Annotated in this window: 69 protein-coding genes and 1 other annotated feature (1 of these 70 running past the window's edge); of the genes, 2 read left to right on the top strand and 67 right to left on the bottom strand. The window is 46.9% G+C overall.

From position 1 onward, the window contains the following. From ADU23_RS11765 to ADU23_RS11485, 58 genes are all read right to left on the bottom strand, one after another. Positions 1–580 carry the 5' portion of a DNA-directed RNA polymerase subunit alpha gene (locus ADU23_RS11765; protein ID WP_053373922.1) on the bottom strand. 365 nt of this gene lie to the left of the window's left edge, so the window shows 580 of its 945 coding nt (coding positions 1–580); the start codon lies at positions 578–580; its stop codon lies beyond the left edge, outside the window. 127 nt (positions 581–707) lie between these two features. Further along, positions 708–1,103: a 30S ribosomal protein S11 gene (rpsK, locus tag ADU23_RS11760; RefSeq protein WP_053373921.1), complete on the bottom strand. Its 396-nt coding sequence runs from the start codon at positions 1,101–1,103 to the stop codon at positions 708–710. Positions 1,104–1,122: 19 nt separating this feature from the next. Next, entirely contained in the window at positions 1,123–1,491 is a 369-nt protein-coding gene (gene rpsM, locus ADU23_RS11755) for a 30S ribosomal protein S13 (protein ID WP_053373920.1), read from the bottom strand. 19 nt (positions 1,492–1,510) lie between these two features. Next, positions 1,511–1,624 carry a 50S ribosomal protein L36 gene (rpmJ, locus tag ADU23_RS11750; RefSeq protein ID WP_003333770.1) on the bottom strand — a complete coding sequence of 38 codons (114 nt, stop codon included), beginning with the start codon at positions 1,622–1,624 and terminating at the stop codon, positions 1,511–1,513. A gap of 44 nt (positions 1,625–1,668) precedes the next feature. Then, positions 1,669–1,884, bottom strand: a complete 216-nt coding sequence (gene infA / locus ADU23_RS11745) for a translation initiation factor IF-1 (protein WP_053373919.1) — start codon at positions 1,882–1,884, stop codon at positions 1,669–1,671. A 3-nt stretch (positions 1,885–1,887) separates the two neighbouring features. Next, positions 1,888–2,169 carry a KOW domain-containing RNA-binding protein gene (locus ADU23_RS11740; RefSeq protein ID WP_082198143.1) on the bottom strand — a complete coding sequence of 94 codons (282 nt, stop codon included), beginning with the start codon at positions 2,167–2,169 and terminating at the stop codon, positions 1,888–1,890. A 9-nt stretch (positions 2,170–2,178) separates the two neighbouring features. Continuing rightward, positions 2,179–2,937, bottom strand: a complete 759-nt coding sequence (gene map / locus ADU23_RS11735; RefSeq protein WP_053373917.1) for a type I methionyl aminopeptidase — start codon at positions 2,935–2,937, stop codon at positions 2,179–2,181. Continuing rightward, on the bottom strand, positions 2,937–3,587 hold the full coding sequence (locus ADU23_RS11730; RefSeq protein WP_053373916.1) for an adenylate kinase: 651 nt from the start codon (positions 3,585–3,587) through the stop codon (positions 2,937–2,939). Before ADU23_RS11730 ends, map begins: the two co-directional genes overlap by 1 nt. Positions 3,588–3,678: 91 nt before the next feature. Beyond that, positions 3,679–4,980, bottom strand: a complete 1,302-nt coding sequence (gene secY / locus ADU23_RS11725; RefSeq protein ID WP_053373915.1) for a preprotein translocase subunit SecY — start codon at positions 4,978–4,980, stop codon at positions 3,679–3,681. Continuing rightward, the gene (gene rplO / locus ADU23_RS11720) at positions 4,981–5,421 is read right to left on the bottom strand and encodes a 50S ribosomal protein L15 (RefSeq protein WP_053373914.1); all 441 of its coding nucleotides are present in this window, start codon (positions 5,419–5,421) and stop codon (positions 4,981–4,983) included. A gap of 45 nt (positions 5,422–5,466) precedes the next feature. Then, positions 5,467–5,646 (bottom strand): 50S ribosomal protein L30, encoded by a 180-nt coding sequence (gene rpmD, locus ADU23_RS11715; protein WP_053373913.1) that lies wholly within the window; start codon positions 5,644–5,646, stop codon positions 5,467–5,469. Positions 5,647–5,659: 13 nt separating this feature from the next. Continuing rightward, on the bottom strand, positions 5,660–6,157 hold the full coding sequence (gene rpsE / locus ADU23_RS11710; RefSeq protein WP_053373912.1) for a 30S ribosomal protein S5: 498 nt from the start codon (positions 6,155–6,157) through the stop codon (positions 5,660–5,662). A 30-nt stretch (positions 6,158–6,187) separates the two neighbouring features. After that, on the bottom strand, positions 6,188–6,556 hold the full coding sequence (gene rplR / locus ADU23_RS11705) for a 50S ribosomal protein L18 (RefSeq protein WP_053373911.1): 369 nt from the start codon (positions 6,554–6,556) through the stop codon (positions 6,188–6,190). Between the two features lie 60 nt (positions 6,557–6,616). Next, positions 6,617–7,159 (bottom strand): 50S ribosomal protein L6, encoded by a 543-nt coding sequence (rplF, locus tag ADU23_RS11700; RefSeq protein WP_053373910.1) that lies wholly within the window; start codon positions 7,157–7,159, stop codon positions 6,617–6,619. A 31-nt stretch (positions 7,160–7,190) separates the two neighbouring features. After that, a complete protein-coding gene (gene rpsH, locus ADU23_RS11695; RefSeq protein WP_053373909.1) occupies positions 7,191–7,589 on the bottom strand; it encodes a 30S ribosomal protein S8 in 399 nt (132 codons plus the stop codon). A gap of 30 nt (positions 7,590–7,619) precedes the next feature. Continuing rightward, entirely contained in the window at positions 7,620–7,805 is a 186-nt protein-coding gene (locus tag ADU23_RS11690) for a type Z 30S ribosomal protein S14 (RefSeq protein ID WP_037291562.1), read from the bottom strand. Positions 7,806–7,831: 26 nt separating this feature from the next. Beyond that, positions 7,832–8,374, bottom strand: a complete 543-nt coding sequence (gene rplE, locus ADU23_RS11685; RefSeq protein WP_053373908.1) for a 50S ribosomal protein L5 — start codon at positions 8,372–8,374, stop codon at positions 7,832–7,834. A gap of 31 nt (positions 8,375–8,405) precedes the next feature. Further along, on the bottom strand, positions 8,406–8,759 hold the full coding sequence (gene rplX / locus ADU23_RS11680) for a 50S ribosomal protein L24 (protein WP_081417369.1): 354 nt from the start codon (positions 8,757–8,759) through the stop codon (positions 8,406–8,408). Between the two features lie 46 nt (positions 8,760–8,805). Next, positions 8,806–9,174: a 50S ribosomal protein L14 gene (gene rplN / locus ADU23_RS11675; protein WP_053373907.1), complete on the bottom strand. Its 369-nt coding sequence runs from the start codon at positions 9,172–9,174 to the stop codon at positions 8,806–8,808. A gap of 47 nt (positions 9,175–9,221) precedes the next feature. Further along, a complete protein-coding gene (rpsQ, locus tag ADU23_RS11670) occupies positions 9,222–9,485 on the bottom strand; it encodes a 30S ribosomal protein S17 (protein ID WP_053373906.1) in 264 nt (87 codons plus the stop codon). A gap of 50 nt (positions 9,486–9,535) precedes the next feature. Next, positions 9,536–9,736 carry a 50S ribosomal protein L29 gene (rpmC, locus tag ADU23_RS11665; protein ID WP_053373905.1) on the bottom strand — a complete coding sequence of 67 codons (201 nt, stop codon included), beginning with the start codon at positions 9,734–9,736 and terminating at the stop codon, positions 9,536–9,538. Beyond that, the gene (gene rplP / locus ADU23_RS11660) at positions 9,726–10,160 is read right to left on the bottom strand and encodes a 50S ribosomal protein L16 (RefSeq protein ID WP_028609647.1); all 435 of its coding nucleotides are present in this window, start codon (positions 10,158–10,160) and stop codon (positions 9,726–9,728) included. The genes rpmC and rplP overlap by 11 nt, the downstream gene beginning before the upstream one ends. Before the next feature lie 2 nt (positions 10,161–10,162). After that, positions 10,163–10,825 (bottom strand): 30S ribosomal protein S3, encoded by a 663-nt coding sequence (rpsC, locus tag ADU23_RS11655; protein ID WP_053373904.1) that lies wholly within the window; start codon positions 10,823–10,825, stop codon positions 10,163–10,165. 13 nt (positions 10,826–10,838) lie between these two features. After that, positions 10,839–11,174: a 50S ribosomal protein L22 gene (rplV, locus tag ADU23_RS11650; protein WP_053373903.1), complete on the bottom strand. Its 336-nt coding sequence runs from the start codon at positions 11,172–11,174 to the stop codon at positions 10,839–10,841. A 42-nt stretch (positions 11,175–11,216) separates the two neighbouring features. Further along, the gene (gene rpsS / locus ADU23_RS11645) at positions 11,217–11,498 is read right to left on the bottom strand and encodes a 30S ribosomal protein S19 (protein WP_053373902.1); all 282 of its coding nucleotides are present in this window, start codon (positions 11,496–11,498) and stop codon (positions 11,217–11,219) included. A 67-nt stretch (positions 11,499–11,565) separates the two neighbouring features. Then, entirely contained in the window at positions 11,566–12,396 is an 831-nt protein-coding gene (gene rplB / locus ADU23_RS11640) for a 50S ribosomal protein L2 (protein ID WP_053373901.1), read from the bottom strand. 17 nt (positions 12,397–12,413) lie between these two features. After that, positions 12,414–12,707: a 50S ribosomal protein L23 gene (rplW, locus tag ADU23_RS11635; protein WP_053373900.1), complete on the bottom strand. Its 294-nt coding sequence runs from the start codon at positions 12,705–12,707 to the stop codon at positions 12,414–12,416. Next, on the bottom strand, positions 12,707–13,330 hold the full coding sequence (gene rplD, locus ADU23_RS11630) for a 50S ribosomal protein L4 (protein WP_053373899.1): 624 nt from the start codon (positions 13,328–13,330) through the stop codon (positions 12,707–12,709). Before rplD ends, rplW begins: the two co-directional genes overlap by 1 nt. Positions 13,331–13,358: 28 nt before the next feature. Next, the gene (gene rplC / locus ADU23_RS11625; protein WP_053373898.1) at positions 13,359–13,982 is read right to left on the bottom strand and encodes a 50S ribosomal protein L3; all 624 of its coding nucleotides are present in this window, start codon (positions 13,980–13,982) and stop codon (positions 13,359–13,361) included. Positions 13,983–14,023: 41 nt separating this feature from the next. After that, positions 14,024–14,332 carry a 30S ribosomal protein S10 gene (gene rpsJ / locus ADU23_RS11620; protein ID WP_017692074.1) on the bottom strand — a complete coding sequence of 103 codons (309 nt, stop codon included), beginning with the start codon at positions 14,330–14,332 and terminating at the stop codon, positions 14,024–14,026. A gap of 557 nt (positions 14,333–14,889) precedes the next feature. Continuing rightward, a complete protein-coding gene (locus tag ADU23_RS11615; RefSeq protein WP_053373897.1) occupies positions 14,890–15,684 on the bottom strand; it encodes an ABC transporter ATP-binding protein in 795 nt (264 codons plus the stop codon). After that, positions 15,684–16,586: an ABC transporter permease gene (locus ADU23_RS11610; protein ID WP_053377590.1), complete on the bottom strand. Its 903-nt coding sequence runs from the start codon at positions 16,584–16,586 to the stop codon at positions 15,684–15,686. The genes ADU23_RS11615 and ADU23_RS11610 overlap by 1 nt, the downstream gene beginning before the upstream one ends. 109 nt (positions 16,587–16,695) lie before the next feature. Then, entirely contained in the window at positions 16,696–17,742 is a 1,047-nt protein-coding gene (locus ADU23_RS11605; protein ID WP_053373896.1) for an ABC transporter substrate-binding protein, read from the bottom strand. A 311-nt stretch (positions 17,743–18,053) separates the two neighbouring features. Further along, on the bottom strand, positions 18,054–19,244 hold the full coding sequence (gene tuf / locus ADU23_RS11600) for an elongation factor Tu (protein ID WP_053373895.1): 1,191 nt from the start codon (positions 19,242–19,244) through the stop codon (positions 18,054–18,056). 113 nt (positions 19,245–19,357) lie between these two features. Beyond that, the gene (fusA, locus tag ADU23_RS11595; RefSeq protein ID WP_053373894.1) at positions 19,358–21,433 is read right to left on the bottom strand and encodes an elongation factor G; all 2,076 of its coding nucleotides are present in this window, start codon (positions 21,431–21,433) and stop codon (positions 19,358–19,360) included. A gap of 29 nt (positions 21,434–21,462) precedes the next feature. Then, positions 21,463–21,933, bottom strand: a complete 471-nt coding sequence (gene rpsG / locus ADU23_RS11590; RefSeq protein ID WP_053373893.1) for a 30S ribosomal protein S7 — start codon at positions 21,931–21,933, stop codon at positions 21,463–21,465. Positions 21,934–21,999: 66 nt separating this feature from the next. Continuing rightward, positions 22,000–22,422: a 30S ribosomal protein S12 gene (gene rpsL, locus ADU23_RS11585; protein WP_053373892.1), complete on the bottom strand. Its 423-nt coding sequence runs from the start codon at positions 22,420–22,422 to the stop codon at positions 22,000–22,002. Between the two features lie 255 nt (positions 22,423–22,677). Further along, entirely contained in the window at positions 22,678–22,932 is a 255-nt protein-coding gene (locus tag ADU23_RS11580) for a ribosomal L7Ae/L30e/S12e/Gadd45 family protein (protein ID WP_231637357.1), read from the bottom strand. A 222-nt stretch (positions 22,933–23,154) separates the two neighbouring features. Next, entirely contained in the window at positions 23,155–26,781 is a 3,627-nt protein-coding gene (rpoC, locus tag ADU23_RS11575; RefSeq protein ID WP_053373890.1) for a DNA-directed RNA polymerase subunit beta', read from the bottom strand. Positions 26,782–26,876: 95 nt separating this feature from the next. Beyond that, positions 26,877–30,425, bottom strand: coding sequence for a DNA-directed RNA polymerase subunit beta (rpoB, locus tag ADU23_RS11570; RefSeq protein ID WP_053373889.1), 3,549 nt, complete (start codon positions 30,423–30,425; stop codon positions 26,877–26,879). Between the two features lie 384 nt (positions 30,426–30,809). Further along, positions 30,810–31,409 carry a class I SAM-dependent methyltransferase gene (locus ADU23_RS11565; protein WP_197286061.1) on the bottom strand — a complete coding sequence of 200 codons (600 nt, stop codon included), beginning with the start codon at positions 31,407–31,409 and terminating at the stop codon, positions 30,810–30,812. Between the two features lie 224 nt (positions 31,410–31,633). Then, entirely contained in the window at positions 31,634–31,993 is a 360-nt protein-coding gene (rplL, locus tag ADU23_RS11560) for a 50S ribosomal protein L7/L12 (RefSeq protein ID WP_053373887.1), read from the bottom strand. 88 nt (positions 31,994–32,081) lie between these two features. Continuing rightward, a complete protein-coding gene (gene rplJ, locus ADU23_RS11555) occupies positions 32,082–32,585 on the bottom strand; it encodes a 50S ribosomal protein L10 (RefSeq protein ID WP_053373886.1) in 504 nt (167 codons plus the stop codon). A gap of 57 nt (positions 32,586–32,642) precedes the next feature. Next, positions 32,643–32,808: a sequence feature (ribosomal protein L10 leader region), on the bottom strand. 12 nt (positions 32,809–32,820) lie between these two features. Further along, positions 32,821–33,513 (bottom strand): 50S ribosomal protein L1, encoded by a 693-nt coding sequence (gene rplA, locus ADU23_RS11550; RefSeq protein ID WP_053373885.1) that lies wholly within the window; start codon positions 33,511–33,513, stop codon positions 32,821–32,823. A gap of 100 nt (positions 33,514–33,613) precedes the next feature. Continuing rightward, on the bottom strand, positions 33,614–34,039 hold the full coding sequence (rplK, locus tag ADU23_RS11545) for a 50S ribosomal protein L11 (RefSeq protein ID WP_028609671.1): 426 nt from the start codon (positions 34,037–34,039) through the stop codon (positions 33,614–33,616). A 117-nt stretch (positions 34,040–34,156) separates the two neighbouring features. Next, complete coding sequence (nusG, locus tag ADU23_RS11540; RefSeq protein ID WP_053373884.1) at positions 34,157–34,690, bottom strand: transcription termination/antitermination protein NusG; 534 nt, start codon at positions 34,688–34,690, stop codon at positions 34,157–34,159. A gap of 24 nt (positions 34,691–34,714) precedes the next feature. Further along, positions 34,715–34,924: a preprotein translocase subunit SecE gene (gene secE / locus ADU23_RS11535; RefSeq protein ID WP_053373883.1), complete on the bottom strand. Its 210-nt coding sequence runs from the start codon at positions 34,922–34,924 to the stop codon at positions 34,715–34,717. Between the two features lie 18 nt (positions 34,925–34,942). Next, positions 34,943–35,092, bottom strand: a complete 150-nt coding sequence (rpmG, locus tag ADU23_RS32095; RefSeq protein WP_015847242.1) for a 50S ribosomal protein L33 — start codon at positions 35,090–35,092, stop codon at positions 34,943–34,945. Between the two features lie 314 nt (positions 35,093–35,406). Beyond that, positions 35,407–36,057: an RNA polymerase sporulation sigma factor SigH gene (gene sigH, locus ADU23_RS11530; RefSeq protein WP_053373882.1), complete on the bottom strand. Its 651-nt coding sequence runs from the start codon at positions 36,055–36,057 to the stop codon at positions 35,407–35,409. A 299-nt stretch (positions 36,058–36,356) separates the two neighbouring features. Continuing rightward, positions 36,357–36,881 (bottom strand): NYN domain-containing protein, encoded by a 525-nt coding sequence (locus tag ADU23_RS11525; RefSeq protein WP_053373881.1) that lies wholly within the window; start codon positions 36,879–36,881, stop codon positions 36,357–36,359. A gap of 3 nt (positions 36,882–36,884) precedes the next feature. Next, positions 36,885–37,640, bottom strand: a complete 756-nt coding sequence (rlmB, locus tag ADU23_RS11520; protein WP_053373880.1) for a 23S rRNA (guanosine(2251)-2'-O)-methyltransferase RlmB — start codon at positions 37,638–37,640, stop codon at positions 36,885–36,887. Between the two features lie 49 nt (positions 37,641–37,689). Further along, positions 37,690–38,118, bottom strand: coding sequence for a Mini-ribonuclease 3 (locus ADU23_RS11515; protein WP_053373879.1), 429 nt, complete (start codon positions 38,116–38,118; stop codon positions 37,690–37,692). Continuing rightward, positions 38,115–39,551 carry a cysteine--tRNA ligase gene (gene cysS / locus ADU23_RS11510; protein ID WP_053373878.1) on the bottom strand — a complete coding sequence of 479 codons (1,437 nt, stop codon included), beginning with the start codon at positions 39,549–39,551 and terminating at the stop codon, positions 38,115–38,117. The genes ADU23_RS11515 and cysS overlap by 4 nt, the downstream gene beginning before the upstream one ends. Then, positions 39,548–40,210 carry a serine O-acetyltransferase gene (gene cysE / locus ADU23_RS11505; protein ID WP_053373877.1) on the bottom strand — a complete coding sequence of 221 codons (663 nt, stop codon included), beginning with the start codon at positions 40,208–40,210 and terminating at the stop codon, positions 39,548–39,550. The genes cysS and cysE overlap by 4 nt, the downstream gene beginning before the upstream one ends. 521 nt (positions 40,211–40,731) lie before the next feature. After that, positions 40,732–42,204, bottom strand: a complete 1,473-nt coding sequence (gene gltX, locus ADU23_RS11500) for a glutamate--tRNA ligase (RefSeq protein WP_053373876.1) — start codon at positions 42,202–42,204, stop codon at positions 40,732–40,734. 116 nt (positions 42,205–42,320) lie between these two features. Further along, positions 42,321–42,803: a 2-C-methyl-D-erythritol 2,4-cyclodiphosphate synthase gene (gene ispF / locus ADU23_RS11495; RefSeq protein ID WP_053373875.1), complete on the bottom strand. Its 483-nt coding sequence runs from the start codon at positions 42,801–42,803 to the stop codon at positions 42,321–42,323. Further along, entirely contained in the window at positions 42,800–43,519 is a 720-nt protein-coding gene (gene ispD / locus ADU23_RS11490) for a 2-C-methyl-D-erythritol 4-phosphate cytidylyltransferase (protein WP_053373874.1), read from the bottom strand. Before ispD ends, ispF begins: the two co-directional genes overlap by 4 nt. 150 nt (positions 43,520–43,669) lie before the next feature. Beyond that, positions 43,670–44,767 carry a PIN/TRAM domain-containing protein gene (locus ADU23_RS11485; protein WP_053373873.1) on the bottom strand — a complete coding sequence of 366 codons (1,098 nt, stop codon included), beginning with the start codon at positions 44,765–44,767 and terminating at the stop codon, positions 43,670–43,672. 176 nt (positions 44,768–44,943) lie between these two features. On the opposite strand from ADU23_RS11485, the gene ADU23_RS11480 reads away from it, so the two are divergent. After that, complete coding sequence (locus ADU23_RS11480; protein WP_053373872.1) at positions 44,944–45,339, top strand: hypothetical protein; 396 nt, start codon at positions 44,944–44,946, stop codon at positions 45,337–45,339. A gap of 85 nt (positions 45,340–45,424) precedes the next feature. Here ADU23_RS11480 and ADU23_RS11475 read toward each other — a convergent pair whose 3' ends face one another. Then, complete coding sequence (locus ADU23_RS11475; protein ID WP_053373871.1) at positions 45,425–46,057, bottom strand: HD-GYP domain-containing protein; 633 nt, start codon at positions 46,055–46,057, stop codon at positions 45,425–45,427. Positions 46,058–46,205: 148 nt separating this feature from the next. On the opposite strand from ADU23_RS11475, the gene ADU23_RS11470 reads away from it, so the two are divergent. Next, on the top strand, positions 46,206–47,168 hold the full coding sequence (locus ADU23_RS11470; RefSeq protein WP_053373870.1) for a tyrosine-type recombinase/integrase: 963 nt from the start codon (positions 46,206–46,208) through the stop codon (positions 47,166–47,168). Positions 47,169–47,455: 287 nt separating this feature from the next. On the opposite strand, the gene pssA is transcribed toward ADU23_RS11470, so the two are convergent. The 8 genes from pssA to ADU23_RS11430 all read right to left on the bottom strand — a co-directional run bounded on the left by pssA (position 47,456) and on the right by ADU23_RS11430 (position 56,171). Then, positions 47,456–48,202, bottom strand: a complete 747-nt coding sequence (gene pssA / locus ADU23_RS11465) for a CDP-diacylglycerol--serine O-phosphatidyltransferase (protein ID WP_053373869.1) — start codon at positions 48,200–48,202, stop codon at positions 47,456–47,458. Positions 48,203–48,289: 87 nt separating this feature from the next. Then, positions 48,290–49,366, bottom strand: coding sequence for a DNA integrity scanning diadenylate cyclase DisA (gene disA, locus ADU23_RS11460; RefSeq protein WP_053373868.1), 1,077 nt, complete (start codon positions 49,364–49,366; stop codon positions 48,290–48,292). A gap of 11 nt (positions 49,367–49,377) precedes the next feature. Next, the gene (gene radA, locus ADU23_RS11455) at positions 49,378–50,745 is read right to left on the bottom strand and encodes a DNA repair protein RadA (RefSeq protein WP_053373867.1); all 1,368 of its coding nucleotides are present in this window, start codon (positions 50,743–50,745) and stop codon (positions 49,378–49,380) included. A gap of 357 nt (positions 50,746–51,102) precedes the next feature. Then, positions 51,103–51,450, bottom strand: coding sequence for an antibiotic biosynthesis monooxygenase (locus tag ADU23_RS11450; RefSeq protein WP_053373866.1), 348 nt, complete (start codon positions 51,448–51,450; stop codon positions 51,103–51,105). Positions 51,451–51,582: 132 nt separating this feature from the next. Continuing rightward, positions 51,583–54,042, bottom strand: coding sequence for an ATP-dependent protease ATP-binding subunit ClpC (clpC, locus tag ADU23_RS11445; RefSeq protein WP_053373865.1), 2,460 nt, complete (start codon positions 54,040–54,042; stop codon positions 51,583–51,585). A 2-nt stretch (positions 54,043–54,044) separates the two neighbouring features. After that, a complete protein-coding gene (locus ADU23_RS11440) occupies positions 54,045–55,124 on the bottom strand; it encodes a protein arginine kinase (RefSeq protein WP_082198138.1) in 1,080 nt (359 codons plus the stop codon). Positions 55,125–55,152: 28 nt separating this feature from the next. Further along, entirely contained in the window at positions 55,153–55,674 is a 522-nt protein-coding gene (locus ADU23_RS11435; protein WP_053373864.1) for a UvrB/UvrC motif-containing protein, read from the bottom strand. A gap of 35 nt (positions 55,675–55,709) precedes the next feature. Next, positions 55,710–56,171 carry a CtsR family transcriptional regulator gene (locus ADU23_RS11430; protein WP_053373863.1) on the bottom strand — a complete coding sequence of 154 codons (462 nt, stop codon included), beginning with the start codon at positions 56,169–56,171 and terminating at the stop codon, positions 55,710–55,712. Positions 56,172–56,548: the final 377 nt, after the last annotated feature.

Genomic DNA, 56,548 nt, shown 5'->3' with positions numbered 1-56,548 from the left:
GCTTGTCGTAGTTAGTTACTTGACCGACACGAGTATTTTCTACGCTATAATTTACGCGAGTAATTGGCGTGTATATCGAATCAACGGGAATTACCCCAATCGGTTGTTCGTCCTTCTTGTTGCGGTCCGCTTGCACGTAACCGCGTCCCCGATTAGCAAATACCCGCATATGGAGCCGCGCGCCGGAGGCCAAGGTTGCGATGTGAAGATCAGGGCTTAAAATCTCGACATCGCTGTCTGCTCGAATGTCGCCCGCTGTAATATTCCCTTCGCCATCCGCGTCGATTTCCAACACCTTTTCTTCATCGGAGTGGATTTTCAACGAGAGGCCCTTCAGGTTCAGAATGATCTCGGTAACATCCTCAATCACTCCGGGAACCGTAGAGAACTCGTGAAGCACTCCATCGATTTGAACCGAGGTTACTGCTGCACCCGGCAACGACGACAACAAAATCCGGCGAAGCGAATTTCCTAGCGTCGTGCCATATCCGCGCTCAAGCGGCTCGACGACGAAACGTCCGTAAGTTCCCTCATCATTCAGTTCTACGGTTTCGATTTTCGGCTTTTCGATCTCAATCACTAATAGTACCCTCCTTCAAACGTCGCTCCGTTACCTTACCGTTATTTTAAGTCAAATCTTGTAGTATGCCAAACCTTCACAACCATTATTCACAAGTTGTTGACATTTGATACCACATCGGATCCAACTATACGCGACGACGTTTCGGCGGACGGCATCCGTTATGAGGTACTGGTGTTACGTCTTTAATGAGGTTAACTTCCAACCCGGCAGCTTGAAGCGAACGAATCGCAGCTTCACGGCCAGCGCCTGGACCTTTTACCATCACTTCGACGGTTCTCATGCCATGCTCCATCGCTGCTTTAGCAGCTGTTTCAGCAGCCATTTGAGCTGCGAAAGGCGTGCTCTTACGTGAGCCTTTGAAGCCCATGTTACCAGAGCTTGCCCATGAAATTGCATTGCCGTGCGGATCCGTGATCGTAACGATCGTATTGTTGAATGTCGAGCGAATGTGCGCAACGCCAGTCTCAATATTTTTCCGGTCGCGACGTTTCGTACGAACGACTTTTTTTGGTTTAGCCATTGTCCATTATCCTCCCTTCTTATTTCTTCTTGTTAGCTACAGTCCGACGAGGACCTTTGCGAGTACGTGCATTCGTTTTCGTGCGTTGACCGCGAACAGGCAAGCCGCGACGGTGACGAAGACCACGGTAGCATCCGATTTCAGTCAGACGCTTAATGTTAAGCGAAATTTCACGACGCAAGTCGCCTTCTACTTTAACAGATTTGTCGATTGCTTCGCGAAGGCGAGCAAGTTCGTCTTCTGTCAAATCGCGAACGCGAGTATCGAAGCTAACTTCAGCTGTTTTCAAAAGTTGTTGCGACGTTGTTTTGCCGATACCGAAAATGTATGTCAGGGCGATTTCGACGCGTTTGTCACGCGGCAAGTCTACACCAGCTATACGTGCCATAGGCTATATTCCCCTCCTTCTATCCTTGTTTTTGTTTGTGTTTCGGATTTTCACAAATCACCATAACGTTGCCTTTGCGACGAATGACTTTGCATTTTTCGCAGATCGGCTTTACCGAAGGTCTAACCTTCATTGTGATTACCTCCCGAATCTTTCGTGAGCAAGTCCCTGCTGGACTTACTTACGATAGGTGATGCGCCCTTTTGATAAATCATAAGGCGATAACTGTATAACCACCTTGTCTCCTGTCAGGATGCGAATAAAGTGCATTCTGAGCTTACCGGAAACATGTGCGAGAATTTGATGACCGTTCTCCAGCTCCACCTTGAACGTGGCATTCGGCAACGGCTCAATGACCGTACCTTCGACCTCAATGATGTCTTCCTTAGCCAACCGTCATTCTCCTTTCGCATGTGCAAACTTCTGAATTGCGTAACGTAACTTAGCGTTGGTAACCCTGCCGGTTTCTTGCATGCTGCTTGAAACCTCTGAACTAATTGCAGGCTGTAACTCGAGATGTAGAACGTTCTTTTTCTTCGGCTGATCAAATCGGCGCTTGTGCCCATCCGCAATCATAACGAATCGATCGTCGACGATTGCCAAGATAATCGCATAGCTTTCCTCATCTTTACCGCGAAGTACTTTGACGAACTGACCAATCTGGGGACGAGCTTCCATAATCATAGACTATGGCTGCTGCGGCAAAATGGTCAATATTTCAAAGCCGTCCTCTGTAACAGCTACTGTATGCTCGAAATGAGCGCACCATGAGCTGTCTTCCGTTACAACCGTCCAATTGTCTTCGAGCGTCCGGACATATCGTTCACCGATATTAACCATTGGTTCGATTGCAAGCACCATTCCGGTCTTCAGACGAGGTCCGCGATCTGGTATGCCGTAGTTCGGTATTTGTGGTTCCTCATGGAGGTCCGCGCCGATTCCGTGCCCTACGTATTCCCGTACTACGGAGAATCCTGCATCTTCAATTACCTTCTGAATAGCATGCGAAATTGTATATAGTCTAATATCTGGTTTGATCAGCGCAAGTCCCGCATAAAGCGAAGCTTCCGTCACATCAAGCAGCCTTTGTACTTCAGGCGTAACGGCTCCTACCGCATAGGTCCAAGCCGAGTCACCGTGATAGCCTTCAAACTGCGCACCGATATCGATACTGATTATATCGCCTTCGTTCAACTTGCGTGACCCAGGGAAGCCGTGCACCAGCTCGTCATTCACAGAAGCGCAAATGCTGGAAGGGAAACCATTGTAACCTTTAAAGGAAGGGATCGCATTTTGACTCTTAATGTACGTTTCAGCGATTTGGTCAAGCTCACGGGTAGTGATGCCTGGTTTCACAGCTTCCGACATCAATCGATGCGTTTCCGCGACAATACGTCCGGCTTCCCTCATAAACTGCAGCTCCGATTCGGATTTGCATATTATCATTACAATGAACCTCGCAAGCAGGAAACAATGTCTGATGTTACAACATCGATGTCCTTCTCGCCGTCGACTTCGCGTAGGAGACCTTTAGCACTGTAGTAATCGAGTAGAGGCGCGGTTTTGGATGTGTATTCGTCCAAACGAGTTCCGACCTTTTCCTCTGTATCATCAGAGCGCTGATACAATTCCCCGCCGTCCTTGTCGCAGATACCTTCGACCTTAGGGGGGTTAAAGATTACATGATAAGTCGTACCTGTCGTTCTAGATATGCGTCTGCCCGTCAAGCGAGCAAGCAGCAAACTGCGGTCAACCTTTAAATTTACAACATGGTCGATACTGCGACCGAGCTCCGCAAGCATAGCATCAAGTGCTTCAGCCTGCTGCAGTGTGCGAGGAAACCCGTCGAGCAAGAAACCATTTTTGCAATCATCTGCTTCGAGTCTTTCTTTCACAATACCGTTCGTGATCTCATCGGGAACGAGCAGGCCTTGATCGACATACTCTTTCGCTTTGATTCCAAGTGCAGTTCCTTGTTTCATAGCGAGGCGGAAAGCATCGCCAGTTGAAATGTGGGGAATACCGAACTCTTCAACGATCCGTTCAGCTTGTGTACCTTTACCGGCTCCCGGAGGGCCCATGAATAAAATGTTCATTGCTGAGTTCCTCGCTTTAAGCACAATAGGCTCGGGCGGGCTGCCGCACAACGCTAGTTGACGAACGCGGAAGCCCGGTCAGAACCTATTGTTATTTATTGATAAACCCTTTGTAATGGCGTTTGATCAACTGGCTCTCAATTTGCTTCATCGTATCCAGTGCAACACCGATAACGATTAGCAACGAGGTGCCGCCTAGCTGCACTGAGCGCGGTAATCCTGCAAGTGTTCCGAAGAACACTGGCAATACAGAGATGATAGCCAGGAAGATCGCACCCGTCAACGTAATACGCGACATAACGCGTGTTAGGTATGACGAGGTCGGTTTACCTGGACGAATGCCAGGAATGTATCCACCGTTTTTCTTCATCTGATCAGCCATTTGCACCGGATTAATTTGCACGAATGTGTAGAAGAAGGTAAAACCGATAATTAACAATACGTACAATACCATACCAAGCGGTCTGTCATAGTTCATATTGTCAATAATCCATTTTGCCCAGACCTGATTGGACCAGAACTGTGCAATCGTAATCGGGAACATGATAAGTGAAACCGCGAAAATGACTGGAATAACGCCTGCGCCATTCACTTTCATCGGAATGTGTGTCGATTGTCCGCCGTACATTTTCCGTCCAACGACGCGTTTAGCGTATTGAACAGGAATTTTACGAATACCTTGTTGTACGAATATAACACCGACGATGATTGCGATAATCGCAATCAGAATCAGTACCATTTTGATGATGTTCAAGAACAGTTGATCTTGGGCACCTACGAATTGATCTTGCACGATCGTACGAATGTGTCCTGGGATACCAGCTGCAATTGCTGCAAAGATAAGAATGGAAATACCATTTCCGATTCCTTTTTCCGTAATTTGCTCGCCGAGCCACATCAAGAATGCAGTACCTGCAGTCAGGATGATCGCGATGAGTAAATAGTCTACGAATGTTGCGCCAACGATCATCTCATAACCGTATTGACGGTTAAATCCGATCGCTGTTGCGAAACCTTGGATCAAACCAAGAACAATCGTACCATAACGAGTGATTTGTGCGAGTTTACGTTTACCGTTCTCGCCTTCCTTTGCCCACTCCGCAAATTTAGGAATAACGTCCATCGATAACAGCTGTACGATAATCGACGCTGTAATGTAAGGCGTAATTCCGATTGCGAAGATTGAGAATTGGAACAAAGCACCGCCGGAAAACGTGTTAAGCAAGCCGAACAGATCCGCACCGGCTGCATCAACCTGCTTAAACACATCTTTGTTTACATCGGGTACCGGTATGAAAGAACCGATACGGTATACTAAAAGGATGAAAAGGGTGAAGAGGATCCTTGTACGAAGATCCGCCACTTTCCAAATATTGGACACGGTCTTGAACAATTAGATCACCTCGGTTTTACCGCCGGCAGCCTGGATTTTCTCTACCGCAGATTGAGAGAACTTGTTTGCTTTTACAGTAAGTGTAACGCTAACTTCACCATTACCCAAAATTTTGATTCCTGCGAGCGGGTTCTTTACGATCCCAGTCTCGATGAGAACTTCTGGAGTGACTTCAGTACCTGCTGCAAACGCATTTAGCTCTTCAATGTTGACAATCGCGTACTCTTTGCGGAACGGGTTGTTAAATCCACGTTTCGGCACTCGACGATACAAAGGATTTTGTCCGCCCTCGAAACCAGGACGAACGCCGCCGCCGGAACGAGCGTTTTGACCTTTGTGACCTTTACCGGCCGTTTTACCGTTACCGGAACCGATACCGCGACCTTTGCGCTTAGGCGCTTGGGTTGAGCCCGGTGCTGGTGCTAGCTCATGCAATTTCATCGTTCGTGCACCTCCTTATTTATTTCTTAGAACCAAAATCTATTCTTATACTTCTTCTACATTTACCAAGTGACTAACAGTGTTAACCATGCCACGGATAGCTGGGCTATCGTTCAAAACAACTGCCTGACGAATCTTTTTTAGACCTAAAGATTCAACCGTTGCACGTTGTTTCTCGTTGCGACCGATTAAACTGCGAACGAGGGTGATTTGCAATTTTGCCATCTTATTTCCCTCCTTAGCGTAACAGCTCTTCGACTGTTTTTCCACGAAGCTTTGCAACATCTTCCACGCGTTTAAGACGGGAAAGACCTTCAAGCGTTGCGTTAACCATGTTCATGGAGTTCGAAGAACCTAGCGATTTCGTCAAGATGTCGCCGACACCAGCAAGTTCAAGTACTGCACGAACTGGGCCGCCAGCGATAACGCCAGTACCTTCGGAAGCTGGCTTCAGAAGAACTTCACCTGCGCCGAAATGTCCGAGTACAAGGTGAGGAATAGTCGTTCCTACGATTGGTACGTGGATCAGGTTTTTCTTAGCATCTTCGATACCTTTGCGGATTGCATCAGGTACTTCGCCTGCTTTACCGATCCCTGCGCCAACGTAGCCTTTACCGTCGCCGACTACTACAAGTGCACTAAAGCTGAAACGGCGTCCGCCTTTTACAACTTTAGATACGCGATTGATATTAACAACTTTTTCAGTCAGTTCTAACGTATTTGGATCTACACGCAAGTCGTTTAACCTCCTTATAAATAAAGTCGATTAGAATTCAAGGCCAGCTTCGCGAGCTGCTGTAGCAAGCGCCTGAATTCTGCCGTGATACAAGTAACCGCCGCGATCAAACACTACTTGGGATACACCCTTAGCTTGAGCGCGTTTCGCAATCAATTCTCCGACTTTTGTCGCTGCATCGATGTTACCACCGTTGCCAACTGCTTCAACCAACTCTTTATCCTGTGTGGATGCGGAAGCGATTGTTACACCTGCAACATCGTCGATCAATTGTGCATACATATGCTTGGAGGAACGGAATACAGATAGACGCGGACGTGCAGCTGTACCGTTAATTTTTTTACGAACACGAAGGTGTCTTTTCAGACGAGCCTTGTTTTTGTCGCCTTTCGTAATCATTCAAGGTTCACTCCTTTCCTTATGCCTTAAGACGCTATCTTAAGCAAACTTACTGTCTGCTTATTTTTTCTTACCGGCTTTACCTTCTTTACGGATGATGCGCTCGCCTTCGTACTTGATACCTTTACCTTTATACGGTTCTGGTTCACGTACGGAACGAATTTTTGCTGCAGTAGCACCAACTAGCTCTTTATCAATACCGCGAACAGTGATTTTCGTGTTAGCAGGTACATCGAACTCGATGCCGTTATCTGGAGCAATTTCGACTGGGTGAGAGTAACCAACGTTAAGAACGATTTTATCACCAGTTTTGTTAGCACGGTAACCTACGCCAACTAGCTCCAAGTTTTTGGAGAAGCCTTCTGTAACGCCGCTCACCATGTTAGCGATGACGCTGCGAGTAGTTCCGTGCAACGAACGATGCAATTTATTATCGGAAGGACGTTCTACAAGAATTTCCGTTTCCGTTACATTCACTTTCATTTCTTTGTGAATTTCACGAGAAAGCGATCCTTTAGGTCCTTTTACAGTAATAACTGTGTTGTCCAAGCTGATTGTTACGCCGTTAGGCACTTGGATTGGTTTGCGACCAATACGGGACATTGTTACACCTCCTATCTTTATGACTTGTTACTTACCAAACGTAGCAAACTACTTCGCCGCCGGATTTAACCTGACGAGCTTCTTTATCAGTCATAATCCCTTTGGAAGTGGAAATAATTGCAATTCCAAGTCCACCGAGTACACGAGGGATTTCAGTTGATTGTGTATAAACGCGAAGGCCTGGTTTTGAAATACGTTTCAAGCCAGTAATAACGCGCTCTTGGTTAGGGCCGTATTTCAAGAAAATACGGATAATCCCTTGTTTATTGTCTTCGATATATTCAGCGTCGCGGATAAAACCCTCGCGCTTCAAAATCTCAGCGATTTGCTTCTTCATTTTCGAAGCGGGCATTTCCACGGTCTCGTGACGAACGACATTCGCGTTACGAATACGCGTCAACATATCTGCAACCGGATCAGACATAACCATTGTGTTAACCTCCTTCCCAAACTAGGCTGATTACCAGCTTGCTTTTTTAACGCCAGGAATCTGGCCCTTATGTGCTAACTCACGGAAACAAATCCGGCAAATTTTAAACTTTTGCAAAACAGAATGCGGACGGCCGCAACGCTCACAGCGCGTATACGCGCGCACTTTAAATTTCGGTGTGCGTTGTTGCTTCACTTTCATCGAAGTTTTTGCCACTGGGTATTACACCTCCTAAAAGTGGATTACTTCGTGAACGGCATGCCCATTTGGGTCAGCAATTCACGAGATTCTTCGTCCGTTTTTGCCGTCGTGACGATGACGATGTCCATACCGCGCACTTTATCGACTTTATCGTACTCGATCTCTGGGAATATCAATTGCTCTTTCAAGCCAAGCGTATAGTTACCGCGACCGTCGAAAGCTTTATTCGATACACCGCGGAAGTCACGTACACGCGGTAGAGAGATGTTGAACAGTTTATCTAGGAAATGGTACATACGCTCGCCGCGCAATGTAACCTTAACCCCGATTGGCATGTTCTCACGAAGTTTGAAGCCTGCAATAGACTTCTTCGCACGAGTAACGACTGGTTTTTGACCGGAAATGATACGAAGCTCTTCAACAGCTACATCAAGGATTTTCGAATTGGAAACCGCTTCGCCTACCCCCATGTTGATAACTACCTTCTCAATTTTCGGCACTTGCATAACAGACGTATAGTTGAACTTCTGCATAAGAGCAGGAGTTATTTCGTTTAAGAAACGACCTTTCAATCTTGCTGCCATTGATCATGGACCTCCTTTCCTACCGTAACGATTAGTCGATTACTTCTCCGGAACGTTTCGCGATCCGAACTTTCTTGCCGTTGTCGAGCACTTTGTATCCGATACGTGTTACTTTACCGCTTTTCGGATCGATGTGCATAACGTTTGAAACGTGAATTGGTGCTTCTTGTTCGATAATACCGCCCTGTGGATTAGCTTGCGATGGACGAGTATGTTTCTTAACAGTGTTGACACCTTCTACGAGTACGCGATTTTCACGCGGGTACGCAGCGATAACGCGGCCCTTCTTACCTTTGTCTTTACCGGTAATGACGATAACCGTGTCGTCTTTTTTCACGTGCAATTTGTTATTATGGGATTCGAGAATTTTTTTCAGCCTTGGCATGAGTTACACCTCCTGCGCGCTTGTGCTTTCAAGCTTATATAGGTTCTTAGATTACTTCTGGTGCTAGCGATACGATTTTCATGAAATCTTTATCGCGAAGTTCACGGGCAACAGGTCCAAAGATACGAGTACCACGTGGGCTTTTATCTTCTTTTACAATTACAGCTGCATTCTCATCAAATGCAATGTACGAACCGTCTTTACGACGAACCGAACGCTTTGTACGAACGATAACCGCTTTAACAACGTCACCTTTTTTGACAACGCCGCCTGGTGTTGCTTGTTTTACTGAGCAAACGATCAAATCGCCGATGTGTCCAACGCGACGTCCCGTTCCACCAAGTACACGGATACACATCAATTCTTTTGCGCCAGAGTTGTCAGCAACCGCTAAGCGCGAAAATGGTTGAATCATTTCAACGTCCTCCTTTCGGAAAAATGCTCAGATACTGCATACGCTCATTAGATAATAACAGCTACTTCAACAACTTCTACGAGTCTGAAGCGCTTGTCTTTCGAAAGCGGACGAGTCTCCATGATTTTCACGATATCACCAATTTTAGCTTGGTTGTTCTCATCGTGCGCTTTAAATTTTTTCGTAACTTTAATGCGTTTATGGTACAAATCGTGTTTTTTATATGTTTCAATAGCAACTACGATTGTTTTATCCATTTTGTCGCTTACCACTTTGCCGATTAGAACTTTACGGGCATTGCGTTCACTCATGTTCTTCCTCCTTCCTTCAGCCGTGTTTATGCATTCATGTAAGGGATAGACTAGCTGCTAATTCCGAGTTCTCTTTCACGCAAAATCGTTTTAGCACGAGCAATTCCTTTACGCACATCACGGATCCGAGTCGGGTTATCCAATTGGCCAGTAGCCAGTTGGAAACGAAGATTGAAAAGCTCTTCTTTAAAACCAGCGACCTGTTGTTCAAGCTCAGCAGAGGTTAGGTTTCTAAATTCACTAGCTTTCATTTGCTTCACCACCCACTTCTTCACGTTTCACGAATTTAGTCTTGATTGGCAATTTATGAGCCGCAAGACGCATCGCTTCACGAGCGGTTTCTTCGGATACGCCAGCAAGTTCAAACAGGATTTTACCTGGTTTAACTACGGCTACCCATTTCTCAACGTTACCTTTACCACTACCCATACGCACTTCAAGAGGCTTTTGAGTAATTGGTTTGGCAGGGAAAATCTTGATCCATACTTTACCACCACGTTTGATGTAGCGAGTCATTGCAATACGAGCCGCTTCGATCTGACGGTTAGTGATCCATGATGGTTCTAGAGCTTGAAGACCAAATTCGCCGAATGCTACTGTAGTGCCGCCTTTAGCGCGACCCTTCATATGACCGCGTTGTTGTTTGCGGTGTTTGACACGTTTAGGTACCAACATGATTAGTTGCCTCCTTCCTGGGGAGCTTTCTTCTTAGTCGGAAGGACTTCGCCGCGATAGATCCATACTTTAACGCCGATTAGGCCGTATGTTGTAGCCGCTTCAGCCGTGCCGTAATCAATATCAGCGCGTAGTGTATGAAGTGGTACTGTTCCTTCGCTGTAGCCTTCCGAACGTGCGATTTCCGCGCCACCGAGACGACCGCTAACTGCAGTTTTAATCCCTTTAGCACCTGAACGCATGGAGCGTTGAATTGCTTGCTTCAATGCGCGACGGAAAGATACACGACGCTCAAGTTGTTGTGCGATGCTTTCAGCTACAAGAATAGCGTCAAGATCTGCATGTTTGATTTCAGAGATGTTGATGTGTACTTTTTTGCCTTTAGTGATTTTACCAAGCTCAGTACGTAGGTTTTCTACTTCGGAACCGCCTTTACCAATTACCATACCTGGTTTTGCGGTTTGAATCGTTACGTTCACGCGGTTAGCTGCACGTTCGATTTCGATGTGAGAAACTGCTGCGTCTTTCAGCTTGTTTTTCAAATATTCACGGATTCTAACGTCTTCCATAAGAAGATCGCCGAAATCTTTGCCCGCGAACCATTTGGACTCCCAATCACGGATAACTCCGACCCGGAAGCCTACTGGATTTACCTTTTGACCCACACGTAATCCCTCCTTATTTTTCAGATACCACCAAGGTAATGTGGCTGGTTCTTTTATTGATCCGGCTTGCGCGACCCATCGCACGAGGACGGAAACGTTTCATCGTTGGCCCTTGGTTAACGAAGGCTTGCGATATAATCAATTTGTTTACGTCAAGCTGATAGTTGTGCTCAGCGTTAGCAATGGCAGAGTTCAGCAGCTTCTCCAAAATTGGGGATGCAGACTTAGGCGTGTGACGCAAAATCGCGATTGCTTCGCCAACTTGTTTACCGCGAATCAAATCCGCAACAAGCTGTGCTTTACGGGGAGCAATACGGATAAATTTAGCGTGCGCTTTAGCTTCTGGCATGTAGGAACCTCCTCTCGTTCAGTGAAAGATGTTAAGGGCAAATTAACGTCTGCCCGTTTTTTTGTCTTCGCCAGCATGGCCTTTGTACGTACGAGTTGGTGCAAATTCACCAAGCTTGTGTCCAACCATATCTTCCGTTACATATACCGGTACGTGCTTGCGTCCGTCATATACTGCAAACGTGTGACCAATGAATTGCGGGAAAATGGTCGAGCGGCGGGACCAGGTTTTGATAACGACCTTTTTCTCAGCTTCGTTCAATACCTCGACTTTTTTAAGCAGGTAACCGTCAATAAACGGACCTTTCTTTAAACTGCGACCCATTTGTGTTCCTCCCTTCATATAAGCGGTAGCGATACTTGCGCATCACGCGGTTTTTATCAAGCTGCTATTATTTCGTGCGACGACGAATAATGTATTGGCTCGATGCTTTTTTCTTCTTGCGCGTTTTGTAACCAAGAGTTGGTTTACCCCAAGGCGACATTGGCGATTTGCGTCCGATTGGAGCACGGCCTTCACCACCACCGTGTGGGTGATCGTTAGGGTTCATTACAACACCACGTACTTGTGGACGATTTCCGAGCCAACGGTTACGGCCGGCTTTACCGATTTTCACGAGTTCGTGATCTTCGTTACCAACAGAACCGATTGTTGCACGGCAAGTGTTCAAGATACGACGAACTTCACCGGATGACAAACGAACGGATACGTAGTTATCTTCTTTACCAAGAAGTTGAGCACTAGTACCAGCTGCACGAACAAGTTGTCCGCCTTTGCCTGGTTTCAATTCGATGTTGTGGATAACTGTACCGACTGGGATGTTCACAAGTGGCAACGCGTTGCCTGGCTTGATATCAGAACCTACGCCAGAAGTTACTTGATCTCCAACTTTCAAACCTTTAGGAGCGATGATGTATGCTTTTTCACCATCTACGTAATGGATCAAAGCGATGTTGGATGAACGGTTCGGATCGTATTCGATCGTCGCTACGTTACCAACAATACCGTCTTTAGTACGTTTGAAGTCGATGATACGGTATTTACGTTTGTGTCCGCCGCCATGGTGACGAACCGTAATTTTACCTTGGTTGTTGCGTCCTGCTTTTTTGAAAAGAGGAGCAAGCAACGATTTCTCCGGTGTGCTTGTCGTAATCTCTTCGAAAGTCGATACGGACATGTTACGACGAGCTGGAGATGTCGGTTTGTACTTTTTAATTGGCACTTCGATTTCCTCCTTTTCTAAACAGACGTTTCAAAGAATTCAAGTTCTTTGCTATCAGCGCTCAGTTGAACGATCGCTTTTTTCCAATCCGGTCTGTATCCGCTATGTTTACCATAACGTTTTGGTTTACCCGCAACACGCATTGTGTTAACGCCGGTTACTTTTACTTTAAAGATTTGCTCGATTGCAAGTTTGATTTCAGTTTTGTTTGAACGAAGATCTACTTCAAACACGTACTTTTTGTCAACCATGTAATCGCTCGTACGTTCCGTGATAACCGGGCGCTTGATAATATCGCGTGGATTTTTCATTACGCAAGCACCTCCTGTACTTTCTCTACTGCTTCTTTAGTGATGATAAGATTATCATGCACGAGTACATCCAGAACATTGATGCCGTCAGCTGCAACGAACTTCACACCTGGGATGTTACGAGCAGACAATGCTACATTGTCTTCGTAGTTAGCCGTTACAACTAGTGCTTTGCGGCCAACTTTAAGGTTGCTCAAGATTGCTGCGAATTCTTTCGTCTTAGGAGCTGCAAATGTCAGTTGATCCAAAACGATAATCTCGTTTGCAATCACTTTCGATGACAATGCCGATTTAATCGCTAGACGACGAACTTTCTTAGGAAGCTTGAATCCGTAAGAGCGTGGAGTCGGTCCGAATACTACGCCGCCGCCAACCCATTGCGGGGAGCGAATGCTACCTTGACGAGCACGGCCAGTACCTTTTTGTTTCCAAGGTTTACGACCGCCACCACGTACTTCGGAGCGTCCTTTAGTTTTGTGATTACCGAAGCGTTCAGATGCTTGTTGATTAACAACAGCACTGTGCAGAACATGAACGTTTGGTTGAATTCCGAAAACCGTTTCAGCCAGTTCTAGTTCGCCCACTTGCGCGCCGCTCACGTTATATACTGTTACTTTTGGCATTTCCTGTTCCTCCTTTCTTTAAGAGCAATTAGTTCTTAACAGTTTGTTTTACTTTTACAAATCCGTTTTTAGGGCCCGGAATGGATCCTTTTACAAGAAGAACGTTACGTTCTGCATCTACACGGATAACTTCAAGCTTTTGAATCGTAATTGTTTCGTGACCCATATGTCCTGGAAGGCGTTTGCCTTTCGGTACACGGTTCGCTTGGATAGAACCCATCGAACCTGGTCCACGGTGGTAACGGGAACCGTGAGACATAGGACCCGTGCTTTGTCCCCAACGTTTGATAACGCCGGCAAAGCCTTTACCTTTAGAAATACCTGTTACGTCAACGAATTCGCCCTCTGTGAATAGGTCAGCTTTCACTTCTTGGCCAACTTCATAATCACCCAGGTTAATTCCGCGAATTTCACGAACGTAGCGCTTAGGTGTTGTGTTAGCTTTTTTAGCATGACCAGCTTCTGGCTTGTTCGATCTGCTTTCTTTCTTGTCAGAGAAACCGAACTGAACAGCTTCGTAGCCATCGTTCTCTTGGTCTTTCTTCTGAAGTACTACGCAAGGTCCAGCTTCGATAACCGTTACAGGAACGACATTACCTTCAGCAGTAAACACTTGAGTCATACCAAGTTTTTTTCCTAAGATACCTTTCATGTTGACACCTCATTTCCTTTCTATGATCGCATATGCTGATATTACAGTTTGATTTCGATATCTACACCGGATGGTAAATCCAGGCGCATCAACGCATCAACCGTTTGCGGCGTTGGGTTTACAATGTCGATCAAACGCTTATGAGTGCGTTGTTCGAATTGCTCCCTGGAATCCTTGTACTTGTGTACCGCACGGAGAATGGTGATGATTTGCTTTTCCGTTGGCAACGGAATCGGCCCGGATACGCCTGCACCGGAACGTTTTGCAGTTTCAACGATTTTCTCTGCGGATTGATCAAGAATTCTGTGATCGTATGCTTTCAAGCGGATACGAATCTTTTGCTTTGCCATATAAGTCCCTCCTTCTATCGCCCAATTTATTATCGGACATACTCCGTGAGAAAACCCTGGCACATGCCCCATGGCAAAGGGGCCGGGTGTGTCGGCAACCTCTCACATCATCGCAACGTCAGACCAACAGACACTATTATACCGAATCCAATAGGCAAATGCAACATAAAGTTAAATCATTTTCTATTCACGCATATTAATGAGAAATCATGAATAAATTTTATGCCGCATTCCTATATCGGTAACTGGAACAGCTCGCATCCCGCGCTACATATATAATAGAAGAAACACTTCCGTTCATGGGTGAAACCATTAACTTCACTGCAGCTTGTCTGGCACTAACGCATAACTTGTCCATATAACGCCCATTATGTCCCTTATTACAATCGTTTAGAACCTATTATTATAATAACGGACTTAATGGGCGCTATCTGATTATAAACACATCGTGATCGAAAAGACACCACCAAATAACGCCAACGTTTAAGGGCATCATTCTGCCGCAAATAAAAACACGCAGAGACCATTGGTCGCTGCGTGCTCCATTCTTCCAACCTTTATCCTAGAACGATTCTATCGTCAGCCAGCTTCTTGCCGCTAATGAGCTCGAACTCACCGAGCAGCTGCTCGACAGTAAGATCCTTTTTGCGTTCTTCAGGCACATCGAGAATGATTCGGCCTTTATCCATCATAATCAGTCGATTGCCAAGTCGGATAGCCTGCTCCATATTGTGCGTAACCATTAACGTAGTCAAATTCATCTCACGGACAAGCGTTTCTGTCAGCGTAGTGATGAGCTCGGCGCGAGAAGGATCAAGCGCAGCGGTATGCTCATCGAGCAGCAATATCTGCGGCCTTGTAAAGGTAGCCATAAGCAAGCTAAGCGCTTGTCTCTCTCCACCTGACAATAACCCTACTTTTGCGCCTAGACGGTTCTCTAGGCCAATACCAAGCCGCTGAAGCTCTTTTTTGAAAATAGTACGCTTCGCACGTGTTACTCCGAACGAGAAGCCACGAGATTTTCCACGGGCATATGCAATCGCCAGATTCTCTTCAATGGACATGCGCGGCGCCGTGCCGGCCATCGGGTCTTGGAATACGCGGCCGATCCATTGGCTGCGCTGATATTCGGTAAGCTGGCTTATATTGCGTCCGTCAATCCGAACCTCACCGGCATCCGGCTTCATTACGCCTGAAATGATATTCATCAGCGTAGATTTGCCAGCGCCGTTACTACCGATCACTGTAATAAAATCGCCCGGCTTCATAATAAGGTTGGCGCCAACAAGCGCCGTCTTCTCATCTACAGTGCCTGGATTAAACAGCTTGGACACTTTCGCTATCTCCAACATTAGCGTCCACCTCCAGGCTGCGCTTTATCCAGGGAAGCAAGCATTTCTGCCGTTCGTCTTCGCGCTATGTTTTTTTGCTTCATTACTCTGCGCGTTGACGGCACTACCAGTGCAAATATGATGATAACTGCTGTAATCAGCTTCATGTCTGAAGCGTCCAACCAATCCACGCGGAGCGCGAATGCATAAATGATCCGATAGATGATCGATCCGAGCACGGCTGCGAGCGTCGCTCTAAAAATCGTACGAGCTCCGAATATCGCTTCCCCGATAATAACCGATGCAAGCCCGATAACGATCATACCGATCCCCATGCTATTGTCGGCGTACTTCTGGTAATGAGCAACCAGACCGCCAGATGTTGCTACAAGCGCATTCGATAAAGCAATGCCAAATATCGTCGTAACATCAGTGTTTGCGCCAAAGCTGCGGATCATACGAGAGTTATCCCCTGTAGCGCGCAAGCTTAAACCGATGTCCGTACGGAAAAATAAATCGAGCACCAGCTTAACGATGATTACAAATACGATCATTACAGCAAGCGTCGATACGTTATCAAATAAATTGTCATGTCCTCTTAGGGACAGATTCGGCTTACCCATTATTCTTAAGTTAATGGAATACAAGGCAATCATCATAATAATACCTGACAATAAACCGTTAACTTTACCCTTCGTGTGAAGCAAGCCCGTACAGGTACCTGCGATAGCTCCGCCTATAAATGAACATATAATTGCAAGCCAAGGTGCCGTTCCGTTTACGGTTAAAACAGTTCCAATAGCAGCGCCTGTAGTAAAGCTGCCGTCAACAGTTAGATCCGGAAAGTCAAGAATCCGGAATGTAATATAAACCCCAAGTGCCATAAGTGCATACAATAATCCGCTTTCTACGGCGCCTTGCATCGATGCGAGCAAATGACATACCTCCTTTATCATAACAAGGGGGTGAACGAGTAACCCGATCACCCCATGTATACCTTTGTTGTATTACTTTTATCTTAACAGCACTAAATTACTCGATGATGTTGTTCGCTTGGTCTTTAACGAATGCTTTCATCTCGTCAGTTACAGTAATGCCTTGCTCTGCAGCAGCTTTCATATTGAAGATGAAATCCAGCTTTTGTGGGACCGTAACATTCATCTCCGCTGGTTTTTTGCCGTTTTTCAAAATCTCGACAGCCATTTGGCCAACTTCATAACCATGATCATAATATTTGAAGCCTACTGCTGCGAATGCGCCTTTTTCAACGGTATCGCGGTCAGCCGAGAAAAATGGAATATCCTTTTCATTAGCTACTTCAATAATTGCGTCTGCGCCGGTAACAACCATATTATCAAGCGTAATATAAATGGCATCAACACGGCCAACCAATGAATCGGCAGCTTGTTTAACGTCTGAAGAATTGGCTACAGATGCTTTGATAAGCTTGATATTATGTTTAGCAAGTGCTTCCTCAGCAATTTTGGCCATAACGACAGCGTTTTGCTCACCTTCGTTAATGATTAGACCAACATTTTTCACGTCAGGAATTTGGGATGCGATAAAGTCCATTGTTTGAGTAATAGCTGCAGGATTTGTATCCGATGCACCTGTAATGTTGCCGCCTGGCGCCTCGAGCTGCGTTACGATTCCTGCTTCAACAGGATCTGTTACTGCCGCAAACAATACAGGCATGTCCTTAACATCGTCAGCAAGAGCCTGTGCGGTCGGTGTAGCGATACCTAGTGCAAGATCGCTTTTGCTGTTAGCGATTTTTTGAGAAATCGTCTTAATATTTGTAGGATCGCCTTGTGCATTGTTGAAATCAAGCTCCAAGTTTTTGCCTTCTTCAATTCCTGCATCCTTAAGAGCAGCAACGAAGCCGTCATAAGTCGCGTCAAGCGATGGATGTTCCACGATTTGTGAAACCGCGATTTTGTACGTTTTTTCGGACGAGCCGCCCGTGTTTGTTGTCGAACCTTCGTTGTTCGTGCCTGATTTACCCGTGTTGGCACCACATGCCGCCGTTACAACCATAATTGAAGCCAGTGCAATACTTAGCCAAAACTTTCTGTTCATCCTTTAAACCCCTCTCATCTTATCAGTCGTCTTGTAAAGAAGCTGTTATGAACTAATCAAGTACAGCAAAGCATCATCGCTTTCTCTCATTAAAGTCTATGACTGTACGTAATCGGCTGTTTGTTAACGAGCAAAGACGACATTCTTCTACTATTCCCTAATATTAAATGGGCGTGAGGTGTACAGTCAATCATTAGTTGAATGTAAAATTAAGTAAGCCGACCTATTGACCGACTCTGCTTCTACATAAATCAAAAGCCCCCACCGAGGTGAGGGCTTTTGTTATTCATAGCGGCTAAAGCCGCCATCAATTATTTTTGGATAGAAGCTACAGCGCCAGCGCCTACAGTACGGCCGCCTTCACGAATAGAGAAACGAGTTCCCTCTTCAACAGCGATTGGAGCGATAAGCTCAACCGTTACAGTGATGTTGTCGCCAGGCATAACCATCTCAGTGCCTTCTGGCAGGTTGATGATACCCGTTACGTCAGTTGTACGGAAGTAGAACTGTGGACGGTAACCTGTGAAGAAAGGCTTGTGACGGCCACCCTCTTCTTTAGTAAGAACGTAGATTTGTGCAGTGAAGTTAGTGTGTGGTTTAACCGAACCCGGTTTAGCCAAAACTTGTCCACGCTCAATGTTGCTACGGTCTACACCGCGAAGCAATGCGCCTACGTTGTCCCCAGCTTGAGCGGAGTCAAGCAATTTACGGAACATTTCAACGCCTGTTACTACGGATTTACGGGATTCTTCAGCAAGACCGATAATTTCTACCTCGTCGCCGACTTTGATAACGCCACGCTCTACGCGACCTGTAGCAACTGTACCACGGCCAGTGATTGTGAATACGTCCTCGACAGGCATAAGGAAAGGCTTAGCTGTGTCGCGCTCAGGAGTTGGGATGTAAGTGTCAACTTGCTCGAAGAGCTCGATGATTTTTTCAGCCCAAGGACCTTCTGGGTTAGCAAGAGCTTCACGAGCAGCACCACGAATGATCGGAGTGTCGTCACCTGGGAACTCATACTCGGAAAGAAGGTCACGAACTTCCATTTCTACCAATTCAAGAAGCTCTTCGTCTTCAACCATGTCGCATTTGTTCAAGAATACTACGATGTAAGGTACGCCTACTTGTTTCGAAAGCAAGATGTGCTCACGAGTTTGTGGCATAGGGCCGTCAGTAGCGGAAACTACAAGAATAGCTCCGTCCATTTGTGCAGCACCAGTGATCATGTTTTTTACATAGTCGGCGTGACCTGGGCAGTCAACGTGTGCGTAGTGACGAGCAGGCGTCTCATACTCAACGTGAGCTGTCGAGATCGTGATACCACGCTCGCGCTCTTCTGGAGCTTTATCGATTTGGTCGAATGCGATTGCTGCACCGCCGTATTTTTTGGAAAGTACAGTTGTGATAGCTGCTGTCAAAGTCGTTTTACCGTGATCGACGTGACCGATAGTACCGATATTAACGTGCGGTTTGTTACGTTCAAATTTTGCCTTAGCCATTGAACTTGAGCCTCCTCAATATATCATGAATTTTTTTATGTGTGGGCCGACATCAGGTTTGCAAGCAAACGAAGCTGGCGGCCAAAAGCACTTGTTTAGAAGTACAAAAGCGATTACTCGCCTTTGTTCTTAGCAATGATCTCTTCAGAGATCGATTTTGGAACTTCTTCATAGTGAGAAAGCTCCATGGAGAATACGCCGCGTCCTTGTGTACCGGAACGTAGTGTAGTGGAATAACCAAACATCTCGGAGAGAGGTACCTTGGAGCGGATAATTTGTGCACCTGCACGAGTATCCATACCTTCGATACGACCACGACGGGAGTTAAGCATACCCATAACATCGCCCATGTACTCTTCAGGAACAGTAACTTCTACCTTCATGATTGGCTCAAGAAGAACTGGCTTACATTTTTCTTTGGCAGCTTTAAGCGCCATCGAACCTGCAATTTTAAACGCCATCTCCGAGGAGTCAACATCATGGTACGATCCGTCAACAACAACAGCTTTGACATCAACGAGCGGGAAGCCAGCGATAACGCCGTTCTTCATTGACTCTTCGATACCAGCTTGGATAGGAGCGATAAACTCACGAGGAATCGATCCACCGACTGTTTTGTTTTCGAAAATAAAGCCTGAACCTGGCTCAAGTGGTGAGAATTCAACCCAACAATGACCGAATTGACCTTTACCACCGGACTGACGAACGAACTTACCTTCAACCTTCGCAGCTTCACGGAACGTTTCACGGTAAGCAACTTGTGGCTTACCAACGTTTGTTTCAACTTTGAATTCACGGAACATACGGTCAACGAGAATCTCAAGGTGAAGCTCACCCATACCAGAAATGATTGTCTGGTTTGTTTCTTCGTCTGTATGTGCGCGGAAAGTAGGATCTTCTTCTGCCAGTTTGGAAATCGCGATACCTAGTTTATCTTGGTCGGCTTTCGTTTTTGGCTCGATAGCAACCGAGATAACAGGCTCTGGGAAGTTCATTGATTCAAGAATGATAATGTTCTTCTCATCGCAAAGAGTGTCTCCTGTTGTTGTGTCTTTAAGACCAACAGCTGCAGCAATATCACCCGCATACACTTCAGAGATCTCTTGACGAGCGTTCGCGTGCATTTGCAGAATACGTCCAATCCGTTCGCGCTTGCCCTTAGTTGAGTTAAGAACATAAGAACCGGATTTCAGAATTCCTGAATACACACGGAAGAACGTCAATCTACCAACATAAGGATCCGTCATGATTTTGAATGCCAGAGCCGCGAACGGATCTGTATCGGATGATGGACGTTCACCTTCTTCTCCGTCTTCAAGCGTACCTTTAATTGAAGGTACGTCAAGCGGAGATGGAAGATAGTCAACAACCGCATCCAACATCAATTGAACGCCTTTATTGCGGTAAGATGAACCAACGATTACTGGGAAGATTTTAACTTCGCAAACACCCTTACGGAGTGCTGCTTTAATTTCTGGAATAGTGATTTCTTCACCTTCCAAATATTTCATCGTTAATTCTTCATCCAGCTCAGCGACCTTCTCAATCAATTCCGTACGAAGCTCTTCCACTTGGTCAGCATACTCCGAAGGAATTTCAACTTGAATAGGGTCTTTACCTGTATCGTCTTTGTACTTGTAAGCTACACGTTCAACGATATCGATAACGCCGACAAAATCAGACTCAGCGCCAATCGGAATTTGAATGGCAACAGCATTAGCTTGCAGACGCTCACGCATATCTTTGATAACGTTAAGGAAGTCTGCGCCAATGATGTCCATTTTGTTTACGTAAGCGATACGCGGAACGTTGTAACGGTCAGCTTGACGCCATACAGTCTCGGACTGTGGCTCAACGCCTTCTTTAGCACTGAAAACTCCAACGGCCCCGTCCAATACGCGCAGGGAGCGCTCAACTTCTACTGTGAAGTCAACGTGTCCCGGGGTGTCGATAATATTAATACGGTGTCCATTCCATTGAGCAGTTGTCGCAGCAGACGTAATCGTAATACCGCGCTCTTGTTCTTGTTCCATCCAGTCCATCGTAGCTGCACCTTCGTGCACTTCTCCGATTTTGTGGGTACGGCCCGTGAAGAACAAAATCCGTTCAGTTGTTGTGGTTTTACCAGCATCAATATGCGCCATAATCCCGATGTTACGCGTATTGTTCAAGGAGAACTCTCTTGACATAAAATGGTCTCCTCTCGAATGTTAGAATCCTACCAACGGTAGTGAGCGAATGCTCTGTTGGCATCAGCCATTTTGTGAGTGTCTTCGCGCTTCTTAACAGCTGCGCCAGTGTTATTGGAAGCATCTGTGATTTCAGCAGCTAAACGCTCTACCATTGTTTTCTCACCGCGGTTACGTGAATAGTTCACGAGCCAACGGAGAGCAAGTGCAGTACGGCGTTCTGGTTTAACTTCGATCGGCACTTGATAGTTTGCACCACCAACGCGACGAGCTTTAACCTCAAGTACTGGCATAATATTTTTCATTGCAGCATCGAATACTTCCATTGGATCTTTACTCGTGCGTTCTTGAATCAGTTTGAAAGCATCATACAACAATGTTTGTGCAACGCCTCTTTTACCGTCAAGCATAATGCGGTTGATTAGGCGAGTTACCAGTTTGCTGTTATACAGCGGATCTGGAAGCACATCACGTTTCGTTACAGGACCTTTGCGTGGCATGAGAAAGTCCCCCTTTCTTCTAATAGTCGCTATTTCTAGCATTTCAATGACCCGTTAGGGTTATTCTTATGATTTTTTAACTTTCGGACGTTTCGTACCATATTTCGAACGAGATTGGTTCCGATTGTTAACGCCTGCAGTATCAAGTGCGCCGCGAACGATATGATAACGTACCCCTGGAAGGTCTTTTACCCGTCCACCACGAATCAATACCACGCTGTGCTCTTGCAGGTTGTGTCCGATACCCGGAATGTACGCTGTAACCTCAACGCGGTTAGTAAGACGTACACGCGCATATTTACGAAGCGCGGAGTTCGGTTTCTTAGGAGTCATTGTACCTACACGAGTGCACACACCGCGTTTTTGAGGAGCGCTGATGTTTGTAGCTTCACGTTTCAATGCATTGAAACCTTTTTGCAATGCCGGCGATTTCGATTTAACGACTTTCGCTTGGCGTCCTTTACGGACTAGCTGGTTAATAGTTGGCATGTTGCCACCCCCTTCCTAAATTCATGTCTTTTCGAAAATATAAGCATTTATAATCTATCGTTTATAAATCCACTTATATTTCTTCGCGTAGGCGAGCTCATTCCACCAAAGGACGGCAATAGCCGAATACGCTTGTATGGTAGACATTTTACCTAAAATTAAGCCCACAGATCCAGGCGGTTCATAAAAGAACAAACAAAAGTTCTCGCCAGTCAATCATCGTTAAATAATCAACTAACAAAAACGGATATTGCGTTATTCTTCTTCGGTTACGAGCGCTGCCATCGCGGCCCCGATATCAATGCCGCAGGTTTCCCCGAGGTCTTCCATCGTATCGAACCATTTAACTGGAACTCCCGCCCGCTCACATAGATGAATGATCTTCTCTTTCATCTGCGGATCTGCATCTCGTGCAACATAGACTTCAATGGCTCTTTGTTGCTCGAGCATCTTGGTCGTCTGCTTTGCGCCGACTTTGAATTGCATGAAAATCACCTTCAATTCTTCCATTCAGCGATCACACAATTAGGCACACTTCGATATAGTACCACCTACACTGTGCTTGTGTCAAGAAACTTTAAGGATATTCATTTGCAAACATTTCGTAAATAAAACCCATACTATAAACATACAAAAGAGCGGTCATCCTCCGCTTCCAAATGAAGCGGAAGATGTGACGCTCTTTCGTTATATGTTAGTGTCCGGTTACTGAAACAACTGCTCAATCAACGATTAGTCGACGGTAACAGCTTCTGTTTCTAGTTCGCCTTCTACTGCAGTAACGATTTCATCTTCTAGGCCAGCAAAGCGAATGTTACGATAACGAGCCATTCCAGTACCTGCTGGAATCAACTTACCGATAATAACATTTTCCTTGAGTCCAAGCAACTGGTCAACTTTGCCTTTAATAGCCGCATCAGTCAATACGCGAGTTGTTTCTTGGAAGGAAGCTGCTGACAAGAATGAATCAGTCTCAAGCGACGCCTTCGTAATACCGAGCAAAACTGGTTTTGCAACAGCTGGTTCAAGGTCTGCAAAGATCGCAGCGCGGTTTTGAGATTCATATTCATGAATATCAACAAATGCGCCAGGAAGCAGAGTTGTACCGCCTGCATCTACGATACGGATTTTACGGAGCATTTGCTTAATCATGACCTCAACGTGCTTGTCATTGATTTCTACCCCTTGGTTCCGGTAAACGCGCTGTACTTCTTGCAAAATGTAGTTTTGAACGCCACGAATACCTTTGATGCGCAGCATATCTTTAGGATCAATGGAACCGTCAGTCAGCTCATCGCCGGCTTCGATTTGTTGCCCTTGCGTTACGCGGATACGCGAACCATAAGTAACGGCATACACTTTGGATTCCGCTTCGCCTTGAACCTCGATTTCGCGACGGTCCTTAGCTTCACGAATTTCTTTGATTACACCGTCAAGCTCGGAAATGATCGCTTGACCTTTCGGATTACGCGCCTCAAACAACTCTTGGATACGCGGCAAACCTTGTGTAATATCATCGCCGGCAACGCCGCCCGTATGGAACGTACGCATCGTCAGCTGTGTTCCTGGCTCCCCGATCGATTGAGCCGCGATAATGCCTACCGCTTCCCCAATTTCAACGTGTTTACCAGTAGCTAGGTTACGTCCGTAACAGATCTTACAAACGCCATGACGAGCACGGCAGCTCAATACGGAACGGATTTGCAGCTTCTCAACGCCAGCATCGATAATCGCGTCCGCTTTGTTCGAGTCGATCAACTCGCTACGGTTAACGATAATTTCACCTGTTTTTGGATTACGAACCGTTTCAAACGCATAGCGGCCTTCGATACGGTCATAGAGATCTTCAATAACCTCTTTACCGTCTTGAATTTTGCTTACGCTGAAGCCTTTGTCCGTTCCACAATCTTCTTCGCGCACGATTACGTCTTGCGCAACGTCAACAAGTCGACGAGTCAAGTACCCGGAATCGGCAGTCCGAAGTGCTGTATCGGCCAAACCTTTACGCGCTCCGTGAGTCGAGATAAAGTACTCGAGGACGGTAAGGCCTTCGCGGAAGTTTGATTTGATTGGCAACTCGATGATACGACCCGATGGATTGGCCATCAGACCACGCATACCGCCAAGTTGTGTAATTTGAGATTTGTTACCCCGTGCTTTGGAATCCACCATGAGCATGATGTTGTTGTAACGATCCATTGACTTCATAAGAACGTCAGTGATCTCGTCTTTACATTTACTCCAAATGCTGATGATCCGGTCATAACGCTCTTCGTTCGTAATCAAACCACGACGGTATTGATTCATAACGGTAGCGACTTTCTCATCGGAGAGCTTCATGATTTCGTTTTTCTCTTTCGGGATGATTACGTCAGCTACGCCGATTGTAATACCTGCCTTAGTCGAGTAAGTGAAACCAAGCTGCTTAATGCGGTCAAGAAGCATCGCAGTAAGCGTTGTGTGGTATTGACGGAAGCATTCCGCAATAACTAATGCGAGATAATCCTTACCTACCGCACCCGGCGTCTCGATCGCATCCAAAAACTTAGGAAGATCTGCACCTTTTTCGTAAACGAAATATTTATCTGGCGTACCGTGCAATAGGTTCGTTTTCGTTGCTTCGTTGATATAAGGGAAATCTTCAGGGAAAATTTCGTTGAAGATTACTTTACCAACTGTAGTAACGAGCAGCGAGTTTTGCTGTTGCTCGGTGAAATTAACTTTCTTAAGGACGCGAACCGGAATGAAGATCCTTGCATGCAAGGAAACAATACCGCGCTGATAAGCAGAGATCGCCTCGTTAATGGTTCCGAATACGGAACCGCTACCTTTAGCTTCTTTGTTATCCATCGTCAAGTAGAAGCTTCCTAGAACCATATCCTGCGAAGGAGTAACGACCGGCTTGCCGTCTTTCGGGTTAAGGATGTTGCCTGATGCAAGCATAAGCAAACGAGCTTCAGCTTGTGCTTCGGCAGACAACGGAACGTGAACGGCCATTTGGTCACCGTCGAAGTCAGCGTTATAAGCTGTACATACGAGCGGGTGAAGCTTAATAGCGCGGCCTTCAACTAGAATAGGCTCAAATGCTTGAATACCTAGTCTATGAAGCGTCGGGGCACGGTTAAGCAGCACTGGGTGTTCCTTGATAACTTCCTCAAGAACATCCCATACCTCTGGGCTTACGCGTTCAACCTTGCGCTTAGCACTCTTAATGTTGTGTGCCAAGCCTTTATTAACAAGCTCTTTCATAACGAAAGGCTTGAACAATTCAAGTGCCATTTCCTTCGGAAGACCGCACTGGAACATTTTCAGGTTAGGACCTACGACGATAACCGAACGACCGGAATAGTCAACCCGTTTACCGAGCAAGTTCTGACGGAAACGTCCTTGCTTACCTTTCAGCATGTGGCTGAGAGATTTGAGCGGACGGTTACCAGGACCTGTTACAGGGCGACCGCGACGACCGTTGTCGATCAAAGCGTCAACCGCTTCCTGCAGCATCCGTTTTTCATTTTGTACGATAATATCAGGAGCGCCCAGATCAAGAAGACGCTTCAGACGGTTGTTACGGTTAATAACACGGCGATACAAGTCATTAAGGTCAGATGTCGCAAAACGTCCGCCATCAAGCTGTACCATCGGACGAAGCTCAGGAGGGATTACAGGAAGCACGTCAAGAATCATCCATTCCGGCTCGTTGCCGGAGTTGCGGAATGCTTCGACTACTTCTAGGCGCTTAATGGCACGATTGCGTCGTTGCCCTTGAGCCGTACGCAGCTCTTCCTTCAATTGCTCCAGTTCTTTGTCAACGTCGATATCCTGCAAAAGCTTTTTAACAGCCTCGGCGCCCATGCCAGCATGGAAACCATACCCGTATTTCTCCCGGTAGCTGCGGTATTCTTTCTCCGAAAGGAGTTGTTTTTTCTCAAGCGGCGTATCACCTGGGTCCGTCACGACATAGGATGCAAAATAGATGATCTCCTCAAGCGAACGAGGCGACATATCCAGTGCAAGACCCATACGGCTTGGAATCCCTTTGAAGTACCAAATATGAGAAACTGGAGCAGCTAGCTCGATGTGACCCATACGTTCACGGCGAACTTTAGCGCGAGTTACTTCAACGCCACAGCGATCACAAACGACACCTTTATAGCGTACACGTTTGTATTTGCCGCAATGACATTCCCAGTCTTTCGTAGGTCCAAAAATCTTTTCGCAGAAGAGACCTTCCTTCTCCGGCTTTAAGGTCCTATAGTTGATCGTCTCCGGTTTTTTAACTTCTCCGCGGGACCACGAGCGAATTTTATCCGGCGAAGCCAGACCGATTTTCATATACTCGAAGTTGTTCACGTCCAACAAGGAGCAACCCTCCTCCGTCATGTATGACAATGTCTATCTAATCAGCTAGATTCCGTCATAGGCGCGTGACCATGTGACGGAATCCAGCAACTAGTTTATTCAGCAGCGCCGATCTCGGCACCTTCAATATTGAGGTTGAGCTTATCACCCGTTGCCTCGTCTTCATCGTCCATTTCCTTCATTTCGATCTCTTCTTCATTCTCAGACAGAATTTTAACATCCATACCTAAGCTTTGAAGCTCTTTGATCAAAACTTTAAACGATTCTGGAACGCCCGGTTCTGGAACGTTCTCGCCTTTGACGATCGATTCGTACGTTTTCACACGACCAACCACGTCATCGGATTTAACCGTCAATATTTCTTGAAGCGTGTACGCAGCGCCATAAGCCTCAAGCGCCCATACCTCCATCTCCCCGAAACGTTGACCACCGAACTGTGCTTTACCACCGAGCGGCTGTTGTGTAACAAGTGAGTAAGGACCAGTGGAACGGGCATGGATTTTATCATCGACCATGTGCGCCAGTTTGATCATGTACATGACCCCAACTGTAACTTCACGCTCGAAGTTTTCGCCTGTCCGTCCGTCATACAGTACGGTTTTACCGTTACGCTGCATGCCTGCTTCTTCCATCGTATCGAAAACGTCATTCTCGCGCGCTCCGTCAAATACTGGCGTAGCGGCGTGGATGCCGAGATGTTTACAAGCCATACCCAGGTGAACTTCAAGCGCTTGGCCGATGTTCATCCGTGACGGAACGCCGAGCGGGTTAAGAACAACCTCTACTGGTGTGCCATCCGGTAGGAAAGGCATATCTTCTTCTGGCATGATGCGGGCGATAACCCCTTTGTTACCATGACGTCCGGCCATTTTGTCGCCTTCGGAAATTTTCCGTTTTTGAGCAATATAGGCACGTACCAGTTGGTTAACGCCAGGTGGCAATTCATCGCCATTCTCACGCGTAAATACTTTCACGTCTACAACGATACCGTCAGTACCATGCGGTACGCGAAGCGAAGTATCACGTACTTCACGAGCTTTCTCACCGAAGATAGCGTGCAGCAATCTTTCTTCCGCAGTCAGCTCCGTTACGCCCTTCGGCGTTACTTTACCAACCAGGATATCGCCTGCGCCGATTTCGGCACCGACACGAATGATTCCGCGCTCATCCAAGTTGCGAAGAGCTTCTTCGCCGACATTCGGGATATCGCGAGTGATTTCTTCCGGTCCAAGCTTCGTATCACGAGCTTCGGACTCATATTCCTCGATGTGAATGGATGTGTAAACATCCTCTTTCACAAGCTTCTCACTAAGCAGGATCGCATCCTCATAGTTGTAACCTTCCCACGTCATGAATGCAACGACTACGTTGCGTCCCAGAGCCAATTCGCCCTTTTCAGTGGAAGGACCATCTGCAAGAATATCGCCTTTCTTAATGACGTCGCCTTTGCGTACGAGTGGACGCTGGTTGATGCACGTTCCTTGGTTAGAACGCATAAACTTGTGTAGTTTATGTTTTACCAAGTCGCCTGTAACCGGCTTGCCATCAATTTGCTCTACGCGGCGAAGCCAAATTTCATTAGCGGAAGACCGTTCGATAATACCGTCATGTTTCGCAACGATACAAACGCCGGAGTCTTTCGCAGCTTTGTGCTCCATGCCCGTACCAACGAGCGGTGATCTAGGGATAAGTAGCGGTACCGCTTGACGTTGCATGTTTGATCCCATGAGGGCACGGTTGGAGTCATCGTTTTCCAGGAACGGAATTAACGCTGTCGCAACGGATACTACCTGCTTAGGAGATACGTCCATGTAGTCAACACGATCGCTTGGCATAGTCAAAATGTTATCAGCTTGCTTGTTGTAACGAACGATCGTATTTTCTTCTGCAAACTTATCATCAGGAGTCAGCTTCGCATTCGCTTGCGCGATTACGTAGTTATCTTCCTCGTCAGCAGTTAGGTAAGCGATTTGCTCTGTTACAATTCCCGTCTTCGGATCTACCCAACGATACGGCGCTTCAATGAAGCCATATTCGTTAATGCGGGCAAAGGATGACAAGGAGTTGATCAAACCGATATTCGGTCCCTCTGGCGTCTCGATCGGACACATCCGCCCATAGTGGGAGTGATGGACGTCACGGACTTCGAAGCCCGCGCGTTCCCGAGTCAAACCGCCGGGTCCAAGTGCTGATAGACGACGCTTATGCGTGAGCTCAGCAAGCGGATTCGTTTGGTCCATAAACTGGGACAGCTGCGAGGAGCCGAAAAACTCTTTTATAGATGCAATGACCGGACGAATGTTGATTAGCGCCTGAGGCGTAATCGCATTCGCGTCTTGGATGGACATTCTCTCGCGTACAACGCGCTCCATACGAGACAAACCGATACGGAATTGATTTTGAAGCAGCTCGCCTACAGAACGCAGACGACGGTTACCGAGGTGATCGATATCATCCGTGCTGCCTACGCCATGAAGCAAATTAATAAAGTAGTTAATGGAAGAAATGATATCCGCTGGCGTAATATGCTTCACGGATTTATCAATAATGCCATTGGCAATTACCTTAATAACTTTGCTTTCGTCATATGGCGAGAATACGCTGATCGTTTGTAGTGGAATACTATCAGCATCCAATACGCCGTTAGCAACGTGATACGTTTTGAAACCTACATCCTTCTCGAGCTTTTCGAGAATTTCATCAAGCAAACGACGGTCAATCATTTGTCCGGACTCAGCAATAATTTCGCCAGTCGTAGGATCAACTAGATTTTCCGCAAGCCGTTGGTTAAACAAACGGTTCTTGATGTGTAGTTTTTTGTTTATTTTGTAACGGCCTACATTGGCCAAGTCATAACGTTTTGGATCAAAGAAACGAGCTACTAGCAAGCTCTTCGCATTATCCAAAGTCGGAGGCTCGCCCGGACGAAGACGCTCATAAATTTCAATCAGCGCTTTCTCGGTTGAATCCGTGTTGTCCTTGTCTAACGTGTTGCGAATGTACTCATCATGACCAAGCAGCTCAAGAATCTCAGCGTCAGTACCGAATCCGAGCGAACGCAAAAGTACCGTTACCGGTATTTTCCGGGTCCGGTCAATACGAACGTAGATGATATCTTTAGCATCCGTTTCAAGCTCTAGCCATGCGCCACGGTTAGGAATAACCGTCGCTGTGTAGTTCTTCTTCCCGTTCTTATCGACCTTCGTGCTGAAGTACACACTCGGGGATCGAACCAATTGGCTGACTATGACACGCTCGGCCCCGTTAATGATAAACGTGCCTGTCTCTGTCATAAGCGGGAAATCACCCATGAAAACTTCTTGTTCCTTTACTTCGCCGGTCTCCTTATTAAAAAGTCGTACCTTAACGCGTAAAGGAGCCGCATACGTCACGTCGCGCTCTTTTGATTCATCGACCGAATATTTCGGTTCGCCCAAGCTATAGTCGATAAACTCAAGCGATAGATTGCCCGTAAAGTCCGAAATCGGAGAAATATCTTGGAACAACTCAATTAAGTCGCTGTCCAAAAACTTCTCATACGATTTTTGTTGGATTTCAATCAGGTTCGGGACTTCCAGCACCTCGTTGATCCTGGCGTAGCTTCTGCGCGCGCGCCGACCATACTGAACAAGTTGTCCTGCCAACTTAACCTCACCCCTCATGTCTGTATCACAGCATCGATATCCACTGCGTCACCATAGACGGACCAGCCGCCTATATAGTCAAATAAAGAAAAGCCCTTATCGAATAGTTCGAAAAAAGAGCATGTTCCGGCAGTTAACCAATCACAGCGCGGCCGCGATAGTCTCATATCAAATAATTTTGCCCAAAACGTAAACATTATACGTCAAACGTGTAAAACTTATGCATTCCGCGCTTTAAATTTACACTTGACATTTTAGTTAACTAAAGAGATCGAGCCCAATTTAATGCTGACATTTTATAATTTTACCATATCTAAAATGTCAAGTCAATAAATATAATTCTACTTTCAAACTTAATTTCAAAACAGCTTTTGAGATATTTAACTAGCCTTTTACAGCTTGGAAAATCCGGTAGCCTTTATCCTTCGTAACTTCCTCTACATCACTGAACAATGACTCGAGTTTTGCTTTGGCCGAAGGCGCGCCTTGCTTCTTCTGAATGACGACCCACATGCTTCCGCCTTGCTCCAGCAGTTCATAGCCTTCTTCAAAAATCTGATGAACCACCGACTTCCCCGCCCGAATAGGCGGATTCGTAACGACCGCATCGAACTTCATATGTTTGACGGCCTCATATACATTGCTTTGCAAAACAGTTACATTCGTGATGTTATTCAGCTTTGCATTTTCACGTGAAAGCTCCACCGCTCTCTCGTTTATATCAATCATCGTCACAAGCCCGTTTGGGGCAAGCTTCGCTGATGTTAGCCCAATCGGACCATAACCGCAGCCGACATCCAGCACTTTTGCCTTATCATCCAACATTAGTGCGTCGATCAAAACCTGACTTCCATAATCGACACCCGATTTCGAGAATACGCCAGCATCCGTCATAAAACGGAATGAAAAGCCTCGAAGCGATGCTTCATGAATTTGACGATTATGCTTCACATCCGGGCTCTGCGAGTAATAGTGATTTGACATGATCCATCACCCCCCGTTATTCCTTAGCGACAAGCGCATACAGCGATCGCCCGATCGCAGCGGTAAAGGCGCGTTTCGCGTTGAAAGATAAGAATGTATAAGGGCTCGCTTATACATTCTTATCCTTTAACATACAACGAACCCCTTGAAACCTGACGGTTCAAGGGGCTCGCCAGCCGATTCATCATTCAGTCGCATGATCAGCTTATTTTATTGTAAAAATACTACTTAACTTCTACGGAAGCGCCAGCTTCAGTAAGCTTAGCTGCAACTGCTTCTGCTTCGTCTTTAGCAACTTTTTCTTTAACAGCTTTAGGAGCGCTGTCAACCAAGTCTTTCGCTTCTTTCAGGCCAAGACCTGTGATTTCGCGAACTACTTTGATTACGTTGATTTTCGAAGCGCCAGCGCCGTTAAGGATTACGTCGAATTCAGTTTGCTCAGCTTCAACAGCTGCGCCAGCACCTGCTGCTGCTACTGGAGCTGCTGCAGTTACGCCGAATTCTTCTTCAATTGCTTTAACTAGCTCGTTCAGTTCAAGAACGTTCATAACTTTAATCGCTTCTAAGATTTGTTCTTTAGACATGGTTATACCTCCGGGAATATGGTTTATTTTTTTGTTTTATCATGCAGCCGGCTTTCGCCGGTTCAATGCAATTAGTGACTGTAATTGATTAAGCTTGTGCTTCTTGTTTCTCGCCGACTGCTTTAACCGCAAGCGCGAAGTTGCGCACTGGAGCTTGCAATACGCTGAGGAGCATAGAAAGCAAACCTTCGCGGGACGGAAGTTCCGCAAGTGCTTTAATCTCTTCTTGTGAAACGACTTTACCTTCTACAACGCCGCCTTTAAGTTTCAAAGCATCGTTCTTCTTAGCAAAATCGTTCAAAATTTTAGCTGGAGCAACAGCGTCTTCTTTACCGAATGCAATTGCAGTAGGACCTGTAAGAATGTTGTTCAATTCTACGAAATCCGTACCTTCAGTTGCGCGGCGAACGAGCGAGTTTTTAAGAACTTGGAATTCGATTCCTGCTTCACGAAGTTGTTTCCGAAGTTCAGTTACTTGCGCAACGTTCAATCCACGATAGTCAGCTACAACTGTACTGGAGCTAGCAGCAATTTTCGCCGCGATTACGGCAACTGCCTCTTGTTTCTCTTGGATGATATTTGCGTTAGCCAAACTGTACACCTCCCGTAATAGTATACATTCCGTTAATTACGACGGGCTTTCCACGCCTCGATGCATGAGAAAGGCCTTCGCAGACACTGCGAAGGCCATGATGTCGTTATCGCGCATCAACCCTAAAGGATCGAATGTTGCTCACAAACGTTTTATCATAACACCTCGGTAGGAAATTAAGCCTAAAGGCACCTACTGTCTACGGTATGCGTATTCGAATTTAGTTCCGTTCTTCTTAGCGATAAACCGCTGTGGAAACACGAGCGCCAGGGCCCATTGTCGAAGAAACGGCAATGTTTTTCAGGTAAACACCTTTTGCAGCAGCCGGTTTAGCACGATTAAGTGCGTCGATCAATGACTTGAGGTTCTCGTTGAGTTTCTCAGCATCGAAAGATACTTTACCGATTGGAGCATGGATTTGACCTGCTTTATCAAGACGGTATTCAATCTTACCGGCTTTGATTTCTTGAACGGCTTTAGCAACGTCAAACGTTACCGTACCTGCTTTAGGGTTAGGCATCAAACCTTTACCACCAAGGATCCGTCCAAGTTTACCAACTTCAGCCATCATGTCCGGAGTTGCGACGCAAACGTCGAATTCGAACCAGCCTTGTTGGATTTTGTTAATCATGTCTGCATCGCCGACAAAATCAGCACCCGCAGCTTCCGCTTCTTTCACTTTTTCGCCTTTTGCGAAAACGAGAACGCGTTTAGTTTTACCAGTACCGTGCGGCAGTACAACTACACCACGAACTGCTTGGTCTTGTTTACGCGGGTCTACACCCAAACGAACTGCTACTTCAACGGACTCGTCGAATTTAGCTGTTGCTGCCTTTTTCACAAGCTCGATCGCTTCCAAAGGCTCGTAAGTTGCTTCGCTGTTGATAAGCTTAGCAGCTTCTACATATTTTTTACCTTGTTTAGCCATTGTAATTTCCTCCTTATGTGGTTGTAGCGGAAAATCCTCCTAAGGATGATCCTCCCACTCGCGAAAGCCGAAGCTTCGCAAAGCAAGCTACCTCGCGGTATTAGTCAACAATAGTTACGCCCATGCTGCGAGCAGTACCTTCAACCATACGCATTGCCGCTTCTACAGAAGCTGCGTTAAGATCCGGCATTTTTTGCTCAGCGATTTCGCGAACTTTGTCACGTTTTACAGTAGCGACCTTCTTCTTGTTCGGCTCGCCTGAACCTTTTTCGATTCCAGCTGCGACGCGTAGCAATACTGCTGCCGGCGGCGTTTTTGTTTCGAACGTAAACGAACGGTCTTCAAATACTGTAATAACGACTGGAATAATCAAGCCTGCTTGATCTGCTGTACGAGCATTAAACTCTTTACAAAACGCCATAATGTTAACGCCTGCTTGACCAAGTGCTGGACCGATCGGCGGCGCTGGGTTTGCTTTACCTGCAGGAACTTGCAGTTTGACCATCTTGATGACTTTCTTTGCCATGCCTGACACCTCCTAACCCTTTATTCCGTGCGTAAATAACATTTGCCGCCAAAGGGGCATAGTTACTTCGCGTCCAAACCACCACCGGAATAAACCGATGGGTTCGGAAACCAGATATTATATCTTCTCCACTTGAGTGTAATCCAGCTCCAGCGGGGTCTCCCTGCCAAACATGTTTACATGAACCTTCAACTTTGCTTTGTCCAGCAAAATTTCTTCTACTGTACCAACAAAATCTGCGAAAGGACCTACTTTGACGCGAACCGTTTCCTTCAGATCGAACTCGATTTTCGGTTTTGGTTCTTCCATGCCCATGTGCTTGAGTATTTGCTCAACCTCATCTGGCAATAGAGGAATCGGTTTTGAACCGGAACCTGTTGATCCTACGAATCCAGTTACGCCAGGCGTATTTCGAACAACGTACCAAGAATCGTCGGTTTGAACCATTTCCACAAGAACATAGCCGGGGTAGACTTTACGTTGGACAGTCTTCTTCTTACCGTCCTTCTCTACCACTTCATCTTCCATAGGAACAAGCACACGGAAAATCTTGTCTTCCATGCCCATTGATTCAACACGGCGCTCCAAATTGGCTTTCACCTTGTTCTCGTAACCTGAGTAGGTATGCACGACGTACCATCTTTTTTCCATCACAAATCCACCTTTGGACCCTTCTTAAACAATGAGTTCAACCAGAGACGAGATCCCGATGTCAAGAAGCCAGAAGTAAATCGTTACAAGCGTGATCGTTAGCAAAACCACGATCGAATAGCTTGTCAACTCTTTACGGCTTGGCCAGCGAACCTTCTTAAGTTCCGCCCAGCTGTCGGCAAAAAAACTAAACGTTGTACCAAAGCTTTGCTTTAGTTTAGCCAAAAATGCCACGTTCACACCTCCAATTGACTATCTCGTCTCGCGATGAGGAGTCTGCTCGTTACAGAACTTGCAAAACTTCTTCAACTCGATGCGGTCGGGGTGATTGCGTTTGTTCTTGCTGCTCGCATAGTTTCTCTGTTTGCAGTTTGTGCATGCCAACGTGATAATTACCCGCATTGAATTACACCTCCCGAACTGCTACAAAATACGAATCATGAAGCTCTATATGAAAGTTCATTGATTCCAACGCCAAAACGAAAAAAACCTTCGAATTTAGGCCTACCTAAACACTTTATCATACAGCAATTTTGATGTCAATGTAAAAGATAAGTGTTTGGCCTACGAATAATTGGTAACAACCGCGACATCGGGCTCGTTCCTATCAGTATAGTCTACTTATGCCCTTTTAAAACAAAAGAACTGTACATTCCCTCTGGACACCGCCAGATAGAAGACAGTCCTCGTTAAAAACGATTTACGTATAAATGCGGTTAACCGCTAATGTCTCTGACTTCCAAGTAACGTTCAAGCTTGCGCTTCACGCGTTGTAGGGCATTGTCTATTGATTTCACATGCCGATCCAGATCGACTGCAATCTCCTGATAAGATCTTCCGTCCAAATAAAGCATCAGCACCTTACGCTCAAGGTCGCTTAATATTTCAGACATCTTATCTTCTAGGCCAATAAACTCTTCTTGATTAATGATTAACTCTTCAGGATCAGATACTCGCGTGCCACAAATGACATCAAGCAGCGTGCGATCCGAGTCTTCATCATAAATGGGCTTATCGAGCGATACGTAGGAATTAAGCGGGATGTGTTTCTGACGCGTGGCTGTTTTGATGGCGGTAATAATTTGTCTGGTTATGCACAATTCCGCAAAGGCTTTAAAGCTTGCAAGCTTGTCCCCTTTAAAATCACGAATTGCTTTATAAAGACCAATCATACCCTCCTGCACGATATCTTCACGATCCGCACCGATAAGAAAATACGAGCGCGCTTTGGCTCTCACAAAGTTCTTATACTTGTTAATCAAATATTCCAACGCTATGCTGTCGCCATTGCGGACCGCTTCGACGATATCCTCGTCCGTACTGCTGTCATACTCGAGCGTACTCCATTCTTTGAGGTCGATACTCACGAACTATCCCTCCGGCCTGCAAGGCGTACACCGCTAGATTCGTATTCACGCAAACCTATCTAACTGTTCCCAATTGCTTGGGCTCAGCAGCGCTTCACGTCGAGAGATAAGAAAGTATTCCGAGCAAAATCCACACGTTCTTATCGCTAATAATAGAGTCAGTATACATTATGTAACCTTACACCGTCAACCAATCGGAGACCCGAAAACCATCGATTTTATAGCAATTTTGTAACTTTGTGGCATGAATAAGGCGACATGTCCCGCTTCTGCCAAAGCGATTGAAAAGCCCATTCCCATTATTTCTCTCCACGGCGAAGCTTTTCGAGCTTGCTTCGAACCTCAAGGCTGACGATAGCGTCTACCGAATTGCGTTTTCCCGGCTTATCCTCGCGCAGCGACTGCTCGATGTTTTTGCGGTTTTGGCCGATATCGATAAGCAGCTCGCGCGCGGATACGCGGAGCGCTCCTTTACCGAAAGCGACATGCTGCTCCACTAGATCAGACGTAGCTACATAAATGTTCCTCCGTCTTACAAACAGCTCCGAGCAGAGACGCTCGATACATTCATCAGCCGTTTCCTTTTCTTTCGTATATACGATCATCAGCTTGTGGTGCCGATAAGTGGCCCCGAGTCCAGGCACTTGATGCGCATCAAACACTACGTATACTTGCATGCCCGTAAAACCTTGGTAGTCCGCCAGCATGTCGAGCAGCTTATCCCGAGCTTCTTCCAGAGCGTACTCCTTCAGCTTCTCGAGAACCGGCCAAGCGCCAATCACGTTATACCCATCGACCAATAAAATATCGTCGCGCCGATTCATGGCCTACATGCTCCGGCGTTGCCGCACGACCTCATACATCAGCACGCCAGCCGCAACTGACGCATTCAATGAATTCAATTGGCCAAGCATAGGCAGCTTAACGAGAAAATCACATTTCTCCTTAATGAGTCTTCCCATCCCTTTGCTCTCATTGCCAATAACAATTACTAGCGGCATATCAAATTTCATCTTATATACATCCTGTGAAGCGCTAAGGTCAGTGCCTGCAACCCATACGCCCGCTTCCTTCAGCTTATCGATCGTTTGCGCCAAATTAGTAACTCGCGCAACGGGAACATGCTCGGCAGCGCCGGCTGATGTCTTCAGCACGGTAGCCGTAAGTCCGGCAGAGCGCCTCTTTGGAATGATCACGCCATGAACGCCAGTACATTCAGCCGTTCTCAGGATGGAGCCTAAGTTATGCGGATCTTCAATTTCATCAAGCAGCAGGATAAAAGGAACCTCGTCACGCTGCTTCGCACGCTCAAGTATTTCTTCTACTTCCACATAGGCAAAAGCAGCCGCTTGAGCGACAACTCCCTGATGGGTAACGCCTGGGGTGAGGCTGTCAAGCTTTCTCTTGTCTACAAACTGCACGACAATGCCGAACTTCTTCGCTTCTGCAACAATGGGCTGCGTCAACGTTTTCTGCGCGCCGTCGGCAATCCAAATTTTATTAATCTCGCGTCCGGAACGAAGTGCCTCCAGCACGGGGTGCTTACCGGCAATCATCTCATCTTGAATCGTTTCTTCAGTCATCGGTTACCCTCCTCTTATCATTTTTATATTTTGATTGGCTGTTCCAGCCCTATTGCTTGTCTTGAACGCCAAGCGCTATTGCAAACAGCTCGTTCAGTCTATCTAAACGCCCCTCGTAGTAGAGATATCCTACCAGGCTCTCAAGCGCGGTTGCAAGCCGGTAATCGGCGAGATCAGCATTTTTGGGAGGAGTTCCCGATTTCGAATTGCGTCCGCGGCGGACAATGTCCGCCTCTTCTTCGGTCAAATGCGGCTGCCATAAATCCAGTGTCCTCTTTTGTCCTTTGGCCGAAACAAACTTGGTCGCTTCGCGGTGAAGATGATGCGACTTCTGATTCGGAAGCGATATTAAGTATTGCCGAACGAGAAGCTCAAATACGGCATCTCCAATATAAGCTAGAACGACCGGGTTCATCAGCTGCGGTTTTTTGGAAGGCGGATGAAAGAGCAGCATGTTCACATCATTATGCTCACTCATTTGCGCCGCCAGCGGATGCCTTGCGGCGTATCCTCAAGCACGATGTTTTTCTCCGTCAGCAAATCGCGAATTTCGTCGGCTCTTGCCCAGTTTTTAGTTTGGCGGGCTTCCGTGCGCTCTACAATTAACTGTTCGATATCCGCATCAAGCAGTTCAGCGTCCGCTTGCTGCTGTGGCAGAAGTCCAAGTACCGCATCCATACGCTCAAGGAGAGTAAGCAGAGCATATACTCCGTTTGCAGACGCATCTGCACGATTGAGATATTGATTCGCCTCCGTTACCAAATCGAATACTGAGGTTATCGCATCAGGCGTGTTAAAATCATCGCTCATTTTTGCATGGAATTGCTCATGTATCGCCTTAAGTCTCGCATCCAGCGCATCATCGCCCGAAGGGACCAGGCCATTGCCTGCCGCTTCTGCAAATTCACCACCCATGGCTGAGAGTCTGTGCTTAAGATTTGCTGCAGAGTTTGCGATCCGCTCTACGCTGTTCTCCGCTTGGGCAACCGTATCGTCGCTGAAATTCAGCGGGCTGCGATAATGTGTCGAGAGCATAAAGTAACGGATCGCATGGGGCTTAACCCGCTTCACCAGCTCATGCACCGAAATGCCGTTGCCCAGCGATTTCGACATTTTCTCGTTGTTTATGTGAATATAGCCGTTATGCATCCAGTAGTTTGCTAGGGGCTTGCCGGTCAATGCCTCCGATTGGGCAACCTCACACTCATGATGCGGGAATTGCAAATCATGCCCGCCCCCATGAATATCGAGCGTATCTCCAAGATAGGCACGCGCCATAGCCGAGCACTCGATATGCCAGCCGGGACGGCCTTCGCCAAACGGGCTCTCCCATTTGATTTCCCCAGGCTTAGCGCCCTTCCATAATACAAAATCCTGCTGGTTCTCCTTGCGATCGCCAATTTCAACGCGAATGCCGAATTGAAGCTCTTCAATATTCTGATGCGACAGCTTGCCGTAGTCTGCGAATGCAGCTGTACGGTAATAGACATCCCCATCGCTCATATAAGCATAGCCTTTGTCTATCAGCCCTTGAATAAACGCTACGATCTGAGGAATATGCTCCGTCACGCGCGGATTAAGCGTCGCTTTATGAACGCCAAGCGATTCGATATCCGCATAAAACGCTGCAATAAACTTTTCCGCCACTTCAGGCACTGTTGTCCCAAGCTGCTCCGCTTTGCGAATTAACTTATCGTCCACATCCGTAAAGTTTACAACATATTGGACCTCATTCCCGACATCCTCCAAGTAGCGACGAACAACATCGAAGAAAATAACGGGACGCGCATTCCCGATATGAATGTAATCATAGACTGTCGGACCGCATACATACATCTTCACTTTACCCGGCTCTTGCGATACAAACGGCTCTTTAACCCTTGATACCGTATTATAAATGGATACTGTCATTTTCGAATTTCTCCTCCAGCTACAGGTTCCCGAAGCTGCTTCAGTTCGGTTTTTAATTCATCTATTTCCTTCTGCATCGTGCGGAACATTTCGATGACCGGATCGGGGAGCTGCGTATGATCCAGCCGATCGCCCACTCTCTCGCCATTGCGTTTCACGACACGTCCCGGATTGCCTACCACGGTGCAATTTGCAGGCACTTCTCTCAGAACAACCGCATTCGATCCAATACTGGAAAACTCACCGACTTGGAACGAGCCCAGCACCTTCGCGCCAGAGCCAATAACTACATTATTGCCAATTGTAGGATGGCGCTTTCCTTTTTCCTTGCCGGTACCGCCTAGAGTCACACCTTGATAAATAACGACATCATCGCCAATTTCACAGGTTTCTCCAATGACAACACCCATTCCGTGATCGATAAACAATCGTTCACCGATTTGAGCGCCCGGATGAATCTCGATGCCCGTCATGAAACGGCTCACCTGAGAGATCACTCGTGCTAAAGTATACCATCCTCTGCGGAAAAGGGGATGAGCAATACGATGAGCCCAAATGGCATGCAAGCCCGAATAGGTGAAAATAACCTCGAATCGACTGCGGGCGGCCGGATCATTCTCGAAAACCGCATTTATGTCCGATCGGAAATGACGAAACATAAGCAATGCTCCTTTTTCATGCGCTCATATGATTCCAATAAAAAAAGAAAAAGCCTCTGCAGCATATTATGCTGCAGAGGCGTGTAATCTCGCGGTTCCACTCTGCTTGAACAAATCGACAGCTTAAGCGCTGATGATTCGTTCCTCTTATGGTCTTTAACGCAGACGATACGTTGTTGCCTACCCTGTGCAGCAAAATGTACGTCATAAATGATATGGCGTAGCCGCCCTACCCTTATTATCGCGCATTTCTTGATGCAACAGCTCGGAACAAAGCTCCCAGGTGCATATTTCCGTTCGGCGGACCAGACAACTTTCAGCCCCATTCTGCTTTCCCATTGCCACACTCATGATGCGACGCCGATTCGAATGACGGTTGTCCTCTCTGCGAATCCACAAGCAAACGTACTTCTCCTGTTCATGGCCGTTCGATTCATTCATTTATTAGTCATAGTATACCGAATACCCAAAAATGTGACAAGGGCATTATGTCCGCTCGATTACAAAGCGGCTATAAGCGTCTATACCCCGTAACCAGCCAAACGTCCGCGAAGACGGCTCGTTACCTTCTCTTTGCCAAGCAAAGCGAGCGACTGGTTCAAATCAGGGCCATGCGTCTGCCCGGTAAGCGCAGCGCGGATCGGCATGAAGAGCTGCTTGCCTTTGAAGCCCGTCTCCTTCTGCACCGCTTTGATCATTTCTTTTATTCCATCTACTTGGAATGGCGTTTCGCCCGCTTCAATAAGCTTCAGAAAAGCTTGAAGCACGACAGGCACCTGCTCTTCTGCAAGCACGATAGTCGCATCGCCCTCATCCTCAATCGTATCGCGGAAGAAAAGCTCCGTCATCGGCACGATTTCAGCGGCATAGCGCAGTTTGTCCTGGTGAAGCGCAACAAGATCCGTCACCCATGCACGGCCTTCCGCATCCAGGTCGCTAGCTACGCGCTCTGCCCGCTGCAGATGCGGCAAGCAAAGGTCAACGAGACGCGGCAGATCCGCCTTTTTCAAATATTCATTGTTCATCCAGCTCAGCTTTTGCGTATCGAATACAGCAGGGCTTTTGCTTAGACGTTCCGGATTAAATACAGAAACAAGCTCCTCGCGGGTAAACATCTCCTGCTCACCCTCCGGCGACCAGCCAAGAAGCGTAATGAAGTTAAACATAGCCTCCGGCAAATAGCCAAGCTCGTCGTATTGGGAAATAAACTGAATAATCGACTCGTCGCGTTTGCTCAGCTTCTTGCGCTGTTCATTCACGATGAGTGTCATATGACCGAATTGCGGCGGCTCCCAGCCGAACGCTTCATAGATCATGAGCTGACGAGGCGTATTGGAGATATGGTCCTCGCCGCGCAATACATGACTGATTTTCATCAAATAATCGTCAAGCACAACCGCAAAGTTGTAGGTTGGAATACCATCCTTCTTCACGATTACGAAATCGCCCATCTCCGCTGTATCAAAGCTGATTGAGCCTTTCACGATATCATTAAACGTGTAAGTGCGTCCTTCGGGCACACGGAAGCGAATGCTCGGCACACGACCCTCCGCTTCAAAAGCTTGCCGCTGCTCTTCCGTTAAGTTACGGTGCAATCCGGAATAACGCGGCGTCTCGCCACGCTCGGTTTGCGCTTCCCGCTCCTGCTCCAGCTCTTCCTCGGAGCAGTAACAGCGATAAGCTAGACCGCGATCAATCAGCTCCTGCCAGTACTTGTTGTAGATCTCGATGCGCTCAGTCTGGCGATACGGCCCATACCCGCCGCCGATATCGATGCTCTCGTCCCAATCCATGCCGAGCCACTTCAAATATTTAAGCTGGCTTTCTTCCCCGCCTGCAACATTGCGCTTCACGTCAGTATCTTCGATCCGAATAATGAATTTACCGCCTTGATTTCTTGCGAATAAATAATTGAACAAGGCCGTTCTTGCATTTCCAATATGTAAATGACCCGTCGGAGATGGGGCATACCGAACTCGAACCTCTGCTGTCATCTCAAATACCTCCTAAAAGTTTTCGAAGCAAAAGCTTGCCTCGTAAGCATTTACTAATATAGTTTTGCGAAGCAAAAGCTTGCTTCTGAACTATGGCTAAAGTTGAATAATCCCGATCATAGCACATCCTTGATCAGACAGACAACGGATTGCGCAGCAATCCCTTCGCCGCGTCCCGTAAAACCAAGCTGTTCAGTCGTAGTCGCCTTTACATTCACCTGCGATACGTCCGCCTCAAGCGCCTTAGCGATAACTTCAGCCATTTGCGGGATATAAGGCAGCATCTTCGGACGCTGGGCAATGATCGTGGAATCGATATTGCCTAGCTTATAACCGCGCTCGCGCACAAGCTTCCATATCTCCTCAAGCAGCTTCAAGCTGTCCGCATCCTTAAATGCGGCATCCGTATCCGGAAAATGCTTGCCAATATCGCCAAGCCCAAGCGCTCCAAGAATCGCATCCGTTATCGCATGCAGCAGCACGTCAGCGTCCGAATGTCCAAGCAATCCCTTCTCATAAGGAATTGTAACTCCCCCAATAATACATGGACGCCCTTCTACCAATTGATGCACGTCAAATCCTTGCCCAACTCGAATCATCCTTGCTCACCGTTCCCCTCTGCCCTATCGGCACGACGCTTCGCGAGTAAAAATTCCGCCCACGGCAAATCTTCAGGCGTCGTAATTTTAATATTTGTGTATTCGCCTTCCGCAACGGTGACGCTAGCTCCCATACGCTCTACAACCATCGCGTCATCCGTCCCAACAAATTGCTCTGCCAACGCGCGCTCATGCGCCTCCAGCAGCAGGACACGTCGAAAAGCTTGCGGCGTTTGTATCGCCCACAAGCTTCGGCGGTCCGGTGTCGAAATGATCACACCCGCTTCATTCACTTGTTTAATCGTATCTTTAACCGGCACAGCCAGTACCGAGGCGCCGCTCTTCTCCGCCTGCTCGCAGCATGAGCGGACAGCATCAGCCGTCACAAGCGGCCGAACGCCGTCATGCACCATCACCCATTCGCTTGTCAGCTCCTGAAGTCCGCAATATACGGAATGCTGCCGCTCCGCTCCCCCGGTCACTACCGCTGTTACCTTCGTTATTCCATATTCCTGAACCCACTTGCGGCAGCGCTCAACATCATCGCTTCCTACGACAAGGACAGCTTCCTTCACTGTATCCATCGACTGAAACAGCTCTAGCGTATGGACAAGAATAGGCTTGTCCCCTAGCTGCAAGTACTGCTTGCTCTCCTTCGTTCCCATCCGCGTCCCTCTGCCGGCCGCAACGATGATAACTCCCCAATCTGCTCCCATGCCTTCGACCCGCCTCACACTGTGTTAAAATATAAGCATGCATAAGACTCCGTCTTATCCATATTCTTATATTTCACCGCGAAACGAGCTTTTGACGCCAAAGGACGGCGTCAGCCGTTTGCGCTTAAACAATAGTACTATCATACCTTGTTACAGCGCTTTTTCCAACAGCTTCGGCTTTGCGAATATCATTCGGCCCGCAGACGTTTGCAGCACGCTTGTCACGAGCACCTCCATCGTCGTGCCGATATATTCGCGGCCGCCCTCCACAACGATCATCGTGCCGTCATCCAAATAAGCGACACCTTGTCCATGCTCTTTGCCGTCTTTAATCACTTGAACGATAATTTCTTCTCCCGGCAGGACGACAGGCTTCACAGCATTAGCCAAATCATTAATATTCAGCACCGATACGCCTTGCAGCTCACACACTTTGTTTAAGTTAAAATCATTCGTAACCACTTTGCCGTGAAGCGCCTTAGCCAGCTTAACCAGCTTGCTGTCCACTTCTCCGATTTCCTCGAAGTCTCCTTCATAAATAAGGACCTTCACATCAAGCTCTTTTTGAATCTTGTTCAAAATATCGAGCCCGCGCCGTCCTCTATTGCGCTTCAGCAAGTCGGAAGAATCCGCTATATGCTGCAGCTCCTCGAGTACAAACTCCGGAATAACAAGCGTTCCTTCAATAAACCCGGTCTTGCAAATATCTGCAATACGGCCATCAATAATAACGCTCGTGTCCAAAATTTTATGCTCCTCGTAGCCGCCTGCTTCATCTGCAGCCGGAGCGATCCTTCGCTTCTCCAGTAAAGCAGCAAAGCCCTCAGCCAGTTCCTCCTGCTTATGAAGGCCAATGCGCATGCCCAAATAGCCGAAGCATACCATCATAGCTGCAGGAATAAGTCTTCCTAAGCCTTCCAAGCCGGATACAGCGGGATAAATCAATACGGTGAGCAATAAACCCGCAAGCAGGCCGCCTGCCCCTGCAATCAACTGCTGCATCGGAAGCGCTGCCGTTTGCTCCGCGCCCTTTTGCATATAACGAATGACTTGCCCTGCAAGCATCGTTGCCACAACCACACCAAAAACCGCGCCAATTGCTACATTCATGTAATAAGTGCCGGATCGCTGTAGCATTCCGAAGGATGAGCCAGACCATACGGTCGCTCCATTCATCCATCCGTATACCTCACCGCCTGCCATACCACCGAACAACATACCCATTATTTGAATAATTCGTCTAACCATTATGGTTCACCTCCACTACAATTATGTTCCAATAATTGCCTTGCTAACCGTGGGGGAGCCTATTAATTGCAAACATTTATAAATTTTAATAATTCACATTTTGAAAAGAGAGGGTAGGAAGCTTATAATGGAAATTAAGATTACATCATACGAGGTTGGTGAAAGAGGTGGAACCGATGAGCGCTCCTACACTGGATCAATTTCAGCAGCAAGTATCCGAATTGCTGCTCCGGCACCGCAGCTTACTAGATGTCATGTCCAAATTCGGTCAGTCAAGCGCTTCTGTCAACCGTGCAGTCACGAAAGCAGTGACAGATTGCGGCTGTATCGAGCTAAATGCCCGCAAGCAGCAATACTCAGACGAACTTAATCTTGAGGATGCAAAAACAACACTGCAAAGTCATCTCACGGGAGCCGTGTGCGAGCATTGCCGCGACGTATTGAAGTCTGATCTTGGACGCAACTTATTTTACATGACGGCTTTATGCAATTTGCTGGATATTCAACTCGATGAGGTTATTGCTGACGAGTACGACAAATGCTCGACTTTAGGACTGTTTAACTTAACGTAAGTGCTTACAAGGACATAATGATTGAGCCAGACCATTGTCTAAAGCTTTGAGGACCTTTTCCTCAAAGCTTTTTCTTTATGTCCGGCTACTTCGCCTTCGACTTCATACAGCTAAAATATAGCCCCATTTCTTCATCGGGTATATTTAAAAACAAATCCACCAGCGACCCGTCAAACTGTAAGTCATTGTTTTTTTGCAGCTCGGTATAAGCCTGCTCCTTCGTAAGGGGCATGCGATAAGGCCGAGACGACAGCATCGAATCAAACGCATCAATAATCGAGCATGCTCTTGCGAAAGTAGGGATTTGATCTCCCATGAGCCCGTCAGGGTAACCGGCACCGTCGTATCGCTCATGATGGTATCTGACCAATTGCAAAATATTTACATCGTAGAATGAATGATTGATCAAAATTTCCTCGCCGTATTGGGGATGCCTGCGAAGTATGCTCCACTCCCATTCGCTCAATCGGCCTTTTTTGTGCAAAATTTCATTTGGAACTCTCACCTTCCCCACATCATGCAGGAAACTTCCCCTTATGAAGGCTTCTTTCTCATTGTCGCTAATAGGTAAATGTGGAGCGAATATTTCAGCCAACAGGGCTACTCTGACACAGTGCCGATAAGTAGCCGGACTCTTATACATCAAGTACTTCATCCAACTGCCTACGTTGGTTTGCTGTAAGGACATCACTTCCGCATAACCTGGACTAATCGTCATCCGCTTCTCCTTCTCAATCACATCGAGATTGCCATACAGTTGCTTTTGCAGCTCATTTTGTCAAATATAGTCTATAGACTTGAAATATTATACATACAGCGAGATGTCGCATAATAACAGTTATACGACAACAAGAGGAGGAATTCTGATGATAGTTGGGTCATTTTCAGAGGAAAGACTAGCTTTACAGGTAGTAAAGGAGAAAGAAATAACATTTACGGATGAACAAAAAATCCAGATGTTTTTGAGCAACCGCAGCAGATCGCAGCATACTTATAAGAGCTACTACAGAGCCATTGAACGATTCCGGATGTTCATATCCTACAAGAACATGAACGATGTTACGTGGAGAGAAATCGAGGCTTTCAAGGTTTATCTCCTATCGCTCAAAAATGAAAAAACAGGCTTGCCGCTTGCTCCAGCCTCCGTATCCGCAACCATCGCCGCTCTAAAATCGTTTTATAAATGGGGCAGTGATCCAAACATCGGATTGTTCCAGCAGAATCCGACTAGCAGCGTCCGCCTCCCCGTCATTCCGTTAATGAGCAAAAAGCATTTTCTAACTAAGAATGAGGTAGGCAAGTTGCTGCAATTTTTGCAATATGATAACAAGCGTAATTATTTAATAGCATTAAGCCTTCTTCTTCTGGGCTTGCGAGTGTCCGAATTATGCTCTATCCGCTGGTGCGATTTTTACTCAGATGCCACGGAATCAAACGTTTGGTTAACCGTCACCAGAGGAAAAGGTGGTAAAATAAGAGATATAAAAGTACCACGACATTTATGGCTTCTATTTTCCAGCTACTTAGGTACTAAGCCGCATCTAAGCAGCAGCTCTGATTCGCAAGTGTTCAGCATTACTTCCAGACAAGTGGAGCGGATGATTAAAGCCGCTTGCTTAAAATGCGGTTTGGACAAGCCGGTTACCCCTCACTGGCTAAGGCATACAAACGCCACACTTGCGTTATTAAACGGAGCTTCTTTGCAGCAGGTGCAGGAAACGCTTGGCCATTCGCACATCAATACGACTCAGCGATATTTGCATACCGTCGAACAACTTACGAAGTCAGCTTCTGATTATGTAGAAGAATTATTGATCGCCTATATCTAACAGACTAGTGAAGGAGGTTCTTATTGCCTATATAAAATGCAAACCACGTTGTAAAGATGGTATTAATGGCATATAATAGTAAGTGTTGATTTTATTATTTGTGTCTAATTTTGTCGTATAACTGTTATTATGCGACATCTCGTACGCATTTATTATATTTTTTTTCGTGTTAACAACGCTCTAAATCATTTATTTCTGCGATTTTATTACAAAAAATAAAAATAGCGTTCCTACACACCGATGATCGTGTGTAGAAACGCTATTTACTTATCTTTTAAGCTAACGGTTTAAGCTGGCTTCTCTGATTGAACAGGCTCTTCAGTGACTTCATCGCGTTTCTTCCGCTTGCGATTTCGCTTGGGCAAACGGCGATCAACGTTTTTTTTTAGGCCGTACAGCGCATAAAGCAGCAGCGGTACAAACAATATTTTGGATAAATCGTTTTTGAATACGAGGCCAAGTATGACGGATACCACAATAACGATTGGGACAACCCATACCGCGCTTTTAGGAATACCGACCTTTTTGAAATTCGGATATTTAATCGTACTGACCATAAGTATGGAAAGCACAAGCGTGCTTGCAAGCAGCACGGATACGTATATGTCATCCTTGAATAAAGCGAGCGTCGCTAGTACACCGCCAGCAGCCGGAATCGGTAGCCCGATAAAGTAGCCTGGCGCGCTTGAAATAACGTTGAAACGAGCAAGGCGCAAGGCTCCGCATATGGGAAACAATGCCGTTACAATCCACGCGAACGTTGGACTCAAATCTTGAAAAGCGACAACATACATAATGAAAGCAGGCGCTACGCCAAACGAAATCACATCGGATAAGGAGTCTAGCTCTTTGCCGAACTCACTTTGAACGTTCAGCGCCCGAGCAACGCGTCCGTCTACACCATCAAGCAGCATGGCGATTAACACCATCATGGCCGCTGTATCTGGTTTTTCATTAAATACAAGAATGATGGCGATTACCCCTAAAAATAGGTTCCCCACCGTGAGAAGGCTCGGTATCGATTTTGCGATCATCTTTTCCACCTCTTCTCTACTATGCCCCAAAACCCTTAACGAATGTACATCCCGTTAAAAGACCACATTCAATCCATTGTATGGGATTTAGATTTGCCTGTCAATGAACATCTGCTCTTGGATCCGCTTGAGACCCTCTTTGATAGCCCGTGCCCGCACTTCTCCAATGCCTTCAACCTCATCCAATTCTTCAATCGTCGCCATCAAAATATGAGGCAGCCGTCCGAACCGTTCAATTAGATTGTTCATAATAATGAGCGGCAATCTCGGTATTTTGTTCAGGAGGCGATAACCGCGTGGGGAAACGGATTCGTCGTTCATATTGCTCGTATGTGGATAACCGATCAAACGGATGATTGGCGGCGCATCAAGCAGCTCATCTGAGCTTAGCTTCTTCAACCCTGCCCGAATTTCCCGAATCTTCTCATCCGAATTTTCTTTTGCGTAATCCTTAAGTAAGTACCACGCGTCCTCTTCTACGCCGCCGACCAGCTCATCCATTTGCATGCTGATCAATCGGCCTTCCGTACCTAGCTCAATAACATAACGCTTAATCTCCATCTTGATGCGCAGCACCATCTCCACACGCTGAATAACATGCGCCACTTCCTGCAGCGTAACAAGCTCTTCAAACTCAAGCGCAGATAAATTCGTAAACGATTGGCTAAGCACCGCTTTATATTTCTCGAGCGTTTGAATCGCCTGGTTCGCCTTAGTCAAAATAACGCCCATATCCTTCAGCGAATAACGCAGGTTGCCTTGATAAAGCGTAATAATGTTACGTCGCTGCGAGATCGATACGACGAGCTTACCCGTTTGCTTAGCAACGCGCTCCGCCGTCCGGTGACGTATACCCGTTTCAATCGATGGAATGGAGCTGTTCGGAATGAGCTGTGTGTTCGCATACAATATTCTGCGCATATCCTCGCTCAAAATAATCGCGCCGTCCATTTTGGCTAGCTCATACAAATAGTTCGGTGAGAAGTCGCAATTAATGGAGAAACCCCCATCTACAACCTCCATCACCTCAGGACTATATCCAACAACAAGTAACGCCCCCGTTTTGGCCCGAAGCACATTCTCAAGCCCATCACGAAAAGGGGTACCTGGTGCGACTAGTTGCAATAATTGATTCATTATTTCTAACTGCGTAGGTTCCTTCATCGTCTGCCCCCCTATCCAAGCGCTGCCTTAAGTGCTTCCGACACTGTGGTTACGCCAATAATTTCTATGCCAGAGGGCGGCTTCCAGCCCTTTAAGCTCTTCTCCGGCATAATGACACGTTTAAAACCAAGCTTCTCCGCTTCCTTCACTCGCTGCTCCGCACGCGATACGGCACGAACCTCGCCCGTTAGCCCTACTTCGCCAAAGATGACATCGTATGGCTTGGTTGGGGCATCCCGAAAGCTGGATGCAATGCTGACGGCGGCTGCAAGGTCAACCGCCGGCTCATCGAGCTTCACTCCGCCTGCAACGTTCAAGTACGCATCCTGCGTTTGCAGGAACATGCCGTTTCTCTTCTCCAGCACCGCAATGATCAGCGCCATACGGTGATGGTCGATTCCCGTAGACATTCTTCTCGGAGATGGAAAATTGGTTGTCGCAACAAGCGCCTGAAGCTCAACCAGCACAGGCCTTGTTCCTTCCATGCTTGCGACGACCGTCGAGCCTGATACCCCAAGAGGGCGCTCCGACAAAAATAACTCGGAAGGGTTCGACACTTCCCTTAGGCCATCCTCGCCCATTTCGAAAATTCCGATTTCATTTGTCGAACCAAACCGGTTTTTTACGGCCCGCAAGATACGATACGTATGATGGCGCTCCCCTTCAAAATAAAGAACGCAATCCACCATATGCTCCAGCAGCCTCGGTCCGGCAATCGCGCCTTCCTTCGTCACATGGCCGACAAGCACAGTCGCAACCCCTTTGATTTTGGCGACCCGCATAAAGTGAGCCGTACATTCACGGACCTGCGAAACGCTGCCGGGCGCTGATTGCACATTCGGGTCATACACCGTTTGAATCGAGTCAATAACGAGAAAATCTGGCTGAACCGATTCGATAGCATCATTAATTTGCTCCATATTGGTCTCGCATAATACATACAGCGATTCCGTCAGCGCTCCAAGGCGATCCGCCCTTAGCCTCGTCTGACGCACGGACTCCTCCCCGGAAATATAGAGCACCTTCAGTCCCTTCACCGCTAACGCGTGAGAGGTTTGCAGCAATAGCGTTGATTTGCCGATGCCGGGATCTCCGCCGACCAGAATAAGCGAGCCAGGCACAACGCCTCCGCCGAGCACTCGGTTGAGCTCAAGCATCCTCGTTTCGATACGCGGCTCTTGCCCACTTTCTATATGTATGATGGACTGCGGCTTTTCTTTCGCATGAAACGATGACAATCCGACGCCCTTTGTCTTTACAACGGTTTCTTTTTCTTCCACCATAGAGTTCCATGCATGACAACCCGGACATTTTCCGAGCCATTTAGCCGCTTCTGTTCCACATTCCGTACAAACAAACTTTGTTTTAATTTTGGCCATTCCGTACTCCTTAAACGTTATGGGCTAGCACCAAATAGTTGAAGCCATCCCTCGCGATACTCCTTAAAATGATGCTACATAAAGTTTACCATTTAATCCCCAATGTATAAACCCACATTGTTGATGAAAAAGGTTATTATCGCTTCTATTATTCGTTTCCCACAATACAACCTATCCCTGTTCTATAATATCGGCATTGTCCACAGACTTATTAACAAGTTATCAACATTATCCACAAGTCATCAACATATCCCCACAGCCTTTCAAAGAAATAATCTATAAAAAAACGCCCCCTTTATCCACAGTGGATAAGAGAGCGAAATCATTCTGAATCAAACGGGTTTTGTTAAAAATGTACTACGCCTCAATTCCAGCTTGTCGAGCAACCAAAACGCGATGCGTCGTCAGATGCGAGCCTAGCATGACGCTTTCCGTTTGCTGTCCGTCAGCGCCCTGTGACTGGCCTCCGCGATGTGCATGCGCTTGGCGAAATGAGTCGCTGTTCACCCAGCCCTCGAAGGAAGCTTTGTTTTCCCAAGTGGTGCTTACTTTCAGCTCATCAAATTCCTCTAGCCCTTCTGTAAACAACACCTCCATGCGCACAAAACCAGGCGATTGGTCAATCCCTTTTGAATTTTGAAAACGTTTGGCTACCGTCTCCCCGTGGCCCTTTTTTACTTTAATTGTATTTGTAACAACTATCATCGTTGTTCCTCCCCTTCTATGTAATGCTCTACTGCCATTATACGATAATGATTCTCATTGTCAATTGTATCCCATAATAAAAACTGTCCCGCAAGCATCATTTCTGGTTGCGGGACAGTCTAGGTTTATGCTTTATTTCGCAGTTGATTCTTCAGGCTCTTGCTCCGAGATGGCTTTCGTAACCGTCAAGGCGCCGTCTTTTTCGTCAATAGTGAACGTATCGCCCTTTTGGATTTTACCCATCAGCAAATCTTCGGACAAACGATCCTCGATATGCTTTTGGATTGCCCGGCGAAGCGGACGCGCTCCGTATTGCGGATCGTAACCTTCCTTAGCAAGGAATGCTTTGGCTCCATCGGTCAAGACGAAATCAACCTCTTGCTCACGCAGGCGCTTGCGAAGCTCCTCGGACATAAGCGTAACGATTTGAGCAATATGCTCCTCGCCAAGCGAGTGGAATACGATGCTCTCGTCGATCCGGTTGAGGAACTCAGGACGGAAGCTTTTCTTAAGCTCTGCCATCACTTTGTCCTTCATTTGCAAGAAATCACGTCCCGCATCCTGCACGGCTGTAAAGCCAAGCGAGGAATTGCGTTTAATTTGGTCAGCGCCAACGTTGGACGTCATAATAATCAAAGTGTTCCGGAAATCAACGACGCGGCCTTTGGAATCAGTCAAGCGGCCATCCTCAAGCACCTGCAGTAAAATGTTGAATACTTCAGGGTGAGCCTTCTCGATCTCGTCAAGGAGTACAACGGAATATGGCTTGCGACGTACCTTTTCGGTTAATTGGCCGCCTTCTTCATAGCCCACATATCCAGGAGGCGCTCCGACTAGACGTGAAGTCGAATGCTTCTCCATATACTCCGACATGTCGATCCGGATAACCGCATTCTCGTCACCGAACATCGCCTCGGCTAGCGCTCTTGCCAGCTCCGTTTTACCAACGCCGGTAGGTCCTAAGAAAATGAACGAACCAATTGGACGCTTCGGATCTTTCAAGCCAGCGCGAGCACGACGGATCGCTCTGGATACCGATTTAACGGCATCCTCTTGCCCGATAATACGGTCATGAAGTATCTCTTCCATTTTGAGCAGACGCTCCGTCTCGCCTTCTGCGAGCTTGCTGACCGGAATTCCCGTCCAGCTAGCTACAACCTGAGCGATATCCTCCGGCGTTACCTCGGAATCGGTACGGCCCTGCTTTTCTTTCCATTGGTTTTTCGTTACATCAAGCTCTTCGCGGATTTTTTGCTCCGTATCGCGAAGCGCTGCCGCTTTCTCGAACTCTTGGCTTTGAACCGCGGAATCCTTCTCCTTGCGGATATCCTCCAAACGATTTTCAAGCTGTTTCAAATTTGGCGGTACGGTATAAGAATGCAAGCGTACTTTAGAGCCTGCTTCATCAATAAGGTCAATCGCTTTATCCGGCAAGAAACGATCCGGGATATAACGATCGGATAGCTTCACCGCTTGCACGATTGCTTCATCCGTAATTTTCACGCGGTGATGAGCCTCGTAACGGTCACGCAGGCCGTACAAAATTTGAATCGCTTCTTCCGGCGAAGGCTGATCAACCGTAATCGGCTGGAAGCGGCGCTCGAGCGCTGCATCCTTCTCGATATATTTGCGGTACTCGTCAAGCGTAGTTGCACCGATACATTGCAGCTCGCCACGTGCCAATGCGGGCTTCAAAATGTTAGATGCATCGATCGCGCCCTCTGCTCCGCCTGCGCCGATCAATGTATGAAGCTCATCGATGAATAGAATAATATTGCCGGCTTGGCGAATCTCATCCATGATCTTCTTCAGGCGGTCCTCGAACTCGCCGCGGTATTTCGTACCGGCTACAACTGAGCCCATATCCAGCGTCATGACTCGTTTGTCGCGCAATGTTTCTGGAATTTCATTCTCAATAATCTTTTGTGCCAGGCCCTCAGCGATTGCTGTTTTACCTACACCGGGTTCCCCGATTAGCACTGGATTGTTTTTCGTACGGCGGCTAAGCACTTGAATAACGCGCTCAATTTCTTTGCTCCGTCCGATAACAGGATCCAAATTTCCTTCCTTCGCATAAGCCGTCAAGTCTCTTGCAAGACCATCAAGCGTAGGCGTGCTTACGTTAGCCGGTGAGCCATGATTGCTCGATACTGCCTCGCTGCTGCCTAGCAGCTGCAGCACCTGCTGACGAGCCTTGTTGAGGCTGATGCCAAGGTTATTCAGCACGCGCGCTGCTACGCCTTCTCCTTCACGAATAAGGCCTAGAAGGATATGCTCTGTGCCTACGTACGTGTGGCCAAGCTTTCTCGCTTCATCCATCGAGAGCTCAATCACTTTTTTCGCGCGTGGCGTATATGCAATGTTGTTCGGCTGCTCTTGTCCGCGGCCGATCAACGCTTCAACCTCATCCTGGATTTTCTCAAGTCCTAATCCAAGTCCGATTAAGGCTTTGGCCGCTATTCCTTCTCCTTCGCGGATAAGACCGAGCAAAATATGCTCTGTACCGATATTGTTATGTCCGAGACGGACTGCTTCTTCTTGCGCTAATGCAAGCACCTTCTGTGCTCGCTCCGTAAATCTTCCAAACATCATATTCACGCACCCCCATGGCCTTTTTCACCGCGCAATTGCTTGCGGATGAGTTCTGCTCTCCTGAAATCCCTCTGCTCTGGGCTCATCTTCTCGTCGAAGGTTTGTTGTAGAAACCCGGGCTGAGTCATTACCAAAAGCTCATTCAACACTTGTGGCGTTACATCAGATAAAATCCCCAAATCTGCTCCAAGCCGCACATCCGATAATCGCTGTGCCGCTTCCTTGGAATCCATAATCGATGCATGAGACAAAATACCGTACGATCGCTTTATGCGATCCTCCGTTCTTAGCCGCGACTCTTGCATAAGACGCTTGCGAGCCGCTTTCTCATGCTCAATAATTTGCCTTGCTACGCTATAAAGATTTTCAATGATCTCGTTCTCGGATTGTCCCAGCGTAATTTGGTTCGACACCTGAAACAAGTTGCCAAGCGCCTCGCTGCCTTCGCCGTACAATCCTCTAACCGCTAAGCCCACCTGCGTGACTGCTGACAAAATACGATTGATTTGGGACGTGAGCACAAGTGCCGGCAAATGCATCATCACCGAAGCCCGAATGCCTGTTCCAACATTTGTTGGACATGTCGTTAAATAACCGCGTTTCTCATCAAACGCATAATCAGCCGCATCTTCAAAAATATCGTCAATTCCGCTGGCCAACGCCCAAGCCTCTTGAATTTGGAAACCTGGATATAGACATTGGATGCGCAAGTGATCTTCTTCGTTAATCATTATGCTAACAGATTCATTATCGCTCAAAATAACGGCCCCGCATCGCGAATCATTCGCTAAATTAGGACTAATCAGATGCTTTTCGACGAGCACCCTTTTATCAAGCTCGCTTAAATCTGACAAAATAATCGTTTCAAATGAACCAATGGACTGCAGCTTGCCGCTCTGGCTTACTTCAGTCAGCTGATCCATCACATCCTTGGATTGCTGATTCGTCGCAAGTAATGGAAATGGCTGATGCCTTAGATTACGAGCTACGCGCACTCTGCTGCTAATGACAATTTCTGATTCGGGACCTACATCCTTCATCCATTCGCTTAGTGCATGTTCTGAGAATCGATGCTTAGTCAAGAGCCTTACTCACTCCTTCTATGCCAGCTTACAGGTCGGCAATTTGGCGCTCCAGTTCACGTATTCGATCACGCAGCTGCGCTGCGCTCTCAAACTCCTCATGCTCTATTTTCGCTTGCAAATCCCGCCTCAGCTGTTCGATCTCGCGCTTGCACTGAATTTGTCCGCCTGAGCGCTTCGGTATTTTTCCGCTGTGTACGGTACTGCTGTGAACCCGTTTGAGAAGAGGATCAAGTTTACCTTCAAACGCTTGATAACAATTGCTGCAGCCGAAGCGGCCGATCTTGCTGAACTGGGAATAGGTTAATCCGCATTCCTCGCATCGCAGCGTTTCCTGCTTTATACCGGCAATCCCTGACCCGCCCAAATGCTCAAAATCAAGAAGTCCTGACAATAAGCTATGAATCGAGAAGCTATTCGGCGCCCCAGGAATTCCTTCCCCTTTCTCACGAGCACAGCTTTCACAAATGTGAAATTCGTTCTTCTCACCATTAATGATTTTTGTAAAATGAAGCGTAGCCGGCTTTTTGCCGCATTCTTGGCAAAACAAGCGTGATCCCTCCTCCCGGTATAAACGGTTTCGCGTTATTTAACCAGCAATGAGATAAGCATGGACCGGAGTAACCGAGCCCTCATTTCATCTCTTAGCGGCAGCTTGAGCGCGATTGTATCGCGATGCACGGCTGCACGAAGCAGGTTGCCTTCTCGCTTGGTAATGAGCCTTGCTTCCTCCAGCTGATAAATAAGTCCTTCCGCCGCACTTTGATCAACACATTCTCCAACCGTTTCCTCGATGTGGAATTGAATCGCCTTCAATGCCGGAAGATCAATCCGTTGTATACGGATATAGCCTCCGCCTCCGCGCTTGCTTTCAACCATGTATCCTTTCTCCATGGTAAAGCGAGTGCTGATGACGTAGTTGATCTGCGACGGTACACAAGAAAATTTGTCAGCTAAGTCATTGCGCTGAATTTCCACTGCGCCCTCTGGGCTATCTTGGAGCATATGCTTCAGATACTGTTCGATGAGATCGGAAATGTTACGCAAACCACCAACCTCCCTGAGAAATAACCAACAAAGCCAAAGTTGAAACATTAATACAAAATTGTTATTTAGCCAAAATCATCAGACACCGAATATTCGGACAATTGACTTTGACTTTCTTTGACTTTGATTTTATTATATGCAATTTTAGCAAAAGGTCAAGTGGTCGTTTAAATTCATTTATATAATAGCTTGGTGCGGTTGCACTCTGTTTATACATCGGCAGCCGTTTTTCAACCGAACGATGGACATTACTCCATAATATTTCCCCTAAGGGAAAACAACAAAAAACCTATCGCATTACATGCGATAGGTCTCTCGTGCTTGGCGACGTCCTACTCTCCCAAGACCCTGCGGTCTAAGTACCATTGGCGCTGGAG

Origin of the sequence: Paenibacillus sp. FJAT-27812 (assembly GCF_001273905.1) — a bacterium.
Lineage (GTDB): Bacteria > Bacillota > Bacilli > Paenibacillales > Paenibacillaceae > Pristimantibacillus.
The sequence above is the reverse complement of the archived record's forward strand: the minus strand, read 5'-3'. Positions and strand labels throughout refer to the sequence as shown.

Coding starts and splice junctions, on each gene's coding strand:
- rpsK (WP_053373921.1), bottom strand. CDS start 1,103: ATGGCTAAACCAAAAAAAGTCGTTCGTACGAAACGTCGCGACCGGAAA.
- rpsM (WP_053373920.1), bottom strand. CDS start 1,491: ATGGCACGTATAGCTGGTGTAGACTTGCCGCGTGACAAACGCGTCGAA.
- rpmJ (WP_003333770.1), bottom strand. CDS start 1,624: ATGAAGGTTAGACCTTCGGTAAAGCCGATCTGCGAAAAATGCAAAGTC.
- ADU23_RS11740 (WP_082198143.1), bottom strand. CDS start 2,169: ATGGAAGCTCGTCCCCAGATTGGTCAGTTCGTCAAAGTACTTCGCGGT.
- map (WP_053373917.1), bottom strand. CDS start 2,937: ATGATAATATGCAAATCCGAATCGGAGCTGCAGTTTATGAGGGAAGCC.
- ADU23_RS11730 (WP_053373916.1), bottom strand. CDS start 3,587: ATGAACATTTTATTCATGGGCCCTCCGGGAGCCGGTAAAGGTACACAA.
- rplO (WP_053373914.1), bottom strand. CDS start 5,421: ATGAAATTGCATGAGCTAGCACCAGCACCGGGCTCAACCCAAGCGCCT.
- rpmD (WP_053373913.1), bottom strand. CDS start 5,646: ATGGCAAAATTGCAAATCACCCTCGTTCGCAGTTTAATCGGTCGCAAC.
- rplR (WP_053373911.1), bottom strand. CDS start 6,556: ATGATTACGAAAGGCGACAAAAACAAGGCTCGTCTGAAAAGACACCTT.
- rplF (WP_053373910.1), bottom strand. CDS start 7,159: ATGTCCCGTATTGGTCGCAAACCAATCCAAGTGCCTAACGGCGTAACA.
- rpsH (WP_053373909.1), bottom strand. CDS start 7,589: ATGGTTATGTCTGATCCGGTTGCAGATATGTTGACGCGTATTCGTAAC.
- rplE (WP_053373908.1), bottom strand. CDS start 8,374: ATGGCAGCAAGATTGAAAGGTCGTTTCTTAAACGAAATAACTCCTGCT.
- rplX (WP_081417369.1), bottom strand. CDS start 8,759: ATGCCAAGGCTGAAAAAAATTCTCGAATCCCATAATAACAAATTGCAC.
- rplN (WP_053373907.1), bottom strand. CDS start 9,174: ATGATTCAACCATTTTCGCGCTTAGCGGTTGCTGACAACTCTGGCGCA.
- rpsQ (WP_053373906.1), bottom strand. CDS start 9,485: ATGAGTGAACGCAATGCCCGTAAAGTTCTAATCGGCAAAGTGGTAAGC.
- rpmC (WP_053373905.1), bottom strand. CDS start 9,736: ATGAAAGCTAGTGAATTTAGAAACCTAACCTCTGCTGAGCTTGAACAA.
- rplP (WP_028609647.1), bottom strand. CDS start 10,160: ATGTTGGTACCTAAACGTGTCAAACACCGCAAACAACAACGCGGTCAT.
- rplV (WP_053373903.1), bottom strand. CDS start 11,174: ATGCCAGAAGCTAAAGCGCACGCTAAATTTATCCGTATTGCTCCCCGT.
- rpsS (WP_053373902.1), bottom strand. CDS start 11,498: ATGGGTCGCAGTTTAAAGAAAGGTCCGTTTATTGACGGTTACCTGCTT.
- rplW (WP_053373900.1), bottom strand. CDS start 12,707: ATGAAAAATCCACGCGATATTATCAAGCGCCCGGTTATCACGGAACGT.
- rplD (WP_053373899.1), bottom strand. CDS start 13,330: ATGCCAAAAGTAACAGTATATAACGTGAGCGGCGCGCAAGTGGGCGAA.
- rplC (WP_053373898.1), bottom strand. CDS start 13,982: ATGAAAGGTATCTTAGGAAAAAAACTTGGTATGACTCAAGTGTTTACT.
- rpsJ (WP_017692074.1), bottom strand. CDS start 14,332: ATGGCAAAGCAAAAGATTCGTATCCGCTTGAAAGCATACGATCACAGA.
- ADU23_RS11615 (WP_053373897.1), bottom strand. CDS start 15,684: ATGTTGGAGATAGCGAAAGTGTCCAAGCTGTTTAATCCAGGCACTGTA.
- ADU23_RS11610 (WP_053377590.1), bottom strand. CDS start 16,586: ATGCAAGGCGCCGTAGAAAGCGGATTATTGTATGCACTTATGGCACTT.
- ADU23_RS11605 (WP_053373896.1), bottom strand. CDS start 17,742: ATGAACAGAAAGTTTTGGCTAAGTATTGCACTGGCTTCAATTATGGTT.
- tuf (WP_053373895.1), bottom strand. CDS start 19,244: ATGGCTAAGGCAAAATTTGAACGTAACAAACCGCACGTTAATATCGGT.
- fusA (WP_053373894.1), bottom strand. CDS start 21,433: ATGTCAAGAGAGTTCTCCTTGAACAATACGCGTAACATCGGGATTATG.
- rpsG (WP_053373893.1), bottom strand. CDS start 21,933: ATGCCACGCAAAGGTCCTGTAACGAAACGTGATGTGCTTCCAGATCCG.
- rpsL (WP_053373892.1), bottom strand. CDS start 22,422: ATGCCAACTATTAACCAGCTAGTCCGTAAAGGACGCCAAGCGAAAGTC.
- ADU23_RS11580 (WP_231637357.1), bottom strand. CDS start 22,932: ATGGAAGAATTGAAGGTGATTTTCATGCAATTCAAAGTCGGCGCAAAG.
- ADU23_RS11565 (WP_197286061.1), bottom strand. CDS start 31,409: ATGTCAAATCACTATTACTCGCAGAGCCCGGATGTGAAGCATAATCGT.
- rplL (WP_053373887.1), bottom strand. CDS start 31,993: ATGTCTAAAGAACAAATCTTAGAAGCGATTAAAGTTATGAACGTTCTT.
- rplA (WP_053373885.1), bottom strand. CDS start 33,513: ATGGCTAAACAAGGTAAAAAATATGTAGAAGCTGCTAAGCTTATCAAC.
- rplK (WP_028609671.1), bottom strand. CDS start 34,039: ATGGCAAAGAAAGTCATCAAGATGGTCAAACTGCAAGTTCCTGCAGGT.
- nusG (WP_053373884.1), bottom strand. CDS start 34,690: ATGGAAAAAAGATGGTACGTCGTGCATACCTACTCAGGTTACGAGAAC.
- rpmG (WP_015847242.1), bottom strand. CDS start 35,092: ATGCGGGTAATTATCACGTTGGCATGCACAAACTGCAAACAGAGAAAC.
- ADU23_RS11525 (WP_053373881.1), bottom strand. CDS start 36,881: ATGAATCGGCGCGACGATATTTTATTGGTCGATGGGTATAACGTGATT.
- rlmB (WP_053373880.1), bottom strand. CDS start 37,640: ATGACTGAAGAAACGATTCAAGATGAGATGATTGCCGGTAAGCACCCC.
- ADU23_RS11515 (WP_053373879.1), bottom strand. CDS start 38,118: ATGAGTGAGCATAATGATGTGAACATGCTGCTCTTTCATCCGCCTTCC.
- cysS (WP_053373878.1), bottom strand. CDS start 39,551: ATGACAGTATCCATTTATAATACGGTATCAAGGGTTAAAGAGCCGTTT.
- cysE (WP_053373877.1), bottom strand. CDS start 40,210: ATGTTTCGTCATTTCCGATCGGACATAAATGCGGTTTTCGAGAATGAT.
- gltX (WP_053373876.1), bottom strand. CDS start 42,204: ATGACAGCAGAGGTTCGAGTTCGGTATGCCCCATCTCCGACGGGTCAT.
- ispF (WP_053373875.1), bottom strand. CDS start 42,803: ATGATTCGAGTTGGGCAAGGATTTGACGTGCATCAATTGGTAGAAGGG.
- ispD (WP_053373874.1), bottom strand. CDS start 43,519: ATGGGAGCAGATTGGGGAGTTATCATCGTTGCGGCCGGCAGAGGGACG.
- ADU23_RS11485 (WP_053373873.1), bottom strand. CDS start 44,767: ATGGTTAGACGAATTATTCAAATAATGGGTATGTTGTTCGGTGGTATG.
- ADU23_RS11480 (WP_053373872.1), top strand. CDS start 44,944: ATGAGCGCTCCTACACTGGATCAATTTCAGCAGCAAGTATCCGAATTG.
- ADU23_RS11475 (WP_053373871.1), bottom strand. CDS start 46,057: ATGACGATTAGTCCAGGTTATGCGGAAGTGATGTCCTTACAGCAAACC.
- ADU23_RS11470 (WP_053373870.1), top strand. CDS start 46,206: ATGATAGTTGGGTCATTTTCAGAGGAAAGACTAGCTTTACAGGTAGTA.
- pssA (WP_053373869.1), bottom strand. CDS start 48,202: ATGATCGCAAAATCGATACCGAGCCTTCTCACGGTGGGGAACCTATTT.
- disA (WP_053373868.1), bottom strand. CDS start 49,366: ATGAAGGAACCTACGCAGTTAGAAATAATGAATCAATTATTGCAACTA.
- radA (WP_053373867.1), bottom strand. CDS start 50,745: ATGGCCAAAATTAAAACAAAGTTTGTTTGTACGGAATGTGGAACAGAA.
- ADU23_RS11450 (WP_053373866.1), bottom strand. CDS start 51,450: ATGATAGTTGTTACAAATACAATTAAAGTAAAAAAGGGCCACGGGGAG.
- clpC (WP_053373865.1), bottom strand. CDS start 54,042: ATGATGTTTGGAAGATTTACGGAGCGAGCACAGAAGGTGCTTGCATTA.